Origin of the sequence: Flavobacterium succinicans LMG 10402, assembly GCF_000611675.1 — a bacterium.
Lineage (GTDB): Bacteria > Bacteroidota > Bacteroidia > Flavobacteriales > Flavobacteriaceae > Flavobacterium > Flavobacterium succinicans.
On record NZ_JATV01000010.1, the window covers coordinates 115,344 to 173,014 of the forward strand.

The 57,671-nt window shown below is 33.5% G+C and carries 53 protein-coding genes and 1 other RNA gene (2 of these 54 cut by a window edge); 15 read left to right on the forward strand and 39 right to left on the reverse strand.

What is annotated here, in order from left to right; all coding sequences use genetic code 11:
- Window positions 1-109 carry the 3' portion of a M1 family metallopeptidase gene (locus AO58_RS0111280; protein WP_024981805.1) on the forward strand. The gene continues 1,547 nt to the left of window position 1, outside the view, so 109 of the gene's 1,656 nt are visible here — the last part of the coding sequence; its start codon lies off the left edge, out of view; it ends in the stop codon at window positions 107-109.
- A 122-nt stretch (window positions 110-231) separates the two neighbouring features.
- Here AO58_RS0111280 and AO58_RS0111285 read toward each other — a convergent pair whose 3' ends face one another.
- Window positions 232-630 (reverse strand): hypothetical protein, encoded by a 399-nt coding sequence (locus tag AO58_RS0111285; RefSeq protein ID WP_024981806.1) that lies wholly within the window; start codon window positions 628-630, stop codon window positions 232-234.
- Between the two features lie 69 nt (window positions 631-699).
- On the opposite strand from AO58_RS0111285, the gene AO58_RS0111290 reads away from it, so the two are divergent.
- Window positions 700-1,083, forward strand: coding sequence for an acyl-CoA thioesterase (locus AO58_RS0111290; protein WP_024981807.1), 384 nt, complete (start codon window positions 700-702; stop codon window positions 1,081-1,083).
- Between the two features lie 108 nt (window positions 1,084-1,191).
- Here the strand turns inward: AO58_RS0111290 and AO58_RS0111295 are convergent, their stop codons facing one another.
- Window positions 1,192-2,460 (reverse strand): mechanosensitive ion channel family protein, encoded by a 1,269-nt coding sequence (locus AO58_RS0111295; protein ID WP_024981808.1) that lies wholly within the window; start codon window positions 2,458-2,460, stop codon window positions 1,192-1,194.
- Complete coding sequence (locus tag AO58_RS0111300) at window positions 2,453-2,737, reverse strand: DUF3817 domain-containing protein (RefSeq protein ID WP_024981809.1); 285 nt, start codon at window positions 2,735-2,737, stop codon at window positions 2,453-2,455. The genes AO58_RS0111295 and AO58_RS0111300 overlap by 8 nt, the downstream gene beginning before the upstream one ends.
- Window positions 2,738-2,841: 104 nt before the next feature.
- Here AO58_RS0111300 and AO58_RS0111305 point away from each other — a divergent pair, with 104 nt between their 5' ends.
- The 3 genes from AO58_RS0111305 to AO58_RS0111315 all read left to right on the forward strand — a co-directional run bounded on the left by AO58_RS0111305 (window position 2,842) and on the right by AO58_RS0111315 (window position 6,430).
- Entirely contained in the window at window positions 2,842-3,378 is a 537-nt protein-coding gene (locus tag AO58_RS0111305; protein WP_024981810.1) for a DUF6155 family protein, read from the forward strand.
- 103 nt (window positions 3,379-3,481) lie between these two features.
- Window positions 3,482-5,020 (forward strand): DEAD/DEAH box helicase, encoded by a 1,539-nt coding sequence (locus AO58_RS0111310; protein ID WP_024981811.1) that lies wholly within the window; start codon window positions 3,482-3,484, stop codon window positions 5,018-5,020.
- Between the two features lie 75 nt (window positions 5,021-5,095).
- Window positions 5,096-6,430: a DEAD/DEAH box helicase gene (locus AO58_RS0111315; protein ID WP_024981812.1), complete on the forward strand. Its 1,335-nt coding sequence runs from the start codon at window positions 5,096-5,098 to the stop codon at window positions 6,428-6,430.
- A 292-nt stretch (window positions 6,431-6,722) separates the two neighbouring features.
- Here AO58_RS0111315 and AO58_RS0111320 read toward each other — a convergent pair whose 3' ends face one another.
- Complete coding sequence (locus AO58_RS0111320) at window positions 6,723-7,229, reverse strand: DUF2911 domain-containing protein (protein WP_024981813.1); 507 nt, start codon at window positions 7,227-7,229, stop codon at window positions 6,723-6,725.
- Window positions 7,230-7,405: 176 nt separating this feature from the next.
- Between AO58_RS0111320 and AO58_RS0111325 the strand changes: the two genes are divergently transcribed.
- A complete protein-coding gene (locus AO58_RS0111325; protein WP_024981814.1) occupies window positions 7,406-9,322 on the forward strand; it encodes a DUF294 nucleotidyltransferase-like domain-containing protein in 1,917 nt (638 codons plus the stop codon).
- Between the two features lies 1 nt (window position 9,323).
- A complete protein-coding gene (locus AO58_RS0111330; protein ID WP_024981815.1) occupies window positions 9,324-9,923 on the forward strand; it encodes a 3'-5' exonuclease in 600 nt (199 codons plus the stop codon).
- Window positions 9,924-10,201: 278 nt separating this feature from the next.
- Here AO58_RS0111330 and AO58_RS0111335 read toward each other — a convergent pair whose 3' ends face one another.
- The 13 genes from AO58_RS0111335 to AO58_RS0111395 all read right to left on the reverse strand — a co-directional run bounded on the left by AO58_RS0111335 (window position 10,202) and on the right by AO58_RS0111395 (window position 25,522).
- Complete coding sequence (locus AO58_RS0111335; RefSeq protein ID WP_024981816.1) at window positions 10,202-10,465, reverse strand: acyl carrier protein; 264 nt, start codon at window positions 10,463-10,465, stop codon at window positions 10,202-10,204.
- A gap of 15 nt (window positions 10,466-10,480) precedes the next feature.
- Window positions 10,481-11,758 carry a beta-ketoacyl-[acyl-carrier-protein] synthase family protein gene (locus AO58_RS0111340; protein ID WP_024981817.1) on the reverse strand — a complete coding sequence of 426 codons (1,278 nt, stop codon included), beginning with the start codon at window positions 11,756-11,758 and terminating at the stop codon, window positions 10,481-10,483.
- Between the two features lie 13 nt (window positions 11,759-11,771).
- Window positions 11,772-12,194 carry a 3-hydroxyacyl-ACP dehydratase FabZ family protein gene (locus tag AO58_RS0111345; protein WP_024981818.1) on the reverse strand — a complete coding sequence of 141 codons (423 nt, stop codon included), beginning with the start codon at window positions 12,192-12,194 and terminating at the stop codon, window positions 11,772-11,774.
- A gap of 11 nt (window positions 12,195-12,205) precedes the next feature.
- Window positions 12,206-13,258, reverse strand: a complete 1,053-nt coding sequence (locus AO58_RS0111350) for a type III polyketide synthase (RefSeq protein ID WP_024981819.1) — start codon at window positions 13,256-13,258, stop codon at window positions 12,206-12,208.
- Window positions 13,255-13,974, reverse strand: coding sequence for a methyltransferase domain-containing protein (locus AO58_RS0111355; protein ID WP_035717710.1), 720 nt, complete (start codon window positions 13,972-13,974; stop codon window positions 13,255-13,257). The genes AO58_RS0111350 and AO58_RS0111355 overlap by 4 nt, the downstream gene beginning before the upstream one ends.
- Window positions 13,975-15,093, reverse strand: coding sequence for an NAD(P)/FAD-dependent oxidoreductase (locus AO58_RS0111360; RefSeq protein ID WP_024981821.1), 1,119 nt, complete (start codon window positions 15,091-15,093; stop codon window positions 13,975-13,977).
- 158 nt (window positions 15,094-15,251) lie between these two features.
- On the reverse strand, window positions 15,252-17,159 hold the full coding sequence (gene acs / locus AO58_RS0111365; RefSeq protein WP_024981822.1) for an acetate--CoA ligase: 1,908 nt from the start codon (window positions 17,157-17,159) through the stop codon (window positions 15,252-15,254).
- A gap of 325 nt (window positions 17,160-17,484) precedes the next feature.
- Complete coding sequence (gene ilvC / locus AO58_RS0111370) at window positions 17,485-18,954, reverse strand: ketol-acid reductoisomerase (RefSeq protein WP_024981823.1); 1,470 nt, start codon at window positions 18,952-18,954, stop codon at window positions 17,485-17,487.
- Window positions 18,955-19,011: 57 nt separating this feature from the next.
- A complete protein-coding gene (ilvN, locus tag AO58_RS0111375) occupies window positions 19,012-19,530 on the reverse strand; it encodes an acetolactate synthase small subunit (RefSeq protein WP_024981824.1) in 519 nt (172 codons plus the stop codon).
- 5 nt (window positions 19,531-19,535) lie between these two features.
- On the reverse strand, window positions 19,536-21,230 hold the full coding sequence (gene ilvB, locus AO58_RS0111380) for a biosynthetic-type acetolactate synthase large subunit (RefSeq protein ID WP_024981825.1): 1,695 nt from the start codon (window positions 21,228-21,230) through the stop codon (window positions 19,536-19,538).
- Between the two features lie 48 nt (window positions 21,231-21,278).
- Complete coding sequence (ilvD, locus tag AO58_RS0111385) at window positions 21,279-22,952, reverse strand: dihydroxy-acid dehydratase (RefSeq protein ID WP_024981826.1); 1,674 nt, start codon at window positions 22,950-22,952, stop codon at window positions 21,279-21,281.
- Window positions 22,953-23,209: 257 nt separating this feature from the next.
- Window positions 23,210-24,325, reverse strand: coding sequence for a 3-isopropylmalate dehydrogenase (gene leuB / locus AO58_RS0111390; protein ID WP_024981827.1), 1,116 nt, complete (start codon window positions 24,323-24,325; stop codon window positions 23,210-23,212).
- A 27-nt stretch (window positions 24,326-24,352) separates the two neighbouring features.
- On the reverse strand, window positions 24,353-25,522 hold the full coding sequence (locus AO58_RS0111395) for a 2-isopropylmalate synthase (protein ID WP_024981828.1): 1,170 nt from the start codon (window positions 25,520-25,522) through the stop codon (window positions 24,353-24,355).
- Window positions 25,523-25,675: 153 nt separating this feature from the next.
- Here AO58_RS0111395 and AO58_RS0111400 point away from each other — a divergent pair, with 153 nt between their 5' ends.
- Window positions 25,676-27,220 carry a hypothetical protein gene (locus AO58_RS0111400; protein ID WP_024981829.1) on the forward strand — a complete coding sequence of 515 codons (1,545 nt, stop codon included), beginning with the start codon at window positions 25,676-25,678 and terminating at the stop codon, window positions 27,218-27,220.
- A gap of 37 nt (window positions 27,221-27,257) precedes the next feature.
- On the opposite strand, the gene AO58_RS0111405 is transcribed toward AO58_RS0111400, so the two are convergent.
- From AO58_RS0111405 to ffs, 6 genes are all read right to left on the reverse strand, one after another.
- Entirely contained in the window at window positions 27,258-27,485 is a 228-nt protein-coding gene (locus tag AO58_RS0111405) for a hypothetical protein (protein WP_024981830.1), read from the reverse strand.
- 111 nt (window positions 27,486-27,596) lie between these two features.
- Window positions 27,597-29,372: a 30S ribosomal protein S1 gene (rpsA, locus tag AO58_RS0111410; RefSeq protein WP_024981831.1), complete on the reverse strand. Its 1,776-nt coding sequence runs from the start codon at window positions 29,370-29,372 to the stop codon at window positions 27,597-27,599.
- Window positions 29,373-29,642: 270 nt separating this feature from the next.
- Window positions 29,643-30,299, reverse strand: coding sequence for a fructose-6-phosphate aldolase (gene fsa, locus AO58_RS0111420; protein WP_024981832.1), 657 nt, complete (start codon window positions 30,297-30,299; stop codon window positions 29,643-29,645).
- A gap of 174 nt (window positions 30,300-30,473) precedes the next feature.
- The gene (locus AO58_RS0111425; protein ID WP_024981833.1) at window positions 30,474-30,674 is read right to left on the reverse strand and encodes a hypothetical protein; all 201 of its coding nucleotides are present in this window, start codon (window positions 30,672-30,674) and stop codon (window positions 30,474-30,476) included.
- Window positions 30,675-30,678: 4 nt separating this feature from the next.
- A complete protein-coding gene (locus tag AO58_RS0111430) occupies window positions 30,679-31,482 on the reverse strand; it encodes an SDR family oxidoreductase (protein WP_024981834.1) in 804 nt (267 codons plus the stop codon).
- A 143-nt stretch (window positions 31,483-31,625) separates the two neighbouring features.
- Window positions 31,626-31,723: signal recognition particle sRNA small type (ffs, locus tag AO58_RS17805), an RNA gene on the reverse strand.
- Between the two features lie 88 nt (window positions 31,724-31,811).
- On the opposite strand from ffs, the gene AO58_RS0111435 reads away from it, so the two are divergent.
- Together AO58_RS0111435 and hutI are read left to right on the forward strand one after the other, a co-directional pair.
- Complete coding sequence (locus tag AO58_RS0111435) at window positions 31,812-32,885, forward strand: glutaminyl-peptide cyclotransferase (protein ID WP_024981835.1); 1,074 nt, start codon at window positions 31,812-31,814, stop codon at window positions 32,883-32,885.
- An 85-nt stretch (window positions 32,886-32,970) separates the two neighbouring features.
- Window positions 32,971-34,209 (forward strand): imidazolonepropionase, encoded by a 1,239-nt coding sequence (hutI, locus tag AO58_RS0111440; protein WP_024981836.1) that lies wholly within the window; start codon window positions 32,971-32,973, stop codon window positions 34,207-34,209.
- Window positions 34,210-34,263: 54 nt separating this feature from the next.
- Here the strand turns inward: hutI and AO58_RS0111445 are convergent, their stop codons facing one another.
- On the reverse strand, window positions 34,264-35,139 hold the full coding sequence (locus tag AO58_RS0111445; protein WP_024981837.1) for a DUF8428 domain-containing protein: 876 nt from the start codon (window positions 35,137-35,139) through the stop codon (window positions 34,264-34,266).
- Window positions 35,140-35,226: 87 nt separating this feature from the next.
- Here AO58_RS0111445 and AO58_RS0111450 point away from each other — a divergent pair, with 87 nt between their 5' ends.
- Window positions 35,227-36,267 (forward strand): formimidoylglutamase, encoded by a 1,041-nt coding sequence (locus tag AO58_RS0111450; protein WP_024981838.1) that lies wholly within the window; start codon window positions 35,227-35,229, stop codon window positions 36,265-36,267.
- 120 nt (window positions 36,268-36,387) lie between these two features.
- On the forward strand, window positions 36,388-37,638 hold the full coding sequence (locus AO58_RS0111455; protein WP_024981839.1) for a DEAD/DEAH box helicase: 1,251 nt from the start codon (window positions 36,388-36,390) through the stop codon (window positions 37,636-37,638).
- Here AO58_RS0111455 and AO58_RS0111460 read toward each other — a convergent pair.
- The 3 genes from AO58_RS0111460 to aroC form a co-directional block, all read right to left on the reverse strand.
- Complete coding sequence (locus tag AO58_RS0111460) at window positions 37,635-39,839, reverse strand: tetratricopeptide repeat-containing hybrid sensor histidine kinase/response regulator (protein ID WP_024981840.1); 2,205 nt, start codon at window positions 39,837-39,839, stop codon at window positions 37,635-37,637. The genes AO58_RS0111455 and AO58_RS0111460 overlap by 4 nt on opposite strands.
- A gap of 162 nt (window positions 39,840-40,001) precedes the next feature.
- Entirely contained in the window at window positions 40,002-41,255 is a 1,254-nt protein-coding gene (locus AO58_RS0111465) for a dicarboxylate/amino acid:cation symporter (RefSeq protein ID WP_024981841.1), read from the reverse strand.
- Between the two features lie 46 nt (window positions 41,256-41,301).
- On the reverse strand, window positions 41,302-42,366 hold the full coding sequence (gene aroC / locus AO58_RS0111470) for a chorismate synthase (protein WP_024981842.1): 1,065 nt from the start codon (window positions 42,364-42,366) through the stop codon (window positions 41,302-41,304).
- A 365-nt stretch (window positions 42,367-42,731) separates the two neighbouring features.
- Here aroC and AO58_RS0111475 point away from each other — a divergent pair, with 365 nt between their 5' ends.
- Window positions 42,732-43,163: a hypothetical protein gene (locus AO58_RS0111475; RefSeq protein ID WP_024981843.1), complete on the forward strand. Its 432-nt coding sequence runs from the start codon at window positions 42,732-42,734 to the stop codon at window positions 43,161-43,163.
- 58 nt (window positions 43,164-43,221) lie between these two features.
- On the opposite strand, the gene bshA is transcribed toward AO58_RS0111475, so the two are convergent.
- The 7 genes from bshA to AO58_RS0111510 form a co-directional block, all read right to left on the reverse strand.
- Window positions 43,222-44,355 (reverse strand): N-acetyl-alpha-D-glucosaminyl L-malate synthase BshA, encoded by a 1,134-nt coding sequence (gene bshA, locus AO58_RS0111480; RefSeq protein WP_024981844.1) that lies wholly within the window; start codon window positions 44,353-44,355, stop codon window positions 43,222-43,224.
- A gap of 69 nt (window positions 44,356-44,424) precedes the next feature.
- Complete coding sequence (locus tag AO58_RS0111485; RefSeq protein ID WP_024981845.1) at window positions 44,425-45,027, reverse strand: phosphatase PAP2 family protein; 603 nt, start codon at window positions 45,025-45,027, stop codon at window positions 44,425-44,427.
- A gap of 58 nt (window positions 45,028-45,085) precedes the next feature.
- Entirely contained in the window at window positions 45,086-45,568 is a 483-nt protein-coding gene (locus tag AO58_RS0111490; RefSeq protein ID WP_024981846.1) for a hypothetical protein, read from the reverse strand.
- A gap of 12 nt (window positions 45,569-45,580) precedes the next feature.
- Window positions 45,581-46,372, reverse strand: a complete 792-nt coding sequence (locus AO58_RS0111495; protein WP_024981847.1) for a (Fe-S)-binding protein — start codon at window positions 46,370-46,372, stop codon at window positions 45,581-45,583.
- A gap of 89 nt (window positions 46,373-46,461) precedes the next feature.
- Window positions 46,462-47,793, reverse strand: a complete 1,332-nt coding sequence (locus AO58_RS0111500) for a 4Fe-4S dicluster domain-containing protein (RefSeq protein ID WP_024981848.1) — start codon at window positions 47,791-47,793, stop codon at window positions 46,462-46,464.
- A gap of 6 nt (window positions 47,794-47,799) precedes the next feature.
- Window positions 47,800-48,765, reverse strand: coding sequence for an MlaD family protein (locus AO58_RS0111505; RefSeq protein ID WP_024981849.1), 966 nt, complete (start codon window positions 48,763-48,765; stop codon window positions 47,800-47,802).
- A gap of 48 nt (window positions 48,766-48,813) precedes the next feature.
- Window positions 48,814-49,956 carry an N-acetylmuramoyl-L-alanine amidase family protein gene (locus AO58_RS0111510; protein ID WP_024981850.1) on the reverse strand — a complete coding sequence of 381 codons (1,143 nt, stop codon included), beginning with the start codon at window positions 49,954-49,956 and terminating at the stop codon, window positions 48,814-48,816.
- Window positions 49,957-50,088: 132 nt separating this feature from the next.
- Here AO58_RS0111510 and AO58_RS17235 point away from each other — a divergent pair, with 132 nt between their 5' ends.
- Together AO58_RS17235 and AO58_RS0111520 are read left to right on the forward strand one after the other, a co-directional pair.
- A complete protein-coding gene (locus AO58_RS17235) occupies window positions 50,089-52,776 on the forward strand; it encodes a putative LPS assembly protein LptD (RefSeq protein WP_051536703.1) in 2,688 nt (895 codons plus the stop codon).
- 21 nt (window positions 52,777-52,797) lie between these two features.
- Window positions 52,798-53,178, forward strand: coding sequence for a Rid family detoxifying hydrolase (locus AO58_RS0111520; protein ID WP_024981851.1), 381 nt, complete (start codon window positions 52,798-52,800; stop codon window positions 53,176-53,178).
- On the opposite strand, the gene AO58_RS0111525 is transcribed toward AO58_RS0111520, so the two are convergent.
- The 5 genes from AO58_RS0111525 to AO58_RS0111545 form a co-directional block, all read right to left on the reverse strand.
- Window positions 53,159-53,533, reverse strand: a complete 375-nt coding sequence (locus tag AO58_RS0111525; RefSeq protein WP_024981852.1) for a methylglyoxal synthase — start codon at window positions 53,531-53,533, stop codon at window positions 53,159-53,161. The two genes, AO58_RS0111520 and AO58_RS0111525, sit on opposite strands and share 20 nt — an antisense overlap.
- Window positions 53,534-53,535: 2 nt before the next feature.
- Window positions 53,536-54,387 carry an N-acetylglucosamine kinase gene (locus AO58_RS0111530; RefSeq protein WP_024981853.1) on the reverse strand — a complete coding sequence of 284 codons (852 nt, stop codon included), beginning with the start codon at window positions 54,385-54,387 and terminating at the stop codon, window positions 53,536-53,538.
- Between the two features lie 123 nt (window positions 54,388-54,510).
- Window positions 54,511-55,515: a type I glyceraldehyde-3-phosphate dehydrogenase gene (gap, locus tag AO58_RS0111535; RefSeq protein ID WP_024981854.1), complete on the reverse strand. Its 1,005-nt coding sequence runs from the start codon at window positions 55,513-55,515 to the stop codon at window positions 54,511-54,513.
- A 47-nt stretch (window positions 55,516-55,562) separates the two neighbouring features.
- Window positions 55,563-56,549, reverse strand: a complete 987-nt coding sequence (gene pfkA / locus AO58_RS0111540; protein WP_024981855.1) for a 6-phosphofructokinase — start codon at window positions 56,547-56,549, stop codon at window positions 55,563-55,565.
- A 602-nt stretch (window positions 56,550-57,151) separates the two neighbouring features.
- Window positions 57,152-57,671 carry the 3' end of a translocation/assembly module TamB domain-containing protein gene (locus AO58_RS0111545; RefSeq protein ID WP_035717715.1) on the reverse strand. The gene runs 3,935 nt beyond the window's last position, so the window shows 520 of its 4,455 coding nt (coding positions 3,936-4,455); its start codon lies off the right edge, out of view; it ends in the stop codon at window positions 57,152-57,154.

Here is a 57,671-nt window from a genome sequence, read left to right on the forward strand (position 1 = left end):
TTTAGAACCTAATAACGAATGGAAAATGTTGCCTTTGGGAACAACAGAAAAACCAACACTTGAAGTGGATAACAACTATTATGTGGGCAGTTACAATATAACGGAGTAGTTCCAAGAATGAAAAATAAAAAAGCTTTCTGAGTTCTAAAAGTGGATACAGAAAGCCTTTTTTAGTTTCATAAAGGAAATAAAATTGAGACTTACTCGTGATTATTTTTTCAAAAATGACTTTTAAAGTTGCTTTTCAAACAATTGAATTTGACTTTTAAGCCGTTCGATTAGCATAGTCATCATTCTTTTATTCAGGTTGGAAGAATTTTGAATGTAATTTTGATACTCTTCTAAAGTAAAGAGGGCAATAATGGTTCCTTTTAAAGCATTTCGAAATTTTACATCTTTTTGAATTGAATTCTCAACCAAAGCGAGCTTTTTTTCAAGGGAAAGTTCATGAAAATCTCTTTTATTTTTGTTGATGTAATGCTCAAACATTGCGAGGAACAAATCATTCTGAAGCTTCAATATCGGCCTAAGCACTTGATTTTGAAATTTTTCTTCAGTTGAAGATTGAGCCGTTATCACTCCAATTGTATCGCCTCTGAATTCTTTTAACAAAAGTTCACGCTGTGTCATTTTTTTTCTTTAAAGTTAATCAAAAAGGCAGTTTATTTTTTTATAAATTTGAAGATAAACCTAAAAGAAATGAGATTTCATACCAGAAAATGGGTAAAACCCGAAGATTTAAACCCAAACGGCACCTTGTTTGGAGGTCGTTTGTTAGCTTGGCTTGATGAAGAACTAGCACTGTACACCATCATTCAGCTCGAAAATTCCAGAATTGTAACCAAATACATGTCTGAAATTAATTTTACCAGTTCAGCCAGACAAGGCGATATTATTGAAATTGGGATTGATGTGGTAAAGTTTGGTAGGACGTCTTTAATTTTAAAATGTGAAGCGCGCAACATGATGACAAGAGAAACCATTATTACCATTGACAAAACAACTATGGTTAATTTAGGAACCGATGGAAAACCACAGCCGCATGGGAAAACAGAAATTGAATTTGTGAAAGACAGATTATAAAATAGACCCGAAATAAACATGCCCCAAAAAGTGAGATACTATTCGGGGCATTTTTATAGAAAGAAAATTCAAACAGGATTATGTAATTTCTGCCTTAAATCTAGCTTATTACAGTGACTCCGTTTTTAAAAAAGTATGATCGGAAGGCATCTCATAAAGTTCCAAATAAAAATAGGGTACCGAGGCAATAACATGATCAAAAATATCGGCCATAATGTATTCGTAATTGACCCAGCGTTTGTCTGTTGAAAAGGCATAAATTTCTAAAGGCATTCCGTGCGGCGTGGGCTGAAGTTGACGACACATCATGGTAAGATTTTTATTCAAACCAGCATGTTGATGCAAATATTGATTGATATACTTTCTGAATAATCCTAAATTCGTCATGTTTCGACCATTAATTGCCAACGATTTATCAATAGCATTCGCTTGATTAAACCTTTCAATTTCAGCTTTTCGAGTTTGAATATAGGGCTGAACCAATTCTACTTTTTGTAAATTATCTAATTCAAAATCTTCTAAAAATCGAATCGTACTCGCTTTGATTAAAATATGTCTTTTAATTCGTCTTCCATCAGAATTAAGCATTCCTCGCCAGTTTTGAAACGAATCCGAACTTAAACTATAAGTAGGTATCGTGGTGGTGGTATTGTCAAAATTACGAACTTTTACGGTAGCCAAATTAATTTCGATCACGTCACCATCAGCGCCATAACGTTCCATCGTAATCCAATCACCAATACGAACCATATCATTTATAGCAACTTGAACACTAGCTACAAATCCTAAAATGGTATCTCTAAAAATCAAAATGACGATAGCAGAAACAGCTCCTAAAATAGTTAGCATTTCTTTTTGACTAATCCCGAAAATTTTAGAAATAATGACAGAGATGCCAAACATCCATAGCACTATCATAATGACTTGAATAAAACTATCTACGGGTTTATCACTAAACCTTGGGATTTGTTTTAAATAATCCTGAGTAGTATTTAATAGGGATCGAATGATCCATAAAATCAATAGTACGATGTAGACGCCAACTAATTTCCCAAAAACATCTTCCCAGTAATCATAACGTTTTAAAATTATAGGTACTGATTTGTAAATCAAAGTAAACGGGATTAGCTGCGCAATATAAATTACCGTTTTGTTGGATATGATCAAATCATCAAATTTGGTTTTTGTCTTTAGCGCAATAATAGCCATTGCTGTCACAAACAAAAAACGAAATAGCATATAAATGGAATAGGTCAGAATGATCAAAACAATGATATTCAACACTAGACTTACATAGGAAGAAAACGAATAACCCAAACCCCATCCTCGAAATATAGGGTAGAGGAAATTAAAAATATGATCCAAAATATTACCCATTGCTCAAATATTTCTTTTCAATATAAAAAGTTCCAAACGGAATTAAAGAGCCCAAAAGGATAATTAATAACGTAAGAAAAGACCATTTTTGCGCGTTTTTTAGGAGTACAGCCAATACAACATACCCAATAAACAATACACCATGACTCATACCAATTGGATACAATAAAGTTTTATATATTTCTAAATTATTGGGTTTGATAAATAACATATTCGCTAATAAAATCAGATAGGAGCATCCTTCTAAAATGGCAGTAATTTTGAATGTTTTGAACATTTTGATTGTATTTTTTTTATTTAAGGCCCAAAATTAAGGATTCTTATTGATTATAACGTTTGTGAACTCAAAGTAATTTACATTTACACTTTCAACACTTGAAGATGAGTAAACGCGATCTAAAAAAATATGTTGCTCAGTTAACAAAAGAGCAACTGGAAGAACAAATTTTGGAATTGTACGATAAACTAAGTACCGTAAAAGTGTACTATAATTTTGTCTTTCAACCTAAAGAAGAAGAGTTGATTCGTGAGGCCAAAACCAAAATTGCAAATGAATATTTCCCAGTTATGAAATCAGGGGCCAAAAGACAACCTAAAGCAAAAATGAGACGATCGGTTGCTCAAAAGTACATTAAGCATTTTGTCACACTTGGCGTAGATCCGTATCGTATAGCCGATGTAATGCTTTTTGCCATTGAAATAGGACAAACCCATGCTTTAGAAAACAAAACAACTTCAGATGCCTATTTAAAAAGTACTTTCAACTCTTTTGCGCAAGCGTTAGACTTTTGTATCCGTCATGGAATTTTTGTTGATTTCAAAAGTAGAATGGAGGCCATCACTACTGAAATTACCTTACAAAAATGGAAAAATAGTGCTGATTTTGAAATAGTACTAGAAAAAACAACCAAATTTTAAAGCTGCTTAATAAAATTATTGGTTTCAGACTATAAAAATTTATTTTAATAGTAGTGCAATAACTCTTTTTAAAGCGTAGTTTTGCAAAAATCCAAAATTTATAATGTTAGAAGACGCTTTAGAAATTCAAGTTGAAGTTAAAAAAGAATTATATGCTTATCAAAAAGGTGACATTGACGCCATTTTTGAGCGCATAGATAACGCCCCAATCAATCATCATTTATTATATCAATTACCAACAGGTGGAGGAAAAACGGTTGTTTTTTCTGAAATCGTACGTAGATATTTATCTCAACATGATAAAAAAGTAGTGGTTTTAACTCATAGAATCGAATTGTGCAAGCAAACCTCGAAGATGCTGAAAGGTTTTGGAGTTAAGAACAAAATCATCAATAGTAAAGTCAAAGAATTACCCGATCAAAATGATTATTCTTGTTTCGTTGCTATGGTCGAAACCTTGAAAAACCGTATCAATGATGAGAAATTACACTTAGACAATATTGGATTGGTCATTATTGATGAGGCGCATTATAACTCTTTCAGAAAATTATTGAATTCATTCAAAAACGCCTTTATACTTGGAGTTACAGCTACGCCGCTAAGTTCCAACATCAAATTACCGATGCATCAAAGTTACAATGAACTTATAGTTGGAGATACCATTGGTTCACTAATCGAGAAAGGATTTTTGGCTCGTGCGGTTACTTATAGCTATGATGTTGGTTTGACTTCATTGAAAGTAGGTATTAATGGTGATTATACCGTTAAATCATCAGACGACCTTTATACCAATACCCTAATGCAAGAGAAATTATTGTATGCCTATACTGAACGCTCTTTGGGAAAAAAAACATTGATTTTTAATAATGGTATAAACACTTCGCTATATGTTTACGAAACTTTTCGTGAGGCAGGATATCCTATTCGTCATTTAGACAATACTAGTAATAATGACGAGCGTAAAGAAATATTGCACTGGTTTAAGCATACACCGGATGCCATTTTAACGTCGGTTGGAATTTTAACTACAGGTTTTGATGAACCTACAGTGGAAACCATTATCTTAAATAGAGCGACAAAATCGTTGACTTTGTACTTTCAGATGATTGGACGTGGCTCTAGAAAATTACCTGGAAAGGATGAGTTTACCGTAATTGACTTAGGAAACAATGCCGCTCGATTTGGTCTTTGGAGTGAACCAGTAAACTGGCAACATATTTTTAAATCGCCCGAATTTTATCTTGAAAATCTTAGAGACGATCAAGAAATTGAATTGCATTTTAAATACCAAATGCCTCCAGAATTAAGAGCGAAATTTAGTAAAACTGAGGTGGTAACCTTTGATGTTGATGAAGAACATAAATTAGCGATCAAGCAGAATTTACGTTCCAAAGTAGTGTTGGATAAATCCTTGGATCAGCATGCTTCTATGTGCGTTGACAATACAGAATTACCTCAAGAAGCTAGGGCGTTAGCCAAAGAATTAGAGGATGATATTGACTGCAGAATTAAGCGTTATTCCAAATGTTTAAGCCAATGTAGTAAAAATTACCGCGAATGGTTAGTAGATGATTATAAACAAAAGCTAACCTTACTTATTGGCAAAAAATACCGTGAAAAAATCATGAATGAATTAGATTAAAAAATGTAGAGTGCTACTTAAAAATCACTTTTCAATTTAGTTCACTTTTAAATTATAACTATAATACTTACTCATATGTCAAAACAATTCTCCGATTTAGGGCTTTCAGCACCCATTGTAAAAGCGATTACCGAAAGGGGAATTGTTATACCAACTGAAATTCAAGCAAAGATTATTCCTCTAGCATTAAGCAACAAAACAGATCTTGTTGGAATTGCCAAAACAGGTACAGGGAAAACTGCCGCTTTTGGCTTACCCATTTTGAATTTAATTGACAGCTCAAAGCAATCGATTCAAGCTGTAATTTTAGTGCCCACGAGAGAATTAGGGAATCAAATTTTTGAAAATTTAACCGAATTTTCAAAATATCAACCAGAAGTTTCAATAGCAGTGACCTGTGGAGGAGTCCCAATCAAACCTCAAGTAGAGCGCTTGTTGCGACCTACACATATTATCATTGCAACTCCTGGTAGACTTATCGACTTAATTGAGCGTAAAGCAATCAACTTAGCTCATACTACATTTTTGGTATTGGACGAAGCAGATGAAATGGTTTCAGTACTAAAAGACAGTATTGATACTATTATTGCCGAATTACCAAAAAATCGTCAAACTCTTTTGTTTACCGCAACATTACCCGGAACTATAAAACAGCTTATTCAAAATTACCTAAATAAAAATGTTGTTCAAGTTAGTGCCAACATGGAAACCATGGGTAATCAAGGCATTGATCACCATTACATAGTGGTTGATCCCATTGAAAAGTTAGATGTTTTGATGCATTTTTTAAATACTAAAGAAGGGGAGCGCGGTATCATTTTTTGTAAAACTAAAGCTGCTGTAAATAAATTGGCTAAGAATCTGGCGATCAATAAATTTTCGTCTGGAGCATTGCATGGTAGTTTATCGCAAGGAATACGTGATCGAATTATGGGCCAATTCCGCCAAGGACATATTAATATACTGATTGCAACCGATTTGGCCGCACGTGGCATTGATGTAGCAGCTATTTCATATGTTGTAAATTATCATCTACCTGATACTTATGAAGCCTATGTACACCGAAGTGGACGAACCGCTAGAGCTGGAGCCAAAGGATTATCATTGACCGTTTTACAACCAGAAGAAGAAGTTGAAATTACTGATTTTGAAAAAGAGTTAGGCATTCAATTTTCTAAATATCAAAAACCTTCGTCGGCTAGTATTGAAGAAAATAATGCTTTTTTGTGGGCAAAACAGATTTTTAAAACAAAGCCAAATCACGAATTGGACACTGAGTTTAAAACTAAAATAAAAACAATTTTTCATCATTTAACCAAAGAAGAATTGATCGAGAAACTGATTGCAAATTATTGGACACAAAACAAACTAGATATTCAAGAAAAGCCAGTTAAAAAATTTAAAGGCTAAATAAATTTTTAAACTTATATTTTAAAGTACAATCATTTGTAATGAATGATTGTATTTTTTTAAAGATTATAATTTACAAAAATATACTTAGTTTTAATACAGTTCAAAAACAAGTATTTTCTATTGTCATCTTTTGAACTATAATTTATATTATGTAAAATAGAAAAATGTAAAATTGAAACTATTTAAATATAATTACAATATACAGATTACATACCGATTTAGCATTTTTAAAACTTAAGCAAAAAAAAACACCTTCAGTCAAAGGTGTTTTACTTTTATTTTGAGAATATTATTTTACTTCAAATCCTATAATCCAATTTTCCCAAGCTAATTCAATTCTAGTCTTCAAAATTCTATATTCTAATTTTTCTATTAGATTATCTGATTTTTGATTATCAACCGTTACGCGTAATTGATCACTTGCTGCTTTATAATCATAAGAACCCCATTGCTTAGCGACTTTGTTAAAAATTATAATACTTTGTTTTTTACTTGGTATTATAAAAAAAGAATAGCTGCCTGCTGGTAATTGCTTTCCCTCAATACTAATGGTTTTATCAGTAACAAAAGTTGTAGCATCGTTTGCACCCGCTCGCCAAACTTGTTCAAACGGCACTAAAGCTCCCCAAATAGCACGTCCTTTAACCGAAGGACTTCCGTATTTAATAGTAATAGTAGCGCCATTAATGTTGCCTGTTACTGATTCTGCAGGACTTCCTGCTTTTGTTTGTGACCAACCAATTACACTTAATAAAAAGAAGAAAAATAATACTAATTTTTGTGAGTTTGTTTTCATGCTTTTTTTAGTTAAATTTAGTAGTTAAAAGTACTTTAAGTCTAGCTATATTTGTAAATAAAACTCATTTTTTAAGAAATAATTTTGATATTTGTAAATCAATGAGTTAACCATTACATTTCAGTATAACTAATTTTAATTATTTTTTTATACGACCTTAAATCTTACTTTTTATTATGAATACAGTGGCTGAACGTATTGCTGATTTTCTTAAAGAATATCCACCCTTCAACAACTTAACTTTTGCTGAGCTTTCTGAAATTGCAATAAACATTCGAGTTATCTATCTTGAAAAGCATCAAACATTATTTCAAATTAATGATATTCTTCATGACTGTTTTTACGTAATTGCATCTGGAACCGTTAATTTATCTGTTATTTCTGATGCAGAAGAAACGCTTTTACACAAATGCAATCAAGGTGATATTTTTGGCTTACGTCCTTTTTTTGCTAAAAATAATTACATGATGACCGCAAAAGCTCGTGAGGAAAGCATAGTGTACGCTATTCCAATTGCCGTATTTAGGCCTTTTGTGAGCAATAATTCAATGGTTTTGAATTTTTTATTAGAAAGTTTTGCCGCCACCTCAAGATTTTCTAACGATAAAGATAAATATGGGAATGCGATGATTTCTGATAATGTTTTTTTTCCAGAACAACAATCTGAAATTCAATATTTCCAATCACTTTCATATAATACTTCACCGTTAACCACTACTTCCAAAACAGTCATTAAAGATATCGCTCAAATAATGACAGAAGAAGTTGTGAACAATGTTTTAATTTGTGAAAAAAACTATCCAATTGGCATTGTAACGGATCAAGATATGCGATCCAAAGTGGCAACTGGACGCTATTTGATTACGGATACTGTTGATAAAATTATGGATTCACCAGTAATTCCGGTAGTTGAAAGTATTTCATTGGCAGAAGCTCAATTACTAATGCTAAAACATAATGTTACGCATTTATGTGTTACGCTTGATGGTACTACGCAATCTGTAGTTAAAGGAATTATATCCGAACATGACTTGATTATTGCACAAGCAAGCAATCCTGGAGTAATGATCAAAGAAATTAAGCGATCTTTAACTTCCAAAGATTTAAAACAAATCCGTGAACGATTGACCGATTTGATTCAAAATGCAATTAATAAGAATATTCCCCTTTATCACGTAGCTAATATTGCCAGTGAGATCAATTTAGCAATTATAAAAAGAAGTGTAGAATTGTCTATATTAGATATGGGCTCCCCTCCTGCTCGTTTTGCTTGGTTTAGTATTGGGAGTCAAGGGCGTAAGGAGCAATTATTGTTTACAGATCAAGACAGTATGTTGATTTTTGAAGATGTACCAGCCGATCAATATCGTAATGTCAAAGATTATTTTATTAAATTAGCCAAAAGAACAACATCAACATTAGAAAAAGTAGGCTATCCTGTTTGTCCAGAAAACCATATGGCTGGCAATTTGCAATGGAGTAAATCATTATCAGATTGGATCAAACAATTCAATAGTTGGATGAATACTCCTGGAGAAAACAGTAACAATATGAGTAGTATATTCTTCGATTATGAGTTGGTTTTTGGAGACGACAAGTTAGAGGAAGCTATTGGAAATGTAGTTTTGCAAAACGCAAAAAACAATACCTTATTTTTTGACTTTCTCGGAAACCATGTTTTAAAAAATAATACTCCGCTTACTTTTTTCAAGAAATTCATTTTAGAGGAAGACGCTATCAATCGTAATAAATTTGATATTAAAACACGTGCACTAATGCCGTTAATTGATGGAGCTCGATTATTTGCTTTATATTTCAATTTGAAAGGAATAAACAATACCTATCTCAGATATAAGCAATTGGCCATTGTCGATCCAAATAATGAAGAGATTTATTTGAATTGTGCGGATGCTTTTATTACATTGTCTAAAATTAGAACTAATGAAGGGTTAAAAAATGATGACTCTGGACAATACATACCGGTAACCGAAATGTCAAAATTGGATAAGGACAAATTAAAAATGGCTTTACAGCCAATGAAAGATTTAGAAGAATTAATTAAAGGCAAATTTAAACTTACACAATTTTCATAGTATGCTAGATTGGCTTAAAAATATAAATAAAGATTTTCCGGATTTTTGGAAAAAATATTTGGAGAAATTTGAATCAAAACCAGATAAAATCATTGTGTTTTCAACTGAAACTTCAGGAATGAACTCCAACAAAGATGTGATTTTATCTATTGGCTCCTTTCAAATCGAAGAGTCAAGTATCGCTATGGGCCAAAGCTTTGAGGCAGTTTTACTACAATACAAATATTTTCATGATAATGGACTATCCAATGAATTTATTGTGGATAGCAAAATGAAAAAATTGGTCGAAATGGATGCTATTCAGATGTTTGTGGATTTCATTGGAAATGCTATTTTAATTGGGCATCATGTTGATTTTGATGTCGAAATGATTAATGCATCTCTAGAAAAACTAGGCTGTGGACGATTGAAAAATCAGGCACTTGATGTTGATGTAATGTATCGAAAGATTAATGACATTACAGACAAACAATTTTCATTAGATGAACTCTGTAGCATTTATAAAATTCCAAAAAGTGACAGACATTCTTCATCAGAAGACGCTTTTAGAATTGCGCTTTTATTTTTAAAATTAAAAAATAAATTAGACTTGAAGTTTTAATCTTCTAACATTATTCCATTGCAAAATTGTCGATGATGCATAATAGCAACTAACTTTTGTTCGTGAGTAATAAAATGTAATCAGTAAGAAACACTATTGTTTTTATGAATGAATTCTTGTCGTGCAATACTTTTAATTTTCAAAAACAGCTCTTTTCAGCTAACTACTTGTATAGATACGCTGCGGATTTAATTCCGTTTTTAATAATAAAATGGATTATTAATTGCTACAATACCTTCAAAAGTATTTGAAGGATGGCAAACGATGCGTTTTGGCTATCATTTTGTAGGATTTAATTTTTCTTCAATTATCTCGAGAGCCGCCTTCACATTGGTCATTCGTTCCATTGAAGTATTATCGATCACAATGTCGAATTTTTCTTCAATATCTAGAACAATATCGACTAAGTTGGAGGAATTTATATTTAGATCTCTGATAAAATCTGTTTCCTCTGACAAGGACTCTAACATTTCTGCATTTTGAACATAGGGCAAAATTATATTCTTAAGCTGTTCTATTTTATTTTCGTTGTAAGTTGACATTAATGGTTTTAGTTATTAGTTAGACTTCCATTTCTTGAAAATGATACAAGCATTTACATCTCCAAATCCAAAACTGGCTTTAGCAATATACTCCATTTTTTTGTTTAGTGCAACAGTTGGTATTTTTGAGGGATCAATCCATTCTGTGATTTCAGGATGTAAATCTTCACAATTGCAATTGGGGAAAATGAAATCATCATGTAATTGTAAGACGGTAGCAACACTTTCAATACTTCCTGCTCCAGAAAGACAGTGCCCAACCATTGATTTTAAAGAATTGATATAAGGAAAATCCTTTCCTTGTAATTGTAATGCCTTACACCAATTTTCAATTTCAAATGAGTCTTTACTTGTGGCTGTTACGTGTCCATTAATCGCATCCAGTGCTGAGGCATTAATTTCTGCATTAAGCAATGCGTCTGTAATGCATTTTTGAACAGCTACTCCATTAGGTGCCGTCATAGAGCCATTCCCTCTTTGACCACCCGAATTACAATTCCCTCCAATTATTTCAGCATAAATTGTGGCACCTCTAGCAATAGCTGTATCCAAATCCTCAATAACCAACGCACCTGCCCCACTACTCGGAACAAAACCGGAAGCTGAAGACGAAAAAGGTCTTGAAGCCTGCGTTGGCGTTGCATTATGTTTATATGTACAAACTTTTAAAGCATCGAATCCTCCCCAAATATAAGGCCCCGAATCACTGGTACTTCCCACCAACATCCGATTGGACAAGCCTGACTTTATTCTTTCAAATCCCATTAAAATGCTTTCGGTTCCTGTAGTACAGGCCGATGAATTTGTAGTGACTTGATTTCCTAAACCTAATTTTCCACCCAAATAAGCGCTAACACCGCTATTCATGGTTTGTGCCACGGTAGTGCTTCCTAATCGACGGGTTTGCAAGTCGTCAATTTTGTATATACTTTCCCTAAATTTTTCAATTCCTGAAGTTCCTGTTCCAAAGATAGTTCCGCTGTTCCAGTCGGGTGATGTATCGTTTTTAATACTTAAACCTGCATTTTTCCAAGCTTCCATGCCTGCAATAACACCATATAAAATACCTGTTGCTTTAAAATTTTTCAGTTCAAGTGCCGTAAAATATTCTAGAGCCAAAGCTTCAGAAATAGTTGGCTTACCTGAAACTTGACACGAAAAAGCTAATTGTTCTAATTCGGGATCAAACGCAATACCTGAAATCCCATTTTTTATAGCATGTGCAAAAGCTGAAACCCCTACTCCATTTGGAGCAACTACGCCTAAACCAGTAATTACAACTCTTTTTTTCATGTTATGCTATTTTTTATTTCATCATTCCTGCTAAAAAACCTTTGCAAACCACTTCCTTTTTTTCATTTTCCATCCAAACTTTACATTTTAGTTTTCCAAATCTAAAATACACTTTTTCTGAATACACCGTAACTTTTTCATTTGGAAAAACAGGTTTTAAAAAATTGATTTCACTTGATGTTAAAGCAATTAGGATCCCTTCATTAAACTTATCATTTAATAAAAAAATACCCAAACAGACTAATCCAATTTGAGCCATCGTTTCGGTTAAAATAACACCTGGCGTTACAGGTCGATCTTTAAAATGACCTTGATAAAAATCCAAATTTTCATCATACCTATAAGTACCAACCACTCTATTCTCATCAATAAAAAGAAGCGAATCCACAAACAAGAAAGGCTTTGTATACGGTAAACCAGCAATAATTTTTTGCATAAAGTAGGTATTTAAAATTCTAAAAGAATGCGTTGAGCCGAAAAACCTGGGCCAAAACTTAACATTAAACCTTTAGATCCTTTTATGGGTTGCTGTTTCAGAATTTCCTCTAAAACAAACAAGACCGTTACACTAGACATGTTGCCATACAATCGTAAGATTTTTTTAGTAGCCTCAATATTTTTACCCAATCCTTCAAAAAGAGCTTCTACTGTTTGAATGATTTTTTTTCCACCGGGATGAAAAATTAAATGATCAATGGCTGAAATAGTGAGATCATTTTTCTTTAGAAAAGGATGAATGATCGCTGGAAAATGTGCTGCTATTGTTTCGGGGACTTTAGGATCTAATACCATTTGTAGCCCAGAAGGCATTAATTCAAAGCCCATCATATCAATAGCATCATAAAAATGATACATTTCTTCTCCAATAATAGTTGAACCTTCGGCCTCAGCTTCTGAAGACAACAAAACACAGGCAGCACCATCACCAAAAATGGCAGCACTCACAATATTAGCCATGGAAAAATCGTCTAATAAAAAAGTCGCGGTTGGGCTTTCAACAGCAATAACTGCAGCTTTTTTTCCTGGATTTGCTTTTAGAAAATTTTTGGCATAAATAATACCTGAAATTCCAGCTGCACAACCCATTTCGGTAACGGGTAAACGAACAACATCAGATCTCATTTTTAATCGATTAATCAGATACGCATCAAGTGAAGGAATCATTATTCCGGTACAACTTACAGTGATAATAAAATCAATATCGGTTGCTAACCAGTTCACATTTTCTAGCGCTTTTAGTAATACTTTTTCACCCAATTGAATGACTTCGCGCTTGTAAATTGCATTACGCTCCGCAAATGAAGTTTGTGTAAAAACCTCCAACGGATCCATGATAGAATAGCGTTTATCTACTTCGGCGCCTTCGAATATCTTTTTTACTTTTCGAATAAATCGATCGTCTTGACCCTCTAGCCAAGTGTCTAAAAAAGGAATAATTTCATGCGTTGCCTTTGAAAAATTGGGCAATTGTTTGGCTACTGTGCAAATCTTAACTTTCATAATTTTGAAATTATCCATTGATATCTAAAAGCCCATTTCAATCTCACACTAAAGTGTTTTGGATGTATTATTTTTGAGAATGCGAACAATTCTTCTTTTTTAAACCCTCGTAATATTGACGTTAAACCATCTTGTCGCGACATACGATTTAAACGAAAAACAAAACAAACAGCTTGAAACAACCTATACGCCAACGCGCTTCGATGCAAATCATTAATAACGATCCCTAAATTGGCATTAGCATATAACATTTGTAACAAAGTCACAATTTCATCATCTTGAAAATGATGCAATGTTAAGGTACATAAAAAAATATCAGCTCTTTTTTGCTTAAAGGAGGGATCAAAAATGTTTTCGCAACTATAACGAATAGTATTGAAATTTTGTGATAATTGTGTAGCATGTGCAATGGTATAAGCATTAGCATCAATACCTATCAACTCAAAATGGAGCGCATTCTTCTTTCCAAAATTTGCAATGGTACGAAGCATATCACCGTTACCACAACCCAAATCAATAATCCGAATGGTTTTTGAAGGATCACAATTTTTCAATAGCTTTTCAATACCTGATACTGTTACGGAATTGCCTCCTAATAACTGATTTATTTTGGCAATTTTATCAAGTGCCTCTCTTAATTCGTCGCCCTCTAACGAAAAATCATCCATGATTTCCTCTGCAGAGGTACGATAAGTTGTTGGTACAAATACATTCATTTATGCTATAGGTTTTCCGTGAGTTTGTTTAATGATTTGTTGTAATAGAAAAGGGAAAATTTGCAAAATTTGAAGTACAATCAAAGTTAGTATTGGCTTTTCTAAAATTTTACTTAGCCATTTACCAAATTGAAGTCTTTGTTTGAAAGTTGCATTCCATCGACTTGTATATTCCTGCTCGAAGACCAATCTATTAGTAACACTGTTGCTTAAAAAATCTGTAGTGAGTTCGGAGGCAATTTTAGCACTATGAATCGCCATGGCCATTCCATTACCACAGAAAGGATGGATGAGACCTGCAGCATCTCCAATCATTAACACATGATTAGAGACAGCTTCTTTATCATCAAATGAAAATTGACTAATGGTTAATGACTTTTCAAAAACAGGAGTACAACTTTGCAATATTGTTTTCAATTTTTCATTTTTAAAAAGGACTTCTTCCTGAAATGTAGCAATGTTTTTATATTTTTTAAAAGATATAAAATTCGTGATGTAACAGATGTTGATTACATCATTTTCGATTTTTGAAACACCACAATACCCACCTTTAAAATGGTACAATCCAACCATATTATTTTTAAAAACACCAGTGTAGTGATTTTTTACGGCCAACCAAGGTGCTTCTTTATGTATAAATTGCCGATCCATCTTGTAATCTAAATTGGCTTTTTTTCCAAAAGCACCAAGCACAACGGTAGCATGAATAGTTTTTTTTTGTGCTGTCTCTATAGTAAACACTTCATTATCAAAAGAACAATTTTCTACTTTATCTTTCAGGATTGTACAGCCGTTTGAAAGGGCTTTTTTATACAAAAGAAAATCCAAAGTATAGCGACTAATACCAAATCCACCTAGAGGCAAGGGTTGTTTTACGCTTTTACCTATTAATGTTGAAAACTCAAAATGATCAATTGAAGATGGATTGGCCTCTTTGAAAGGAACGTCAAGAAATTCAAGATAACTTTTGACTTCATTCGAAACATACTCACCACAAACTTTATGCTTGGGAAAGTCGTTTTTTTCAATAATCATTACCGAAATACCGTTTCGAGATAATTGTATTCCTGCCGTTAATCCAGCTAGACCAGCACCTATTATTACTACTTCTTTTTTCATGATATCAGTAAATGTAATCAATTGTTTTTACATAAATACCAATAAAGAGAATCAAGCGTAAAATAGTAAGTACTTTCAAAATAGAAGTAATTTCACTAAACAAAAAAAACTGCTTTTGTGTTTCAAAAAGCAGTTTTTGACAATAAAAACAAGTTTATTTATATTGTATTTATCTTAATCTCATCAATAATTTCAGGATTTAGTAATGAAGAAGTATCACCAAAATCAGAAAAATCGCCTGCCGCAATTTTGCGTAATATTCGTCGCATAATTTTACCAGATCTGGTTTTGGGCAATCCCGAAACAAACTGAATTTTATCGAGCTTAGCTATAGGCCCAATATGATCCGTAATAATTTGATTGATCTCTTTAGTCACATTATCACGGTCTCTGTATTCACCACTTTCTTTTAAAATCACAAATCCAAGTAATGCATTTCCTTTAATTTCATGTGGAAAACCTACAATTGCCGATTCTGCTACTGCTGGATGTTCATTTATAGCATCTTCTATAGGAGCTGTATCTAAATTATGACCTGAAACAATTACTACATCATCTACTCTACCCGTAATTCTGTAATACCCCACTTCATCTCGTAAAGCGCCATCACCTGTAAAATATTTTCCTTGAAAGGCAGAAAAATAGGTGTTGATATAGCGTTGGTGATCTCCCCAGATGGTTCTAGCAATTCCAGGCCATGGAAATTTTATACACAAACTTCCAACCACTTGATTGCCTTGAATTTCATTTCCTTTTTCATCCATTAATACTGGTTGAATCCCTGGCAAAGGTAATGTAGCGTAGGTAGGTTTGGTAGGTGTAACGAAAGAAATCGGGGCAATCATAATACCTCCTGTTTCTGTTTGCCACCACGTGTCAACAATTGGACAACGTTTATCACCCACATGATCATTAAACCAATGCCAAGCCTCTTCGTTGATGGGTTCACCTACGGATCCAATAACTTTTAAAGATTTTAATGGAAAACGTTGCACATAATCTAAACTTTCTTTAGCTAAAGAACGGATCGCTGTAGGAGCAGTATAAAACTGAGTGATTTTATGTTTTTCAATGGTTTCCCAAAAACGACTAAAATCTGGATACGAAGGCGTTCCTTCAAAAATAACGGTTGTACCTCCATTTAATAAAGGACCATATAACGAATAGGAATGTCCTGTAATCCATCCTAAATCTGCGGTACACCAAAAAATATCATTTTCATCGTGATTGAAAACATTTTTATAAGTATAAGAAGTATATACCATATACCCTGCAGTTGTATGCACCATTCCTTTTGGTTTTCCTGTAACTCCTGACGTATAAAGTATAAACAATGGATCTTCAGCATCCATGATTTCTGCCACATTATTATCCGAAGCGTTATCCAAAAGCGGCTGCAACCATTGATCTCTTCCAGGTTTCATTTCAATTTGGTTTTCGGTACGTTGGGCCACCAAAACACTTTCTACCGAAGGAGAATTTTCTAATGCATCATCAATAATACTTTTTAGTTCAATGGTTTTATTTCCTCTAAAACCACCGTTGGCAGTAATCACCATTTTACAAGTACTATCGTTGATTCTAGCCGCTACGGCAGAAGAAGAATAACCCGCAAAAATAACAGAATGAATTGCTCCAATTCTGGCACACGCTAACATTGAAATAGCTAGTTCAGGAATCATTGGCAAATAAATACAAACTCGATCTCCTTTTGTAATCCCTTGTTCTCTAAGAACATTGGCCATTTTACAAACACTTTGATGTAACTCGTTATAAGTGATAAACTGGGAAGCTTCATCAGGATTATTAGGTTCAAAAATAATTGCATTTTTATTGCCTCTTTTGGCTAAATGCCTGTCGATTGAATTTTTTGTAATATTTACTTTAGCATCGGTAAACCATTTTACTTCTGCAGTAGCCATATTAAAATCAACAACTTTATCCCAATATTGATACCAAGTAAAATTTTCTTCTGCAATTTTGCCCCAAAATTTTCTTGGTTCACGAACAGATTTATTGTAATGCTTGAAATATTGTTCTAAATTTTCGATTTTGAAATAACTCATTTTTTTTAATTTTATCTAGTATTCAAATATAGTAAATCCTTTTTTGAACTTTACAATTGAAAATATAATATTTAGCAAGGATTCGTATTTATACTGTTAAATTTCATATAAAAAAAGCCATACTATTTAAGCATGGCTTTGTTGGTTTGACACTATTATAGTCAAAACATTTATTGAAAAAATTACATTCACTCAACTTTATCGAAAGTTAAGTGAATCCGATTGCTATTGACCAGTGCAATGAATAATAACTAATTCAAATAAAAGAATATTGCATTGATTTGTGTTCATCAGCACACTATTAGATAGTATGGTAATTCTTAATTTAACCTATTTTTTTCATTGCCGTCATAGATTCACGTAGCCAAGCACCTACTTCTTCAATTGGATGTTGACGAATGGTGTTGTTTACAGCAATCAAAACCGCATTATCTACTTGGTTTGAGGTCGAAAATGGTTTTCCGATTACATTTGTATCAATGGTTTTCATAAAATCTACCAATAATGGTTTACAAGCATGATCAAATAAATAACAACCATATTCAGCGGTATCCGAAATGATTCGGTTCATTTCATACAGTTTCTTTCTGGCCACGGTATTAGCGATTAATGGCAATTCGTGTAAGGATTCATAGTATGCAGATTCTTCGATAATTCCAGATTCTGTCATCGTTTCGAAAGCCAATTCTACTCCCGCTTTTACCATCGCAATCATTAAAACACCATGATCAAAATATTCTTGTTCTGAAATAGGAGCTTCAGTTGGTGCAGTTTTCTCAAAATTTGTTTCGGCAGTTGCCGCTCTCCATGACAATAAATTGATATCATCATTGGCCCAATCAATCATCATATTTTTTGAGAATTCCCCCGAAATGATATCGTCCATATGTTTTTGGAATAAAGGACGCATAATATCTTTTAGCTCATCAGCCAATTCATAGGCTTCAATTTTTGAAGGATTATCTAAACGATCCATCATATTGGTAATACCTCCATGTTTTAATGCTTCCGTGATGGTTTCCCAACCGTATTGAATCAATTTTGAAGCATAACTTGGCTCGATTCCTTTTTCAACCATTTTGTCAAAACACAAAATAGAACCCGTTTGTAGCATACCGCACAAAATGGTTTGCTCTCCCATCAAATCTGATTTTACTTCAGCAACAAAAGAAGATTTCAAAACACCAGCTCTATGACCACCTGTAGCTACTGCATAGGCTTTGGCTTGCTCTAAACCTAATCCGTTTGGATCGTTTTCTGGGTGTACCGCAATTAAGGTAGGCACTCCAAAACCTCTTTTGTATTCTTCACGAACTTCAGAGCCTGGACATTTTGGCGCACACATAATCACAGTAATATCTTTACGAATTTGCATACCTTCTTCAACAATATTAAAACCGTGTGAATAGGCCAAAGTAGCTCCTTCTTTCATCAATGGCATGATGGCGTTTACAACTGCAGTATGTTGCTTATCAGGAGTTAAATTACAAACAAGATCAGCACTTGGGATCAATTCTTCATAGGTTCCTACTGTAAAACCATTATCTACTGCGTTCATGTAAGAAGCTCTTTTTTGAGCAATTGCCTCAGCGCGTAAAGCATAAGAAATATCTAAACCTGAATCCCTCATGTTCAAACCTTGATTTAGTCCTTGAGCTCCACAACCTACAATGACTACTTTTTTTCCTGCTAAAGCTGTTATTCCATTTGAAAATTCAGATTGATCCATGAATTCGCAAACGCCTAATTGTTCTAATTGTAATCTAAGTGGTAATGAATTGAAATAATTTGCCATTTTTTTTATTGTTAAATGATTTTTTAATTTTTTTTATAATGTTTATTGGGTTGTGAATTACAAATTTTCTAATAATGAAGAAATTTCCATTTTTGCTTTTGAAACCGAAATTCTGCCAGAACGCACAAATTGCATAATACCAAAAGGTTTTAGGCTATTGTACAAATCTACTATTTCGGAATGTTTTCCGGATTTAGAAATCACAAAGAAGTCTCTTGATACGGTAACAATTTGTGAATTACTCTCTTTTATGATGTTTTGAATTTGTCGTTCATCAAACAGCAAACTTGATTCTATTTTGAAAATTGCACTTTCTAAGAAAATTGTTTCTTCGTCAATATGATAAAAAGCCTTGATGACCTCAATCTGTTTCTCAATTTGACCTACAATATTTTGTACCCATTTTTCGGTGGTGTTTACTACGATAATGAAACGCGAAACATTTTCTATTTCGGATTCGGAAACGTTTAAACTCAAAATATTAATATGTCGTTTTAGGAATATTCCTGAAATTCGGTTCAATAAGCCTACGTTGTTTTCTGAATATACAGAAATCGTGAATGTTTTATTTTCCATAACAATTAACTTAGTCTGATATCTGATACTGATGCTCCAGTAGGAATCATCGGAAACACGTTATTTTCTTTTTCTACCATTACTTCCAAGAAATAAGCTTCTTTTGAAGCCAACATTTCAGCCACGGCAGCATCCAAATCTTCTCGTTTGGTTACCTTTTTGGCTTTGATGTAATATCCTTCAGCGATGGCAACAAAGTTAGGATTGATCATTTCCGTTGAGGCATAACGTTTGTCAAAAAACAGTTGTTGCCATTGACGTACCATTCCCAAAAATTCATTGTTCAATACCACTATTTTTACTGGAACTTGGGTCTGGAAAATCGTTCCTAATTCTTGAATGGTCATCTGAAACCCTCCATCACCAATTATAGCTACCACTTCGCGATCTGGACGCCCCATTTTGGCACCAATAGCGGCGGGTAAAGCAAATCCCATGGTACCTAATCCTCCCGAAGTAATATTGCTTTTGGACTGATTAAATTTAGAATATCTACAAGTAAACATCTGGTGTTGACCCACATCCGAAACCATAATAGCATCTCCTTTAGAATGCTTGTTAATCATCTCGATCGTTTCTCCCATTGAAATCCCTTCTCCTTTTGGAGCTAACTCCTCATCGATCACACTTTCTAACTCAATTCTATATTTTTCTTTGAATTCATTATGCCAAGCTTCATGTGTATTTTTGTTTACCAATGGTATCAAGGCAGCTAAAGATTCTTTGACATCTGCCAAAACTGCCACATCGGTTTTCACATTTTTATCGACCTCGGCAGGATCAATTTCAAAGTGAATAATTTTGGCTTGTTTGGCATAGGTAGCTAAATTACCAGTTACGCGATCATCAAAACGCATACCGATGGCAATTAAAACATCGCATTCATTCGTTAAAACATTGGGACCATAATTACCATGCATGCCAAGCATCCCAACATTTAAAGGATGATCTGTAGGTAACGCAGAAAGCCCTAAAATGGTCCAAGCCGCTGGTATTCCAGTTTTTTCAATCAAATCTTTTAGCAATTGCTCTGCCTCACCTAAAATAACCCCTTGACCAAAAACGATATACGGCTTTTTTGCTGTATTAATTAAGGCGGCGGCTTCAGCTACTTTTTTGTGATCCAAAACAGGCTTTGGAAAGTAACTGCGAACTCCTTTACATTTGGAATAACTAAAATCTAGTTCATCAAACTGAGCGTTTTTGGTAATATCTACCAAAACAGGTCCAGGTCGACCCGAACGAGCGATATAAAAAGCTCTTGCTATTATTTCCGGAATTTCTGCGGCCTCAGTTACTTGGTAATTCCATTTGGTTACTGGAGTTGAAATACCAATAATATCTGTTTCTTGAAAAGCATCAGAACCTAGTAAATGTTTCCCAACCTGTCCTGTAATACAAACCATCGGCGTGGAATCAATTTGAGCGTCTGCAATTCCAGTGATTAAATTTGTAGCTCCTGGACCTGAAGTAGCAATAGCTACTCCTACTTTTCCAGTGGCTCTGGCATAACCTTGTGCGGCGTGAGTAGCACCTTGTTCATGTCGTACCAAAACATGATGCAATTGGTCTTGGAATTTATATAATTCATCATAAACAGGCATTATGGCGCCTCCTGGGTATCCATAAACGATATCAACTCCTTCTTCAAGAAGGCATTTGATGATGGCTTCCGCTCCTGTTATTCTATTTGTTTCCATGAGTATTTATTTTTAAATGAAATCTCTTTCATTTTCGTATCATTCTTATTATTTATCCGTTACACAACCTGTTGAAGCACTCGAAACGGCTCTTGCGTATTTAAGTAAAACTCCTTTCGTAACTTTTAATGGAGGTTGTACCCAATTGGCTTTACGTGTTGCGAATTCTTCATCAGAAATTTTAAGGTTAATCGTGTTCTTGACGGCGTCAATGCTAATTACGTCTCCCTCTTCAATTAAAGCAATTCCACCACCATCATAAGCTTCTGGAGTGATATGACCTACCACAAAACCATGAGAACCACCCGAGAATCTACCGTCTGTAATTAAAGCTACAGAATTTCCTAATCCTGCTCCCATTATGGCAGATGTTGGTTTCAACATCTCAGGCATACCTGGACCTCCTTTAGGTCCACAATAGCGAATAACGACAACATTTCCTGGTTTTACTTTTCCAGCTTCGATACCCGGAATTACTTCAAATTCACTTTCAAAAACTACGGCTGTACCTTCAAAATACTCTCCTTCTTTTCCGCTAATTTTGGCTACACAACCTTCTTCAGCAAGATTTCCGTACAAAATTTGAATATTCCCGGTAGGTTTTAAGGCACGTTGAATATCGTGTATCACTTCTTGACCATCATTCAGATCTGGAAGGTTGGCTAAATTTTCAGCAATTGTTTTTCCGGTAACAGTCATACAATCTCCATGAATTAAACTGTTTTTTAATAAATATTTCAATACTGCTGGAACACCACCCACATGATGAAGATTTTCCATCATAAATTTTCCACTTGGTTTTAAATCGGCTAACATTGGCGTTTTATCACTAATATCTTGAAAATCTTTCAAGGTGATTTCAATATCAACCGAATGTGCCATTGCAATTAAATGCATTACCGCATTGGTTGATCCTCCCAAAACAGCTACAATTGTAATTGCATTTTCAAAGGCTTTTCGAGTCATTATATCTCTTGGCTTGATGTCTTTTTCAAGTAACAAGCGGATGTATTTTCCAGCATCCAAACATTCATTTCTTTTTTGTTCACTCAAAGCTGGGTTAGAAGAACTATAAGGCAAACTCATTCCTAATGCTTCAATAGCCGAAGCCATAGTATTGGCGGTATACATTCCTCCACAAGCTCCTGGACCAGGGCAAGAATTTTGAATTACGCCTTTAAAATCTTCTTCAGAAATAGTGTTTTGCAGTTTTTTACCTAAAGCTTCAAAAGCTGACACAATATTCAACTTCTCACCTTTCCATTCTCCTGAATGAATAGAACCCCCATATACCATTATGGCTGGGCGGTTGACTCTTCCCATGGCAATTAAAGCTCCTGGCATGTTTTTATCACAACCTGGAATGGCAATCATAGCATCATACCATTGTGCTCCCATTACAGTTTCGATAGAATCAGCAATTACATCTCTGGAAACTAATGAATAACGCATACCATCAGTACCGTTAGAAATTCCGTCGCTAACCCCAATCGTATTAAAAATCAGTCCTACTAAATCGGCATCCCAAACGCCTTTTTTGACTTTTTTTGCTAAATCGTTTAAGTGCATGTTACAAGTATTCCCTTCGTAACCCATGCTTACAATTCCTACTTGTGCTTTATTTAAATCTTCCTCAGTTAATCCAATTCCGTACAACATGGCTTGGGCGGCAGGTTGTGTAATGTCTTGAGTAATTGTTTTACTGTATTTATTTAATTCCATTCTATTTTTTTATATTTTACTATTTATTATTTGTCTAAAAAAAAACCTTCCAAGATCATTGGAAGGTTTCAAAGAAATATGTTTTACATATGCCTATACCATTCCTCTTGCCTGCGTAATACTTACGATGACATTAATAATAGAGGTAATAATAAAGGTTTGTTTTTGCATTGTTTATCTATTGAAATCCAAAAATACTAAAAAATTGGAACAAATAAACAATGTATTTCTCTATTTATAATGTTTCTCTTGAAAAACTATACTATTGTTGAACGACCAATTTGTACAAAATCCTTCTTAAAGTACAAATCTTCTTCATCCATAATATAATTTGCGATAAAATCTCCGACTTCATTTGTGCCAAATCGTGAATCTACCTTTAAATCAACTGTGACGACTTGATTGCTTATGGCTGTTTCTACCGCCGCAATTACTTTTTTGGCTTCTTCAAATAATCCAAAATGTTCCAACAGCATGGCTACCGACAAAATGGATGCTATTGGATTAGCAATATTTTTATCTTTAGCCTCGGTATAGCAACCGTGAATAGGTTCAAATAACGAATGATAATCTCCTATAGAAGCAGATGCCATTAAGCCGATTGAACCCGAGATAACGCTTGCTTCATCTGAAAGAATATCACCAAACAAATTATCGGTCAATAAAACATCAAACTGTCTTGGATTCAAAATGATTTGCATGGCGGCATTGTCGACATACAAGAAATTCAATTCAACTTCAGGGTAATCCTTGGCAATTTCAGTAACTACTCTTCTCCAAAGACGAGAGGTTTCTAATACATTGGCTTTGTCGACTAATGTCACTTTCTTGCGTCTGGCTTGAGCTGCTTTGAAAGCCAAATGCGTGATTTTTGCAATTTCTACTTCTTCATATTCACATAAATCAGAAGCATAGGTTTCGGTTTCATTGGTTGATTTTTTCCCAAAATACAAACCTCCATTCAATTCTCTATACACTACAAAATCAGTTCCATCCAAAACTTCTTTTTTTATAGGTGAAGAATGCATTAAATGAGGATAGGCTTTTATGGGGCGGATGTTGGCATACAATCCTAATTCTTTTCTAAGCTTCAATAAACCTTGTTCAGGGCGAATTTTAGCTGATGGATCATTATCATACATAGGATCACCAATAGCACCAAAAAGGATACAATCGGTATTTCTACACAAATTTAAGGTTTGATCTGGAAGTGGTTTCCCTGTTTTTTCGATAGCGATGGCACCAATATAGGCATCTTCAAAAACAAATTCATGGTTAAAAACCACACCAATTGCATTTAACGCTTTTTTGGCCTGCAAGGTAACTTCTGGACCAATTCCATCTCCCGAAAGTACAGCTATTTTTAAATTCATAATTTTTGTTTTTAATGTTAAAAGAACCTATGCGGATTGAATGTTAATTTTACAAACTTCAATAATTTGATGAATATCCATATCTAGTACCTCTTTTTTAATATCGGCAAACTTTAAAAATTCTTGATACACTATATCCAATTGTACTTTGGTTAATTCATATCCAACTTTTTTGGCTCGATATGCTAAAGCGGCACGACCACTTCTTGCAGTCAAAATAATGGATGATTCATTGACGCCAACGTCTAAAGGATCCATAATTTCATACGTCGCTCTGTTTTTAATCACTCCATCTTGATGAATTCCTGAACTGTGAGCAAAAGCATTGGCACCAACAATTGCCTTATTAGGCTGAACAATCATCCCCATACTTTCAGAAACCAAACGGCTCATTTCATTCAATTGACGGGTATTGATATTGGTATCCAAATTCAAATAAGGATGTTGCTTGAACACCATCACCACTTCTTCTAATGCTGTATTCCCAGCTCTTTCTCCAATTCCATTAATGGTACATTCAATTTGTCTGGCTCCGTTGATGGCTCCCGAAATAGAATTGGCAGTAGCCATTCCTAAATCGTTGTGGCAATGACAAGAAAGAATAACATTTTCAATGCCTTTGACATTCTCTTTTAAATATTTAATCTTCGCTCCATATTCTTCTGGCAAACAATAACCCGTGGTGTCAGGAATATTTAAAACAGTAGCACCTGATTTGATGACTTCTTCGCAGACTCGAGCTAAAAATTCATTGTCGGTACGACCGGCATCTTCTGCATAAAACTCTACATCTTCAACATAAGATTTAGCATGGGCAACAGCCGCTTTTGCTCTTTCGATTATATCTTCACGAGTCGTATTCAATTTATGAATCACATGCGAATCTGAAGTACCAATACCAGTGTGAATTCTAGGTTTTTTGGCATATTGTAAAGCCTGAGCGGCAACATCAATATCGTTTTTTACGGCGCGAGTTAGTCCACAAACCGTTGCATTCTTAACAATTTTACTTATTTCTGAAACAGATAAAAAATCACCCGGACTTGAAACAGGGAAACCTGCCTCAATGATATCTACGCCCATTTCATCCAAACGGTTAGCTATAATCAATTTTTGTTTAGTATCTAGCTTGCATCCAGGAACTTGCTCTCCGTCTCGTAAGGTGGTGTCAAAAATTTGAACTTTCTCTCTATTCATTTTGATATATTTAATGTAATTTCACATCTCATAACAAAAATAGATTTAGGTATACAAGAATAAAAACCAATATATTCAAATATACTCTTCATAAAATCAACTAACAACCAATAACTTATTGATTTACAATATTTTAAGATACATTATTTTACAATGGCTAACCATCAAAAAGATTTTTTATTTGTATTAATTAAGTCCCTTTCAAAGTCCGAAAAACGTCAGTTTAAGATTTTCGCTAGTCGTTTAGAGACCAGTTCGAACACCAAATTCATAGAGCTTTTTAATATTCTAGACAAATCGGATACTTATGATGAGAAAATGATTTTAAAGAATGGACTTATCAAAAAAGTACAACTATCCAATCTTAAGTCTTATTTATACAAACAAATATTAGTTAGCATTCGATTAAATATTCCCAGTCAAAATGTGCGTTATCAATTAAGAGAGCAAATTGATTTTGCTGCCATTTTGTACAATAAGGGATTGTACAAACAAAGTTTGAAGATCCTCGACAAAACCAAAGCGATTGCCTTAGAAAATGACGAAAAATATATGGCTTTTGAAATTGTTGAGTTCGAAAAATTAATCGAATCACAATACATCACGCGCAGTATTCAAGGTCGTGCCGACGAATTAGTGATACAAGCCAAAGAATTAAATTACCGAAATACTATTTCAAGTAAATTGTCCAATCTATCTTTGCAGTTGTATGGAACAATGCTAAAGACCGGTTACGTAAAAAATGATCATGAGCACCAATATATTGACGATTATTTCTTAAAACACATTTCAAAATTAGACGAATCTAAATTTGGTTTTCGCGAAAAATATTGGTTTTACAATGCCAATTTATGGCGTAGTTTTTTGGTACAAGACTTCCTTTCGAGCTTTAAGTATTCCTTTAAATGGGTGACTTTATTCTATGACAACCCGAACATGATTTATTTAAATCCTGTTTTTTTCTTAAAAGGAAACAATTATTTATTGGAGTCGTTGTATATGCTAAAATACCAATCCAAATTCAAAAAATATTTAGGATTATTAGAAGAAACCATTAAAGATCCTCGCTTTCCGGTGAATGACAATATTGCAAGTTTGTCTTTTTTATACTTATACAACAATAAGTTAAACTATCATATTCTTGAGGGAAGTTTTATCGAAAGTGAATATTTGATTCCAGAAGTGCTAAACAAGTTAAAAATCCACAATGATCATCTTGATGAGCATCACGAAATGCTGTTCTATTACAAATTTGCCTCCATCTATTTCGGTAACGAAAAATATGATAAATGTATTTGGTATTTGGAAAAAATCATCAACAATAAAAACTTGTCCATGAGAGAAGATTTGATGTGCTTTTCAAGATTATTGTGCATCATTGCGCATTACGAGGCTGGAAAAGATTTCCACATTGAAACTCAAATCAAGAATACATATAAGTTTTTGATAAAAATGAACGACCTGCACGAAGTGCAAAAGGAAATCATTCGCTTTATGAAAAACTTGAATGCTATTTACCCCAGTGACATCAAAAAAGAGTTTATCAAAATGAAAGAACGTTTTGTTGCACTCGAAAAAAACACTTACGAAAAGAGAGCTTTTTTATATCTTGACATTATTTCGTGGCTGGAAAGCAAGATTGAGAATCGAAAAATTAGTGATATCATCAAAGAAAAAGCAAAACTAAATAACCGTTAATCAAAAGGAGATCAAATCATTATGATCTCCTTTTATTTTATTGTCGTTCTTTTCTCCCCCTCAGAATATCCTCAAAAGTTGCGCATTGTACAAGTTCTGTTTCACCCTCAACTAACATTAAAAGCTTAATACTTTCCACATCGGATAAATCTTCATTTAAATAAAAGGCCATATCATCCAATTTAAAAAACCATTCTTTATCATATTGCACTTTATGAATCGTGGCGTCTTGTATCAAAAGTTTTTCTTTTAAAGGTTTCATCATTGGTTATAGATTCAAAAATACACTATCGTTTAGCACAAATGAACAAACAAAATTGCACAAAAAAAAGCCTCACATTGCTGTGAGGCTTTCTATATTCAAAAAATCAAGAAATTATTTTTTCTCTGATTTTTCCATTTTAGCTTTCAATGCAGCTAATACATCATTGTTATCTCCTAAAGTTGCAGCTGGCGCATTAGTAGAAGCAGATGAAGTATTTTCGGTTGCAGCTTTTACATTTTTCTCTTCTTCTTCACGGAAGATAGCAGTGTGAGAAGCAACTACTCTTTTGAATTCTTTGTTGAATTCAATTACTTTGAAATCTGCAGATTCACCTTTTTTCAATTTCTTACCGTCTTCTTTTTCAAGGTGACGAGTAGGAATGAAAGCAACGATATCATCTCCAAATTCTACAGTAGCTCCTTTGTCAACGATTTCAGAAATTTCACCATTGTGGATAGTTCCTACAGCGAATGAATCTTCGTATTGATCCCAAGGATTAGCAGTAGTTTGTTTGTGACCTAAAGATAATTTACGTCCATCAACATCTAATTCTAATACAACTACGTCTAATTTTTCACCAACATTTACAAATTCAGATGGGTGTTTGATTTTCTTAGTCCAAGAAAGATCAGAAATGTAGATTAATCCATCAATTCCTTCTTCTAATTCTACGAAAATACCAAAGTTTGTAAAGTTTCTAACGATACCTGAATGTTTAGAACCTACAGGGTATTTAGAAGTAATGTCAGTCCAAGGATCTTGAGACAATTGTTTGATACCTAATGACATTTTACGGTCATCTCTATCTAAAGTTAAAATAACTCCTTCAACGATATCTCCTACTTTTACGAAATCTTGTGCAGAACGTAAGTGAGTAGACCATGACATTTCAGAAACGTGGATTAAACCTTCAACACCTTCAGCTACTTCAATGAAAGCACCGTAGTCAGCGATAACTACTACTTTACCTTTCACTTTGTCACCAACTGCTAAGTTAGCATCTAAAGCATCCCATGGGTGAGCGTTTAATTGTTTCAATCCTAATTGAATTCTTGTTTTCTCATCATCAAAATCAAGGATTACAACGTTTAATTTTTGGTCTAATTCCAGCACTTCACTTGGGTGGTTGATTCTACTCCAAGAAAGGTCAGTAATATGAATTAATCCATCAACACCACCTAAGTCAATAAACACACCATAAGAAGTAATGTTTTTAACAACACCTTCTAATACTTGTCCTTTTTGTAATTGACCGATGATTTCTTTTTTCTGTACTTCAATATCCGCTTCGATAAGCGCTTTGTGAGATACTACAACATTTTTGAATTCGTGGTTGATTTTTACCACTTTGAATTCCATGTTTTTGTTTACGTATACATCGTAATCTCTAATTGGTTTAACATCAATTTGAGATCCTGGTAAGAATGCTTCAATTCCGAAAACATCAACGATCATACCACCTTTAGTTCTGCATTTTACAAAACCAGTAACGATTTCACCTGTTTCGTTTGCAGCAATAACTCTATCCCAAGATTTAATAGTACGCGCTTTTCTGTGAGATAATACCAATTGACCTGTTTTATCCTCACGGATGTCAATTAATACTTCTACTTTGTCACCTACTTTTAAAGCTGGGTTGTAACGGAATTCATTTAATGAAATAACACCTTCCGATTTAGCGTTGATATCAACGATAACGTCTCTATCTGTAATTCTAACAACTACTCCTTCAACTACTTCTTCTTGATCTGTAGCGATGAAAGTTTTTGATACTAGTTCTTCGAATTCTAATAAGTTTTTCTCATCTACTGCATCGATACCTTCTTCGAAGTTATGCCAGTTAAAATTTGCTAAAAACTCTTCTTGTGATTTTAATTGTTCAGACATGCTGATAAAAAATTTGTATTCTGTTTATCTTGAGTTTCTTAAAGTGAGAGAAAAAACAGAAGTTGTTTTACATAAATAGTTGACACCTAAAGGAAACTCTTATTCACCAAAAGGTGTGCAAAAGTACACTATTTATTCAAGATGACAAATTTTTAAAAACAGTAAATTTATATTTCTATTCACTTTCAAAAAAAAATCCCCCAATAATCGAAATCATTAGGGGATTCATGTGTTTTTAGAACGTAAAAAACTTTTTTTTTAATATAAAGATTATTTGTTTCCTTTTTCAAAATCAGCTACAAATTGAGCCAATCCAATATCTGTTAATGGGTGTTTCAACAAACCGTAGATAGCCGAAAGAGGCCCAGTCATTACATCAGCACCAATCTTAGCGCAATTCACAATATGCATTGTGTGACGAACTGAAGCAGCCAAAATTTGAGTTTCGTACCCGTAGTTATCATATACCAATCTGATTTCTTCGATCAAATTCAATCCATCAGTAGAAACATCATCCAAACGTCCCACAAATGGAGATACATAGGTAGCTCCTGCTTTTGCTGCCAAAATTGCTTGTCCTACCGAAAAAACAAGCGTTACATTAGTTTTAATGCCTTTATCCGAAAAATATTTCGCTGCCATTACACCTTCTTTTGTCATTGGCAATTTTACCACAATCTGCTCGTGTAAATCTGCCAATTCTTCACCTTCGTTAATCATACCGTCATAATCCAAAGCATTTACTTCGGCACTCACATCACCTTCAACAAGGTTGCAAATATCAACATAATGCTTAAGAATATTGTTTTTACCAGTAATTCCTTCCTTGGCCATCAAAGACGGATTTGTAGTTACTCCATCCAAAACGCCTAACGCTTGTGCTTCTTTAATTTGTGCTAAGTTAGCAGTGTCAATAAAAAATTTCATACTATTATTTATGTTTAATTGTGTTCTCTATCTTGGGCGTGACCCCATTTACCAAAGGCGCTACAATCCTACCTGCTATAGGCGCCTTTGGTAAATGGGGTCGGGCTATACGCACTACTTCGGTAGTTTGCTTCTATCCCTCACGCAAATTTTCGCAAAACTACAACAATATAGTTATTCCAAAGAATTCTTTTTATTTAATTCTTTTAGTTCGTCTCTAATTTCCTCCAGAACATTAAGCATATCTTCCTTATAGAGCTCTGAATTATTGATTCGATTGCTCAAACCAAGCAATACATTTCGGGTAAAGTACCAAATAGCTAATACAACAAGTCCCCAAAGCACAACAGGCAGAAAATCTAAAATTTTTTCCAAAATATTATAATTTATAGTGATTCATTAACATTTTTTCATAAACCAAATCAGGCAACAAACGTTTCAAAACAATTGAAAACTTCTGCATAAAAACCCCAACTTTATAGTGAATTTTCGGTCTTGGATTTAGGATAATTTGATACACTGCTTCAGCCATTTCATTTGGATCACTTCCACTATCCACATGTTCATTCATTGCTTCAAGTGTTCGCTTGTAAACTACCTCATAATCTGATCCTTGCAATACAGGCGCATGATACCGTCCAGCAGCAATATTAGTAGCAAAATCTCCCGGAGCGACATTGGTAATGGTAATCCCAAAAGACTTGACTTCCATTCGCAAAGCTTCGGTTATCAGTTCTAAAGCACCTTTAGATGCCGAATAAACACTACGATACGGCAATCCCATATAACCTGCAATGGAGGTAACATTAATAATCAAACCTGATCCCTGAGAGCGCATTTGTGGCAGTACCGCCTTCATCACCTCGATAGGACCAAAAAAATTAGTTTCAAAATTATTCCTGATTTCTACTGTTGGAATTTCCTCAAGAGGACCAGTAATTCCAACTCCCGCATTATTAATCACCACATCAATTCGTCCAGATGTTGCAATGATGTGCTGTATTGCTTTTTGGATCGAATCCGTATTTCTCACATCCAAAGCTAGCAGCGGAAAATTACTTTGCAACACTTTATCTGGATTTCTACTGGTACCATAAACAACAAAACCCTTTTGAAGTAAAAAATCACCAATCGACTTCCCAATACCAGACGAACCTCCGGTTATCAACACTACTTTTGCCATAGATTAAATATTGAATTTTGTTTTAAATTAGTGAAGTAAATGTAGAAAAATGATGTTGAAATCAACCGTTTTTAAAAAATAAATAAAAACAGAAACGGTTTTAAATAAAAAAATCTCCCAAATTGGAAGATTGAAGAAGTAAAAAATGGCAAGCGACCTACATCGCACCGCTCAACCGCGTACCCTTGCTGCGTTCCCACCCTGGGGGAGTCTGCAGGAGCTGGTCGTGTAGGACTTGCCGGTGCAAATATACAATCTTTTTATATTTTTGCAAGTACTTTGGCGCTTAAAATTATCGTTGTATATTAGCTTTAGCTAAAATTTTAATCATGAAAAAACTCAACTTCCTATCAGTCATTTTATTAGGAATTATACTTGTTCGTTGTGGCGATACAAAAAATGCCGAAAATTCTATTTTCACTATCGATCAAGCAACCTTTAAGCCTTACTACACTGCAAAAGACATTGCAAAAATTGGTATTCTGAATCCCAATTCAAAAACAATTGATAGTATTGTTTATTTTATCAACGATAAAAAAATCGAAACTAAAAAAGGAGCCGAGTATTTGAATCATTCCTTTAAAGATCAAAAATTAGGATATCAAAACATCAAAGCCCTAGTTTATTTTGACGGCAATTTTTCTGCTGCCACAGCTAGAATCGAATTGGTATCCGACGTGCAACCAAAATTACTAAAGTATACCATCGTCAATACTTTTCCACATGATACAGCAGCCTACACTCAAGGACTAGAGTTTTATAGAGACACCTTGTTTGAAGGAACCGGAAACGGCCAAGGCGTAAGTGGAAAAAGAGGCATTTCAAGTTTACGAAAAACCGATTATAAAACCGGAAAAGTCTATAAAAAAGTAGAACTAGCTAAACAATATTTTGGCGAAGGCATTACGATTCTTAACAACAAAGTATACCAACTTACCTGGCAAAATAATGAAGGCTATGTTTATAATGCCGATACCTTCAAAAAAGAAAAAACATTTCCCTATTTTAAAAAAATGGATGGCTGGGGACTAACTTCTGATGGCACAAATCTATACATGACCGATAGTACTGAAAACATACATATAATAGACCCTAACACTTTCCAGCCTATTAGCAGTATTTATGTGTACTCTTTAGATACTAAAATAAAAGGTGTAAATGAATTGGAATGGGTAAATGGTAAAATTTATGGCAATGTCTATCTAAAAGATGCCATTGCAGTCATTAACCCAAAGACAGGAGCCGTAGAAGCCATTTTAAATCTGGTTGAACTAAAGAAAAAAATCACACAAAGAACAGATACCGACGTACTAAACGGTATTGCTTACAACCCAAAAACAAAAACATTTTTTGTAACCGGAAAAAACTGGGATAAAATGTTTGAGATCAAAGTATCTGAATAAAAATTAAAAAAACAACACACAAATTTCACAAATTTCATGAAACTCATGCTTATTTGTGAAATTTGTGTTTATACACTTCATCATCATGACTACACTAATTACCAACATAAAAGAGCTACTACAGATTCGGAATGAAAATAGTACTAAAGTTTCTGGTGCAGAAATGGCTATTTTACCCAGCATCAAAAATGCCTTCTTACTTATAGAAAACGACCTAATTACTGATTTTGGGTCAATGGAAAAAATGCCAATTCGTGAAGTAGACCAAATTATTGATGCAACTGGCAAAATAGTACTTCCTTCTTGGTGCGATAGCCACACCCATATTGTCTATGCAGGTAATCGTGAACAAGAATTTGTTGACCGAATCAATGGACTAACTTATGAAGAAATTGCCAATCGAGGGGGCGGAATCTTGAACTCTGCTCAAAAACTAAACGAAACCTCCGAAGATGAACTCTATTCCCAATCAGAACAACGCCTTAAAGAAGTCATAAAATTAGGAACTGGTGCAGTAGAAATCAAATCAGGCTATGGATTAACCGTTGAAGGAGAGTTAAAAATGCTACGCGTCATAAAAAAATTAGCTCAAAACTACCCTATCACAATAAAAGCCACCTTTTTGGGAGCACACGCCTACCCTTCTTTATACAAAGACAACAAGGAAGGCTATCTTGATCTTATCATTAACAAAATGCTTCCTGAAATTGCTAAAGAAAAACTAGCTGATTTTATAGATGTCTTTTGCGAAACTGGTTATTTTAGTGTAGCACAAACTAAAAAAATCATAGAAGCTGGTTTACGATATGGTTTAATACCAAAAATCCATGTGAATCAATTCAACTCTATTGGCGGGATTCAAATGGGAGTAAAACACAAAGCACTATCTGTGGATCACCTAGAAATCATGAATCCAGAAGATGTTGAAGCATTACTACACACGGAAACAATGCCAGTAGCTTTACCAAGTTGTTCTTACTTTTTAAGTATTCCATACACTCCTGCTAGGAAAATGATTGCGGCAGGATTACCTCTTGCTCTAGCTACCGATTATAACCCGGGCTCTACCCCGTCCGGCAACATGAATTTTGTAGTTGCAACGGCATGTATCAAAATGAAAATGACTCCCGAGGAAGCTATAAATGCCGCAACGCTGAACGGTGCTTACGCGATGGGAATTTCAACCACCCATGGCAGCATAACTATTGGCAAGAAAGCAAACTTAATTATTACCAAAACACTTCATTCATTTTACCAATTACCGTATGCCTTCGGTAGCAATCTAATAGACACTGTCATTCTTGATGGAAAAGTTTATGCATAAAAAAAGAGGCTGTCCTTTTCGGACAGCCTCATTTTCTTAAACTATTATGTTTGACTATTTCAAAGAAAAGCTTGTTTTAGAAACCAATTCACCTTTATCAAAAATATTGATAAAATAAGTTCCTTTTTCAAAATTTTTCCCAGGAAGATCTTCAACAACATCTACTGTTTTGTTTTGGTAAGTCACAGTACTTGCAAAACTATAAGTTAAGGTTTTATCACCAAATGACTCAGTTTGTTTTTCACCTAATACGTTGTTTTTGCTGTCAATAACTTGCACATAATAGGTTTTATCACCTGATTTTGCAATTTGATTTTCAGCAATAGTAAAACTAATTTTTAAAATATCCGCTCTACTTGCTCTTTCTGTTTCAATTTGTTTCCCTGAACTTCTTAATTTGTAAGCTGCAGTTTTTGTGTTTAAAACAGTAAGTTTAGATCCTTTTTCAACAGTTTTAGACAAGTCCTCATTTTGACCTACTAAAACTTCATTGAATTTTTTAGATTCTCCTAAAACAACTACCGTACTGTCTCTTTGAGCAGTAACTCTTTCGTTTGCTAGTTTCAAACCTTCATTTTCAGTCATCAACGCTTTCATTTTATTCTGTAAAGCTGACAATTGAGTTTTGTATTTAGAAACATCGCCTTTTGACTGATTTAATTCATCCATAAGAGCAACGATTTTGTCTCTTTCTTGGATTAACTCTTCAGACATTGTTGTATTTTCAGCGATAGCTGCATCATACGTAGTTTTTAACGTTTGTAGATCCTTCATTAAGGTTTCTTTCTCGCTAAGTGTTGTAGTCAATTCGGTTTTCACTACATCTTTATCAGAAGATAATTTAAATATGTACACCAAACTTCCTACTAATAAAACAGCTAATACTGCTATAATAGCCTTTAAACTTGAATTGTTTTGTTCTTTTTCCATGTAAATTAAATTTTTAAGCAAAATTAAGCAAATCTTTTAATCATATAACGACTGTTAACATATTTATAGTATTTTTGAAAGAAAAAAATGGAAAAATTAATCCGATTCACTTCAAGTGATCTGGCTAAAATTACCAACCACAGAAGCGGAGAGATCAAGTTTGGTGAAAAAATGATTACTGTTCCTAAAGAAGCAGAATTAGCATCATTTATCAAATCCTCAGAAGCGAAATATGTATTATTCGGGATTCCTGAGGATATAGGTGTAAGAGCCAATTACGGTCGACCAGGCGCCGCCTCTGCTTGGGATTGCGCCATCAAAGGCATCGCAAACATTCAACACAATCGTTTTTGTAAAGGCAGTCAAATTCTGGTTTTAGGACAAATTGACGTTAGAGAAGAAATGAATCTCGTTACCGATTTAGACTTTAATAATATTGATGATCGATCAAAGTTAAGCCAGTTAGTTAAAAAAATTGACAAAGAAGTTTCATATATCGTTTGCAAAATTATTCAATCCGGAAAAGTACCTATAATTATAGGAGGCGGTCATAACAATGCTTACGGAAATATTAAAGGAACAGCTTTGGCCAAAGGCAAAGCCATTAACGCTGTCAATTTTGATGCTCATTCTGATTTTCGAATTCTTGAAGGTAGACATAGCGGAAATGGATTTTCATATGCCTTTGAGGAAGGCTTCTTAAAAAAATACTTCATCTTTGGTTTGCATGAAAACTACACCTCAAAAAGCGTTTTGGATGTGATAAAAAAATTGGAAGATCGAGTACGATATACCACCTATGACGCTATCAATATTAGAAAAGAAAAAGAGTTTGGTCAAGAAATGAGAACAGCGCTTGATTTCATAAAAAACGACTCTTTTGGAATAGAAATTGACTTAGATGCAATTCCGAACATTGCTAGTAGTGCCATGACCTTAAGTGGGTTTTCAATTGAAGAATTACGAACTTTTATTTCTTTTTTCGCAAAACAAAAAAATGCATCTTATATACATATTTGTGAAGGGGCACCAGATTTAGACTTCCAACAAAACAATCATTTGATAGGAAAATTAATTGGTTATTTAGTAACAGATTTTATCAAAGGACATAATCAAAATTTTATTTAGCTCTTCTTTTAAAAGGAAATTACAAGTAGAATTTAGGGATAAAATTAAGCTTGTAAATAATAACACTATCTTTGCAAACCTGTTCTTTGAGTTTTATCAAAGAATATTAAAACAAAAACTATGTTATTCGAAGATTTATCCCTTTCCAAAAGTATACAAAAAGCCGTATTTGAACAAGGCTATACCGCCCCTACTCCAATTCAAGAACAGTCAATACCTCTAATTTTATCTGGAAAAGATTTGGTAGGATGCGCACAAACCGGTACCGGAAAAACAGCTGCCTTTGCCATTCCAATCATACATCAACTGCATCGAATAGTAGGATCATCCAAGAAAAAAAAGGAAATAAGAGCCTTGGTGGTTACCCCCACTAGAGAATTAGCCGTACAAATTGGCCAAAATTTTGATACCTATGCCAAATACACCAATTTAACGCAATTGACAATTTTTGGTGGTGTTTCGCAAAATCCTCAAGTAGACAGCTTACGTCAGGGAGTGGATGTTTTGATTGCTACACCGGGAAGATTATTAGACCTTCACAAACAGGGTTTTATTGATTTTGATCATTTGCATACATTGGTTTTAGACGAAGCAGATCAAATGTTAGACATGGGATTTGTAAATGATGTAAAGAAAATCGTAAAATTAACGCCAAAAAATAGACAAACCTTATTGTTTTCGGCCACCATGCCGATTGCTATTAGAGAATTAGCAGAAATGTTCTTGAATGACCCAGCTACTGTAACGGTTTCACCCGTTTCCTCTACTGCTGAAAAAGTAGAACAACATTTATATTTTGTCGAGAAAGGAGAAAAAAGAAATCTTTTATATCATTTGATAAAAAATCAGAATTTAACGGATGTTTTGGTTTTTTCAAGAACAAAGCATGGTGCTGATAATGTTGTGAAAGCTTTACGGAAAAAAGATATAGCAGCCGAGGCTATTCACGGAGACAAATCTCAAAATGCAAGACAACGTGTATTAGAAGCCTTCAAAAACAAAGAAGTTGGCGTGCTTGTAGCCACCGATATTGCCGCAAGAGGTATTGATATTGATCAATTACCTTTTGTCATAAACTTTGACCTTCCAAATATTCCAGAAACCTACGTGCATCGAATAGGCAGAACGGGAAGAGCAGGTAATGGAGGTCTGGCAATTTCATTTTGCGGAAAAGATGAACACCCTTACTGGAAAGATATTCAAAAGTTGATAAAAGTTGATGTAAAAACCATTACTGATCATCCTTTTCCTTGGCAATCTGGTAATCCAGAAACCCCATCCGAAAAACCTAAAAATTCTAATAGAAGTGGAGGCGCACATAAATCACGTAAATCTGCAAATGCAAAACAAAACAAAAAGCGTTGGTACTAACCAACGCTTTGCGATTTTGAAATTAACGAATGTATTACTTTAAAAAGTTTTGACTGATCGAATGGCTTAATAATAATATCATTAAGACCTGAGGCAAGTGCTTCTTCTGTAATTTCTTCCTTATCAAAAGCCGTTAAGGCAATAATAGGAGTTGTAATATTCTTACTTCTTATCAATCGAGTGGTTTCAAACCCATTCATCAATGGCATATTGATATCCATCAATATTATATCAAACTTCTCTTTTTCTAAAATTTCGAGTGCTTTAAAACCATCTTCTACAACATTACATTTGAAATGATTTTTCTCCATTAACTTCCTAGTAACCATTTGGTTTATTCGGTTGTCTTCAACGATCAAAACACTAAAAATTTGACTAGAAGTCAAATCCACATTCATGTTATTTATTATCGCATTTGTTTTGTTTCTATCATTTTCGAATGGAATTGTAAATGTAAATGATGTTCCTTCCCCTATAACACTTTCAAGGATGACTTCACTATTAAATAACTCTAATAATCTTTTTACGATAGATAATCCAAGACCAGTACCTTGATAATCAGTGTCATTTCTACCAACTTGAACAAATTTATCAAATATCTTTTGTTGATCTATTTTGGCAATCCCAACGCCTGTATCTTTGATATTAAATTTTACAAAACATTGATTATCTACTTCTTTTTCCAAAATGGCAGAAACAGAAACGGTTCCTTTTTTAGTAAATTTCAAGGCATTGCTCATTAAATTCATAACTATTTGAGCAAAACGCAACTTATCTCCAATAACATATTCAGGTAGATTTGAATCGATAAATACCTCAATTTCATTCCGATTACTTTGAGCTAAGAAAGAGAGCGACTGTACAATCATTTCTATTTCATCCGAAATATTAAAAGTCATATTTTCCAGAACCACTCGATTTTCTTCAATTTTATTGATTTGTAAAATATCATTAATTAAAGAAAGTAAATACCTTGCAGAAAATTTCAAAGAACTAAGATGAGGGCTTTTGGCTAAATATTTATACTCATCAATAAGCATATTTGTTATTCCTATAACCCCATAAAGTGGGGTCCTTAACTCATGGCTGATGGTAGATACAAACTGAGACTTCATTTGAGATGCTTCTTCAGCTTTTTCCTTTGCAAGCAATAAATCATTATTCGCGATTATGAGTTCTGAATTTATCTTTCGCTTGAAATTATTGTTTCTAACTAATGTAAAAACGAGAAGTAAAAGAATACAAAAAACAATTATAAATAAGACTACAATTATCTTAGATTTAATTAAATTTTGTTTCTGAACCTCTTTGACTATCTCAAATTTGGTTAATTCTCTTTTGTATTCGTCAACCTCTAGGTTTAAGCCAGCAATAGAAGCTTTTATCAGTTTATTTTCATCATAAATTGTCTTTATTAATTCATCATACTTATTAAGATGTACATAAGCTTCTTTATAATCACCTATTTTAAAAAGCATTTTGGAATACTGATAATGGGCAAAAGAAACATCATTTATGTCATTATGAATGTAACCATGTGAAACAGATTTACTAAAATATTCTTTGGCTTTCTTATAATCCCCAATATGACTATAATACATCCCATTAATCATTTTAAAAACAGTGCAAATTGACTCATTCCCTTTTTCTATGAAATTAGCATTTGAATAGTTAAGAAATTCGAGACCTTCTTCAAAATTTGAATTTTCAAAATACGCCCAAGCCATGTTAATGCTAACAAACAATTGAAAATTTTCATTTTTTATTTTCTTACAATAAAAAATAGCTTTTTTAAAATACTCTATACCTTGATTGAAATTTTTCTTATTGAAGCAATAGACATTTCCTAAATTATTATAGGCTTTAAATTTCAAAGTATCATTTGATGTTTTATTGGCATAAAGTAAAGATTTATTGAAATACTTAATTGATTTATCACTTTCGAAAAATTCACTATAATTACATCCAATGATATTATAGGCTACAGCAATTAAATAGTCATCATTTGTTTGTAATCCTTTTTTTAAAACTTCTCGTGCCAAGAGTAATGATTGTTCAAAATCATTAGCCTTAAAGTATTCATTGGCCTGTTTTGACTTTTGTAACAACTCTTTTCTATCATAAACTCCATTTTTAGCTGATAGATTAAAAACATATATAAATAATAAAAAAAAAGTTAAAACAATGCGACTTTGTAACATAATTGTTTTTTAATAGTTGAAAAATTTATATCTAAAATACATATTTCCGAGATACAAATGATTATATTATTATAAATTAATACGCCTCAACTCTTAATTTGTAATCATAAAAAAGCCTGCTTAATAAAATCAAGCAGGCTTTACAGATAAATACTATTTATTTTAATCTTCTTCCCATTTACCCACTACCGATGTTGCCAATGCATTCCCTAAAACATTAGTAGCACTTCTAAACATATCGCAAAAATGGTCGATAGGTAAAATAAGTGCAATACCCTCAACGGGTATATCAAACATTCCACAAGTTGCTGCAACTACCACTAGACTTGCTCTGGGAACCCCTGCAATTCCTTTACTTGTCAACATTAATACCAAAAGCATGGTAAACTGAGTAGGTAGATCCAAATCAATTCCATACGCTTGCGCAATAAAAATACCTGCAAAAGTCATATACATCATACTTCCATCGAGATTGAAAGAATATCCTAACGGGAGCATAAAAGATACGATCTTATCTTTTACTCCAAAACGTTCCAACTCTTCGGTTAATTTTGGAAAAACTGCTTCGGAACTAGTTGTACCAAAAGCAATAATCAAAGGGCTTATAATATGATTTAAAAGGGTTTTCATCCTTTTTCCTAAAAAAAGATATCCGATAGCAATTAAAATCAACCACAAAGTAGCAATTCCGACTAAAAAAGATCCAAAGAATTTGAAGTAAGTAAACGCAAGTTCTGAAAAATCACGAACAGCAAATACTCCAGCTATCGCACCAAAAACTCCGACAGGAGCAAACTTCATAACGAAATTGACCATTTTCAGGATAATATGAGATAGCCGATCCATAAAATCAACAATTGGCTTAGCATGGTTTCCAATTGATGCTGCAGCGAGTCCAAAGAAAATTGAAAAAACGACAATTTGCAGTATTTCATTGGTTGCCATGGCTTCAATAATACTTTTTGGAACTATGTGTTCAATAAAATTATTAAACGAAAGACTCTGAGCTTTACCCGTTACTTCTGTTGCTGTACTTGCATCAATGTTGGATAAATTAAGACCAATCCCTGGGGTCAATATATTTACATAAAACATCCCTATTAACAATGAAATAAAGGAAGCTGTAAAAAACCAAGCCAAAGCTTTACCACCAATTCTTCCTACAGCTTTTACATCACCCAATTTTGCAATCCCTACCACTAATGTTGTAAAAACTAATGGAGAAATAATCATTTGAACCAATCGAATAAAAATAGTAGCCAATATTTTTATTTTGTTACTAAATTCTTGAGCGTGTTCTGGTTCCCATGACGTATGAATAAAAATTCCTAGAATTGCTCCAAGAATCATTGCAATTAGAATTTGACCTGTTAGCCCTTTAAAAAATGATTTTTTTGAAGTTTGTTTTATTTCCATTAGTAGTTTTTGGTGATTAAGTTAGTTCTGGGTATTTAAAGTGCAACTATTTAGAATAGGTTTTATTCATTAAATAAAAGTCTGCCAAAACAATAGCTGCCATTGCTTCAACGATTGGTACAGCACGAGGAACTACACACGGATCATGTCTGCCTTTACCCGTCATTTCAACAATTTCTCCATCTTTATTTATAGTTTCTTGAGTTTGCATGATGGTCGCTACTGGCTTAAAAGCAACTCGGAAATAAATATCCATTCCATTACTTATTCCCCCTTGAATTCCACCAGAAAGATTAGTTTTGGTAATACCATCTTCATTATATTGATCATTATGCTCACTCCCTTTCATTTTTGCACCACAAAAACCACTGCCAAATTCAAAACCTTTTACAGCGTTTATAGACAACATCGCTTTTCCGAGTTCAGCATGAAGTTTGTCAAAAACAGGCTCTCCTAAACCAATAGGAACATTTTGAATAACACACGTAACAGTGCCACCAACAGTATCGCCTTGTTTGCGTATTTCTCTTATATACTCCTCCATTTTGGCCGCCATGGCTTTATCTGGACAACGTACTGGATTACTTTCTATTTTCGAAAAATCAATCTCTTGATAAGGCTTTTCAAGAAAAAGTGGTCCGACAGATGACACATATGCATTAAAACGTATGTCTGGCATCATTTGTTTGGCAATGGCACCCGCAACCACTCTACTTGCCGTTTCTCTGGCTGAACTTCGTCCACCGCCTCTGTAATCTCTAAAACCATATTTTTTATCATAGACATAATCGGCATGACTTGGGCGATAATTATCTTTTATATGTGAGTAATCATCTGATTTTTGATTCGTATTCGGGATGATAAATCCAATGGGAGTGCCTGTAGTTTTTCCTTCAAAAATTCCTGATAAAAACTGAACAGCATCTGGTTCTTTACGCTGAGTGACTATAGCGGATTGCCCTGGTTTTCTTCGAATCATTTCAAGCTCTATAGCTTCTAAATCCAAGGATATTCCAGACGGGCATCCATCAATAATCCCTCCTAATGCTTCACCATGAGACTCGCCGAATGTTGTGATTCTATAGATTGTTCCGTAACTATTTCCTGCCATAACTAAATTATTTTGGACAAATGTAAGTTTTAAGCAGTAAACAAAAAAATTAATTTAACAAGTTTGTTATATTAAATTTATTAAAAACAAGGAGTTTTGTTAAATAATTAACTTTTAAAACAATTATTAAAGCAATATTTATTACAAACATAATTAATTAAAGTTATTTTAAAAACCTTCATTCATTTAAAATATCTAACTATTTTAACAGTAAAACAAATAAAAAACAAATGAAAATCTACAAAAAAGACACTTTTTAATGTCTTTTTTTGGTTAAAATATTTATAATGAATTCGGAGATCCCTTTTTTTTACTAATTTTGCCTCAGAATTTATAAATATTATTAATTATTTAATAAAAAAATTATGAAAAAATTTCTGTTAGGATTATTATTTATGGGATCAATGCATTTTGTAAATGCACAAGAAATCGGGGTTAGATTTGGTGATGTTACAGGTAATGATGTAGCAGTAGATGCTGTTTTTTCTGCTGGTAAATTTAGTAGAATCCACGCCGATGTATCTTTCGGTAACGGAGGTGTTGGAGTTGAAGCATTATATGACTTTATCTACAGACCACTAGGAAGTGAATCTTTCAACTGGTACATGGGTGCTGGACCATCTGCATTTATTGGTGATGATTTTCTATTAGGTCTTAGTGGAGAAGTAGGCCTTGAATATCGTTTTAAAGGAGCTCCTATTGCAATTGGTGTTGACTGGAGACCTACGCTTTGGGTACTTGAAGACACTGATTTCCATGCAGGAGGTTTTGGATTAAACGTTAGATTTGTATTCTAATCAGAGAATATCCAATGAATAATAAAAAAGGGAAGTTTTACACAAAACTTCCCTTTTTTTATTGGTATTTTTGAATGGCTCTTTGGTAAAGATCTTCATAAATTGGTAAGATGTTTTTTATATCAAATTTTTTAGCCACCTCAAGTGCATTTGCTTTAAAATTTATTAGAGTGGCATCATCTTTTAAAATTTTGATTGCATTTTCGGCCATCGCATCAATATCACCAACATTACTCAAAAAACCAGAAAAACCATCGAAATTCACTTCCGGCAATCCACCTGAATTACTCGATATCACTGGAACAGAACACGCCATAGCTTCGAGCGCTACTAAACCAAAACTTTCTGTTTGAGATGGTAATAAAAAAAGATCTGTCAAACAAAGAATTTTATCGATCTCGTTACTGTTTCCAAAAAATATGACTTTATCTTGTATTCCTAATTCATAGCACAATTGTTCTGCCTTTTCTTTCTCAGGACCATCACCCACCATCATTAATTTTGAAGGAACTGTTTTTTGAATTTTATCAAAAATTTTAATTACATCTGGAATTCGTTTTACTCCTCTAAAATTACTAATATGCGTAATAATTCGTTCGTTGGGATTAGCCATTACTGAACGATGACATGGCGTAGTTGGGTCTTTTTTTTCCTTATCTAAATCAATAAAATTTGGGATTACCTGAATTTCATTTTTAATAGCAAATAATTTTAATGTATCTGCTTTTAAACTTTCTGAAACCGAGGTTACAAAATCAGATTTATTAATACTAAAAGTTACCGCAGGCTTGTAAAATGGATGATTTCCAACCAAGGTTATATCCGTTCCATGTAGCGTAGTTACCATCGGAATATTGATTCCTTCATCCTTCAACATTTGTTTGGCCATGTAGCCAGCGTAGGCATGCGGAATAGCGTAATGCACATGCAATACTTCTATTTTATACAACTTGACCATATCTACCAGCTTACTCGAAAGAGCCAACTCATAGGGTTGGTAGTGAAACAAAGGATACTCAGGCACATTAACCTGATGATAATGCACATTAGGATTCAAAAGCGCCAATCGAACAGGTTGACTGTAGGTTATAAAATGAATTTCATGCCCACGTCTTGCCAATTCCAATCCTAATTCAGTTGCAACTACTCCACTCCCGCCAAATGTGGGATAACAAACAATGGCTATTTTCATGTATTTAAATTAAAGTAACGAATGTACTTAAAAAAGAGCAGTTAGAAGTTAAGGAAAATTAAAAAAGAATTACAAAACTTCCTTATTTTTCTTCTTGTCGATCCACTTATTTATTTTGTATGTCAAATAAGCTGAACCACTACCTATTAGAGCTCCCGCAATAACATCGGTTGGATAATGCACTCCTAAATGCATTCTTGAATAGCCCACAGAGGAAGCCCAAATAAAAGATGGAACAATTACATACCATTTTGGATGAGACAAACTCAAAGATGTAGCGGTAGCAAAAGCAATTGAGGTATGCCCCGAAGGAAAGGAATAGCCACCCGCAGATGTCAACTTTTGAATTTCAGGATAACGCTCAAAAGGTCGATCTCTTTTTATGGTTTCTTTTAAAGCAACAGTCATAAAAACTGCTCCTGCTACGGACTCCACCATACCAATAGCCTCTTTTTGTAGTTGCTTATCTTTATTTAATAATCCGGCCGTATATAACACTAAAGGCGCTCCAACACTCACCACAGCATAACTGTTGGTAATATGCTCAAATGTAGGGTCTAAATTTGTATTTCTATTTACATGTATAGAACGTAAGATAGTACTATCAAAATTTTGAGCGTACAAACCTAAGCCGAAAAACCAAAAAGCACAAAACAAAAAACGATTTGACATGAAAGAAAAAATAGTAATTTTAAAAAAAAACTAGATAAAATATCTAGTTTATAATGTTTTAGAAAAATCTGCTATGCCAACTATCGGCTGCTGGTACTTCCCAAGACTCATTAAATTCTTGAATATTATTCACTAAATTATTAAAAACAATAGTATTTTCTGTAACTGCTTTATCTTTTACCATTTTTTTAAAATCAAGTAGAGGCTTATAAGCAATATGTTCTCCTAATTTAAAAGTAACGTTCATTTTGTCTAATAAATCAACATTATACTTTTTTTCTAGGCTCTGAATAAACTCAACAGAACTATCAATGGAACAACCAGTGGCAGCTTGCACCTCTTGGTTGACCGCAATGATAATAAATCGATTGTATTTTAACAGATAAGAAGACTCCAAACTGGTACCATGTGCAGCCCATTCCTTTAAAAAAGCTTGCAATGCAGTTTCAATTTCGATCATTTCAGTGTCAGAAAACTTTCTATTAGATTGGTAAATCCAAATTTTGGATTCTTCTGGTAAACTATCAAAGGCTTGATACATAATTATTTTGTTTTATAAATCTTGTGCATTTGCAATTAATTCAGCAATATCTAACACTTTTACTTCAGATTCTTTTTCTTTATTTTTTATTCCATCAGTGAGCATGGTATTACAAAAAGGACAGCCCGCAGCGATAATAGCAGGTTGTACCTCCAATGCATCTTCCGTTCTTTCAATATTCACTTCTTTAGTACCAGCTTCAGCATCTTTAAACATTTGAGCCCCACCTGCACCGCAACATAAACCATTGGCTTTGGCACGTTTCATCTCAACTAATTCAGCATCTAATTTCTGAATTAATGCTCTTGGAGCTTCATATATTTTATTAGCTCTACCTAAATAACAAGGATCATGGAATGTGATCTTTTTTCCTTTAAACTGACCTCCTTCAATTGTTAAACGACCATCATCTAATAATGATTTTAAAAATTCAGTATGATGCACCACTTCATAATGTCCACCTAATTCCGGATATTCATTTTTTAAGGTATTAAAGCAATGTGGACAAGCTGTCACAATTTTTTTTGCTTCATATGCATTCAAAACCTCAATATTCATCATGGCCTGCATTTGAAATAAAAATTCATTTCCCGCTCTTTTGGCTGGATCACCTGTGCAACTTTCTTCCGCACCTAAAACCGCAAATGAAACATTAGAACGATTCAAAATTCGAACAAAAGCTTTGGTGATTTTTTTTGCTCTATCATCAAAACTTCCTGCACAGCCCACCCAAAATAACACTTCTGGTTGTTTTCCTTGCGCTAACATTTCGGCCATTGTAGGTACAATCAAATTTTCTGACATAATTTGTGTTTTATAAAATGAAATAAATTGAAATTTAAACTATCATCATCAATTTACTTTTACTATTTGTGTTTTTTGAAAGAGTATAATTATTGCTCGTTTTTCCAATTCAAACGATCTTGTTGACTGTATTGCCAAGGCGCACCGTTATTCTCAATATTTGTCATCATCGCATTCAAAGGCATTGGAGCGGCACTTTGTTCCATTACCAAATAGCGTCGCATATCCATAATAATTGACAATGGACTTATATTTACTGGACATTCTTCCACACATGCATTACATGAGGTACAAGCCCACAATTCTTCGGCAGTAATATAATTGTTTAACAACGAAATCGAATCTGGTACAAACACTCCTTTGTTTTTGTCAATATTTCTTCCTACTTCTTCCAAGCGATCTCTTGTATCCATCATGATCTTACGTGGAGACAATTTTTTACCAGTTTGATTGGCTGGACATGATGAAGTACAACGACCGCATTCGGTACAAGTATAAGCATTCATCAACTGCACCCAATTTAAATCCATTACATCGCTGGCACCAAACTTATTTGGAACACTATCAGTAGTTGCGGGAGCTGCAAAAGGATCAGCATTAGGATCCATCATCAATTTAACCTCAGTAGTAACCGAAGCCAAATTATCAAATTGACCTTGGGGTTTTAAATTAGCAAAATAGGTATTTGGAAAGGCTAAAATAATATGCAAATGTTTTGAATAATATAAATAGTTCATGAAAATCAAAATACCAACAATATGCAACCACCAAAATAATTCTGATAATAACATCACGATTTCGTTAGACATCCCGTCAAAAACAGGTGCTATAAATTGACTAACAGGAAAAGAACCTGCTTTGATGAAATGTGAAAAACCGCCAGGAACCTGCTGTAGATGCAGATCTGATGCATTCATTAATAAAAATAAAGACATTAAAACGACTTCAAAATATAAAATGTAATTTGCATCATTTTTTGGATACCCATTTAAATCGGCACTAAGAAATCGTTTGAGTTTGATAACATTTCTTCTAGACCAAAATACAAATACAGCAAGAAGCACTAAAGCTGCTAAAACTTCAAAAGAACCAATTAAAAAATCATAAGCTCCGCCTAAAAAAGCAAAAACACGGTGTGTTCCAAAAAGGCCATCAATAATAATTTCTAATAATTCAATATTGATAATTATAAAACCAACATAAACTATAATATGTAAAACCCCAGCAACAGGCCTTTTAACCATTTTGGATTGTCCTAATGCAATCATGGCCATGTTTTTCCATCGCTCTTTAGGATTGTCAGATCGATCAATATCAGTACCTAATTTAATGTTGCGAATGATCTTTTTTACATTAGTAAAAAAATAACCAAATCCTACTACAAGGATTATGGCAAATAGAACATTGTCTAAAAAATTCATAAATAGTTAGTTTTTTGCTTTTAATAGTGAGTCGTTTTCAGGGGCAATATAAGGTTTATTTTTTTTTCCAAAAACAGAAACGTTTACATAACGCGTTGGATGTAAACGAACATCTTGCAACAACAACTCTAATTCTTTTGAAGTTTTGGACAAATTAGCATACAGCGCTTCATCAGTAAGTAATTTACCCATGGTCCCCTTCCCTGACTGTAAATTAGCCATCATCTTGTCTACATTTGCAAGAGTTTTATTTAATTCGGTTACAGTTTTGCCAAGATCAGCTTTTTGTAGTGAATCCGAAATCTTTGAAAAATTACTAGAAACCTTATTGAAATTTGAAACCACTCCTTTTATCTGGTGCTTGTTATCATCTAAAATTCCATTAATACTTGATGATGCCTTGTGAAATTGAACCATTGTTTTATTCAATTCAGCCAAACTATTTTTTAAATCTGCTTGCCCTTTTTGATCCAAAACATTGTTGATACCCGTAAGCATAGCATCAGCATTTACTAATAACTTCTCTATTTTTTCTTGTAACGGAACCAATTTTTCGCTCATACTAGCAGCCATACCCAGTTCTACACCGCCTTTTAATCTGGCCCCATTTTCTAATAGCTCTTTATCCAAAAGATTTGGACGTATTGCAATTTGCTTTGAACCTATTAAAGTAGGTTCGTAAATTACAGCAGTACTGGATTTTGATATTGGAAAATCAGTATTAATTTGTAATTCTACTAAAAGTTTACCCGTACTTTGGTCAATTGTGATTGATGCTACTTTTCCAATCAACAAACCATTTAAAGTTACTGCCGATGAAGGTAAAACACCTTCTACATTATCATATTCAACATAATAAGTGGAGTAGTTAGTAAAAAGATCGCGTCCTTTTAAAAAACTATATCCCCAAATAAATAATAAAATAGCGGTAATTACTATAATTGCCGTTTTGATTTCTTTTGTTAGTTTCAAAATATAAGATTTTGCGCAAAAATAAAATAAAAAAATTAACTAGTCTGCTTATTTAATAGCTTCTTGTATACTTATTTTCTTTCCATCTTTGAAAGCGGTTAGAAAAGCTGTTTCAAAACCACTAGATTTAGCTGATTTCAAATGCTCTTTGGCTATTGAATAATCAGCAGTTTCACCGAAATAATATTTGAATAAATTATCTTCTTTTTCCATGGTAACACCGGTGAGTCCTTTAAAATTTTTAGGATGCAATTCTAAATTCATATAACTAGCTGATAATTGCACTTTAAAAACAGTACCCTTTACAGGATTACTTATCAGTTTAGCTTCCTCTTTAATGACAGGTACATCCACAACTGGGGTTGCTTCTTTGGCTACCGATACATTTGTTGGATTACTGTTGTTATCAAAAATTGCAGTTCCATAAAAATCGTTTTTATATGCAATAATGGCTTTTGCAATAGCCTGAGCTAAATCATTTTGACCATTTTCAGAAACTAAGATCGCTCCTTCCGCAGGATTAGAGATGAACCCCATTTCAATCAACACCCTTGGCATATAGGCTCGATGCAACACCAAAAAACCAGCTTGTTTTACCCCACCACCTCTTATTTTTTTTCCTAATTTATCAAATTCATTTTCAACATTTGAGGCTAAAGAAATGCTGTTTTCCAAATATTCTTCTTGCATCAAAGTCATACCAATTAAAGACTCTGGCGAATTGGGATCGTATCCTTCATACTTTTGCTTATAATCTTTTTCAAGCGTAATTACAGCATTTTCTTTTCGTGCAACATCTAAGTTAGAAGCTGATTTTGTAACCCCCATCACATAGGTTTCGGTACCATCGGCAGCTGTATTTTTGTTTGCATTGCAGTGTATTGAAACAAATATTGAGGCTTTAGCTTTATTTGCGATATTTGCACGTTCGTTTAATTCGATAAAAACATCCGTTTTTCGAGTATAAATAACTTCTATTTGCTTAGTTTCTTCAAGTATTTTTCCTACTTTAAGAACAACTGCCAGAGCCACATCTTTTTCAACTCTCCCATTGTATTTAGCTCCTGTATCATGTCCACCATGACCAGCATCCAAAGCAACTTTAAACACATCTACCTGACTATAAGAAAATAATGAAAGAAAAAGAAAGGTTGCACTAAACATTACTTTTATAAAAATCTTGGTATTCATAATTTTAAAATTAATTTTATTAAGGGACTACAGCTATAATATTGTTAATTGATTATTTTTGCAAAAAAATATATGTAAGTTTGATGTTTCAAAATTTGATACATCATTTTTACAAAAATAGCATTAAAACCTTTGCGTACAAACATATTTAATATCGTTTTAATTTCATTTATCCTTTTGTCAGGAACAAATAGTGCCTTTTGTCAGGATATAAAGAAAAAATCAACTCCAATTCCTTCAAAAAAAACTGCAAAACAACAGCAAAAAGATGTTAAGGCATTGTCTATTCCGGAAGTTGATACCATCAAAAAAGATACTTTAAAAACTAAAAAACCTTTTTTAGAAGATAAAGTAAGATACAAAGCTCAAAACTATGTTAAAAGAGACCAAAAGAAAAACCTAATCACGCTTTATGATAAGGGTGAATTGTATTATCAAGACATAGAATTACAGTCAGGTATCATAGTTATGGACAACGAGAAACAAGAAGTTTATGCAGGCAGAATTAAAGATTCTACCGGTAAATACACTCAATATCCTGTATTTAAACAAGGAGCAAACGTAGTAGAACCTGATTCGATCCGTTTTAATTTCAAAACCAAAAAAGCCTTGATTTGGAATTCAAGGTCCGACCAAGGCGAATTTAAAATCAAAGCTTCGATTACCAAAAAAGAAAATGACTCCGTCTATTTTTTAAAAGGCGCCCGATTTACAACCTCAAAAAATGTAGACAATCCCGAATATTATTTCCAAACGAACAAAGTCAAATTTATTCCAGGTAAAAAAGTGATTACTGGTTTAACCAATATGGTAATTGCAGATGTACCTACCCCTTTAGCCTTGCCTTTTGCTTATTTTCCAATGAGTAAAGAAACTAGTGTATCGGGAATTATTTTGCCTAGCTACAATGATTCGAATGCAAGAGGTTTTTCATTACAGAATTTTGGATATTATTTTGCTTTAAGTGATCATTATGATTTAACTGTTCTTGGCGATTATTACACCAATGGTAGTTATGGAATGCGTGCAGAATCAAGCTATGCCAAACGCTATAGTTATAGAGGTAACTTTAATTTTAGATTTGAAAATTTAATTAATAGTGAGCGAGGTTATCCAGATTATTCTAAGCAATCAATCTACAATATTCAATGGTCACACTCCAAAGACTCTAAATCTAATCCAAATTCGAGTTTTTCAGCATCTGTGAATTTAGGAAGTAGTAAATATTTTCAACAATCGATTAATGTTGAAAACATAGGATCAAACTTAAACAATACCTTAAGTTCATCAGTTTCTTATTCCAAGACCTTCAATTCCGTACCACAAGTACGAATGTCATTATCTGCTACGCATTCACAAAATACACAAACAAGCGAAATCAATATGACGTTACCTACACTTCAGTTAAGTGTGGACAGAATTTTTCCTTTTGCAAAAGGTGATGGACTTAAAAAAGGCATCATCAAAAACATCAACTTGCAATACAATTTGAATGGTAGAAATAGCTTTGTCACGAACGATTCTTTATTCTTTAAATCACAAATGTTTAAAGATGCGCAAGTAGGTATGCAACATAGTATACCTATTAGTACCAACTTCAAAATTTTTAAACACTTTAGCGCATCTGCATCTGCAAATTATGAAGAAGTTTGGTATTTGAAAACCATAAAAAGATATTATAACAAAGATTTGAGCAAAGTAGTAGATGAAACTGTAAATGGTTTTGATGCTTTTAGAACCTATTCTTTATCAAGTAGTATTGGTACAACAATTTACGGAACTTTTAATTTTGGGGAGGACAAAAAAATTAAGTCCATAAGACACGTCATGCGCCCTTCTATTTCTTACGGTTACACCCCTAGTTTTGAGAAATATTATGACACTTACGCCTCAGATGCTAGTGGAAAAATGATTAAACAATACACTCGATTTGATGGTGGTATTTACGGCGTACCACGTTTGAGCAATTCTAACAACATTGGTTTTGATTTAAGCAACACTTTTGAAGCCAAAGTAACAGATAGTGATAGTACAAAAGTAGAACCCAAAAAAATCATGTTGCTTAACAACTTGAATTTATCAACTAGTTATGACCTTAATGCAGATGGGAAAAACACTTTAGCGTGGTCAGCAGTTAGAGTTAGTGGTGGAACACAGCTTTTTAAAGACAAAATGCAAGTTAACTTCGGAGCCACTTTAGATCCTTATGCAATTGACAATTCTGGGAATCGTGTCAACATCTATAACATAAATAATGGAGGAAGTTTGTTTAGAATGACTAGTGCAAATATGACTTTAAATTATTCCATAGCAAGTACCGATTTCGACAAAAAACAAAAAGATGATAGTCAGGTAAAACGTAATGGTGGACGAGAAGATGATTTATTTGGTAAAAGCAATGATGTATTGAACCGTAAAAGCCAATTTGAGGACTCCGACGACGAATCCAATGGAGAAGATGTAATCACCACCTTTTTTAAATCAGCTTTGCCATGGGATATGACCTTTGCCTACTCTTTAACCTATGGAAACAATAATAGAGAACGAAAAATAATCAATAACTCAATAATGATTTCTGCTAATGCAGATTTAACCCCAAAATGGAAAGCAGGTATCTCAACAGGTTATGATTTTGTACAAAAAGGAATCACTTTTACTCAAATTCGTTTTGAAAGAGATTTAATGAGCTGGAGAATGGATTTCAACTGGACTCCTTTTGGTGACAATTCCAATTGGAACTTCTTCATTGGTATTAAATCTGGTGTGTTAAGTGATATTAAATGGAATAAACGAAGAGTAAACGACAAAGCACTTCAATAAACTTACAATAAATAAAATAGAATGAAAAAAGTAATTTTTACTACAGAGGCTCCATCTCCGATTGGACCATACAGTCAAGCCATTTTAAAAGGAAATACCCTTTATACTTCTGGACAAATTGCACTAGATCCTACAAGTGACGAACTCGTTACAGATTCTATCGAAAAAGAGACAGAACAAGTAATGCTAAATTTAAAAGCCGTACTCGCAGCTGCAAACATGACCTTTGAAAACGTAGTGAAAACCAGTATTTTTATCATGGATATGAATGATTTTGCAGCAATAAACCAAGTGTACGGATCATTCTTAAATGAAAAAACCGCTCCAGCTCGTGAAACGGTTCAAGTGGCATGTTTGCCAAAAAATGTAAATGTAGAAATATCTATGATTGCTGTGCTATAGCATTGAGTAATAATTGTGCTGTAGCTGCATTAGTTGCAAGTGGCACATTATGAACATCACAAACCCGTATCAGCATATTAATATCTGCCTCGTGTGGGTGACTAGACAAAGGATCTTTAAAAAAGAGTACCATATTGGTTTTTCCTTCACCCACTCTACCGGCAATTTGTGCATCACCACCTAAGGGACCAGAAAGCATTCTTCGAACTTTAAATCCTACTTCTTCTGCTTTCCCTCCTGTTGTTCCAGTTGCAATCAAATTAATGTTTTGGGAATCAAGAATAGCTTTGTTTTTAACTAAAAAATCAATTAAATCCTTTTTTTTGCCGTCATGCGCAATTATAGCTATTTCCATAATTAACTATTAGCCACGTGATACGCGATTAATCCATCGATTGGTCTACGTAAAACGTTCCCTAATTTTAATTCATATTTATCAAAAGTCACTTGCAATTCTTCTCTCAAGTAAAAAGCGATAGAACCTACAAAATGGACAGGAATTTCTTGGTGATTATCATATTGTTTAATATAATTTTTCACAAATGATTTCATCCCTTTGTAAATGATTTTTTTACAAAATTCGTTTTCTTTATGTTTGATTAAAAACTTTGCAAACGTAGCTAAATAAGCATTTGGATTAGGCTCTTTGTATAATTTATTTTTAATAAAATCAGGATCTACATTGTAGTCTTTTTCAAATTCTACAGCAAGTTCTTTAGGCATTTTGTTAAAATAGTATTTTCTAATTAACTCTTTACCAAAAACATTTCCACTACAATCGTCCATGACAATATATCCAAGAGATTGTACTTTTTGATGTAATTTTTTACCATCAAAATAACTGCAATTTGAACCTGTACCCAAAATACTTACAATTGCTTCCTCCCCTTTAGGAGTTGTTGCATATACAGCTGCATAAGTATCTTCTTGAACACTAACAATAGCATTTGGAAAATATTCTTGAAAAACTTGAGTCAATAATTGAATCATTCTTATTGTACCACAACCGGCACCGTAAAAGAATAAATGTGTTGCTGCATTTTTATTTTGCAATATATCAAAGCGATCGTTCAAACGATCTACTATTTCTTTCTCGTTTAAAATTTCAGGATTTAATCCCAAGGTTTGTGTGGTAAAAAGAACTTTACCTTTGTCATCAATTGCGATCCAATCGGCTTTCGTAGAACCACTGTCAACTATTAATTTCATATAATTTTGTATTTAAGTTTTGTTTAGAAGCAAAACACACAAGCTTTTTTGGACTTGTGTGTTTTGTAAAAATAGAAAAACTTTCGAGAATCGATGATTTCCGAAAGCTTTTTTTCTTAATTTTTATTTTAAACCTGAAATATGAACAGATAAATCAATCAATTTGCTTGAATAGCCATATTCATTATCATACCAAGAAACTAATTTGAAGAAAGTTGAATTTAATCCAATTCCAGCACCTGCATCAATGATAGAAGTTCTTTTATCAGAAATAAAATCTTGAGAAACTACTGCATCTTCAGTAAATCCAAGAACACCTTTCATAGTTGTTTCTGAAGCTGTTTTCAACGCTGCCATAATTTCTTCATAAGAAGTTTCTTTAGCTACTTTTACAGTTAAATCTACAACAGAAACGTCAGCAGTTGGTACACGGAAAGCCATACCAGTTAATTTTCCATTCAAAGCAGGAATTACTTTCCCTACAGCTTTAGCTGCTCCAGTTGAAGAAGGGATGATATTGATAGCAGCTGCACGTCCACCTCTCCAGTCTTTTCTAGAAGGACCATCAGCAGTCATTTGTGTTGACGTTGTAGCGTGAACTGTAGTCATTAACGCTTCTACAATTCCAAAATTATCATTGATTACTTTAGCTAATGGAGCTAAACAGTTTGTAGTACAAGAAGCATTAGAAACAATTACATCTGAAGCTTTAGCTTCTGTATGGTTTACGCCCATTACAAACATTGGTGCATCAGCAGATGGTGCAGAAATGATTACTTTTTTAGCTCCACCTTTAATGTGCTCGTTTGCAGTTTCGATAGTTGTAAAAATACCAGTACATTCAGCAACTACATCAACATCTACTTCATTCCATTTTAAGTCTGCAGGATTTCTTTCAGCAGTAATACGGATGTTTCTACCGTTAACAAATAATTTTCCTTCTTTTACTTCAACAGTTCCGTCAAAACGACCGTGAACTGAATCATATTTTAACAAATAAGCCAAATGATCTACATCTAACAAGTCATTGATTGCAACAACTTCAACATTATCTCTATTGAAAGACTCTCTAAAAACAATTCTTCCAATTCGCCCAAACCCGTTTATTCCTAATTTTACTTTTGACATGTTTACTAAATTTAAATTAATTTTTTTTTCTACAGTTTATATTTTTATTAAATCGACATGATATCTGAAACGCGAAGCAATTCTCTATCAATTTCAGTGTGTCCTTTTATAGCTTGCTCTAATGGAGTCAATTCTACTTTGTTGTTTAGCAAACCTACCATCAAATTGGATTTACCTTCAAGAATGGATTCAACAGCTTTAACCCCAAGCCTACTTGCTAATACACGATCAAAACAAGAAGGTGCTCCACCACGTTGCATGTGTCCTAGTACTGAAACGCGAACGTCATATTCTGGAAAATTCGATTCTACATAATCTTTAAGTTCAAAAACATTTTTACCTGTTTTATCTCCTTCAGCGATTACCACAATACTAGATGTTTTACCGGTGGTTTTACTCTTTTTTAATGACTCTAACAAACGTTCCAAGCCAAGATCTTCTTCTGGAATTAATATTTCTTCTGCACCAGCACCAATTCCTGCATTTAAAGCAATATGACCAGCATCTCTTCCCATAACTTCAATTAAAAACAAACGGTTATGAGAACTCGCTGTATCTCTAATTTTATCAATAACATCCACCACAGTATTTAAAGCGGTATCATATCCTAGCGTATGGCTAGTACCATAAATATCGTTATCAATCGTTCCTGGAATACCAATTACTGGAAATCCAAATTCTGTATTGAAGAGCAATCCACCAGTAAATGATCCATCTCCTCCAATTACTATTAAGGCCTCTACTCCTTCTTTAACCAAGTTATCATAGGCTTTTTTACGTCCTTCAGGCGTTCTAAACTCTTGTGATCTTGCTGATTTTAAAAAGGTACCTCCTTTGTTTATAATGTTATTCACACTTCTTGGACCCAATTCTTTGAAGTCACCTTCAATCATACCTTGGTACCCTCTATAAATACCTACACAACCAATGTTATGAAACGCACAAGTTCGAACTACTGAACGAATCGCTGCATTCATCCCTGGGGAATCACCTCCCGATGTTAGTACTCCTATTTTTTTTATTGTTTTTGACATTTTCTATATATTTATATGTAAATTTAATGAACATTGGTTACTTTTAATAATTTCTTATTATATTTTTAATATTTTGATATAAATTCAAACGTTTTCGTTGATAAGTTCTCCTTTTTTACAATAAATGCAAGTTAATTTTGCACTTAATTTATTTTACTATTCATTTTTTGACAAATCAATAATTTTCAATTGTGGTTCAATTAAAAAAAAATAAAAGAAAAATCAAGCACATTTCAAAAATTATGTAGACAAATAATATGTCGCTAAAAGGGGTATATTTTGGTTTAAATAGCATTCTTTCTCTATAAATTTATAAAGAAAAACAAACAATACTACTTCTACTGTCATCAAATTAACTTTTTAATAACTTGTGATAAAGCATTAAAATGGAATTTATTGATGATAAAATAATAAAATAGGTGAAGTTAAAATAAAACACACCTGCATTTCGATTATTCAGTGTTTACTAAAGGAAAAACATAAACACACAAGCAACAATAATTCTTCACTAATTAGAAAACGAAAATCTTTACAAAAAAAATAGCACAAAAAAACCCGTTGGCTCAGTAGCAACGGGTTTTGTAACTATACTATTCTAACACCTAATATTCTTCTTCGGGAAGAGTGCCCTCATTATTGTTTTTGGGCTTTTCTTGTGCTTGCTTTTTTGATTTATTAAAATTGATATAATCTGGAGGCAAACTTGAATCATTAATGATCTCAGAAGATTTTGTAGTGATAGTCAATTTATGTTTTTTAAAAATTAGCGTCACAAATTCTTTGAAACTATCAAAATCAACATCATAAGAAATACCCACTCCTTGTGTATATCCAATTCCTTGACCTATATAATTGATGTCATTTTCTTTATTAAACAATCTAAGATTAAAATTTCCAGCATCATTTACTCTATATAATATTTCCACATCGCCCACAATTGCTGATTCGTTAACACCACCAAAAGGAACTCCTACTTTTCCATTAATTGTAATTCTTTCGTTTAATTGTGAAGATACCGTTGCTACAAATCGACCATCAGTTTCTCGACCCACTCTTCGATCTGCTGTAATTACATTTACACCAATTTTTAACTTATCATCGTCTGATTGAATAATATCACCC

Coding starts and splice junctions, on each gene's coding strand:
- AO58_RS0111285 (WP_024981806.1), bottom strand. CDS start 630: ATGACACAGCGTGAACTTTTGTTAAAAGAATTCAGAGGCGATACAATT.
- AO58_RS0111290 (WP_024981807.1), top strand. CDS start 700: ATGAGATTTCATACCAGAAAATGGGTAAAACCCGAAGATTTAAACCCA.
- AO58_RS0111295 (WP_024981808.1), bottom strand. CDS start 2,460: ATGGGTAATATTTTGGATCATATTTTTAATTTCCTCTACCCTATATTT.
- AO58_RS0111300 (WP_024981809.1), bottom strand. CDS start 2,737: ATGTTCAAAACATTCAAAATTACTGCCATTTTAGAAGGATGCTCCTAT.
- AO58_RS0111305 (WP_024981810.1), top strand. CDS start 2,842: ATGAGTAAACGCGATCTAAAAAAATATGTTGCTCAGTTAACAAAAGAG.
- AO58_RS0111310 (WP_024981811.1), top strand. CDS start 3,482: ATGTTAGAAGACGCTTTAGAAATTCAAGTTGAAGTTAAAAAAGAATTA.
- AO58_RS0111315 (WP_024981812.1), top strand. CDS start 5,096: ATGTCAAAACAATTCTCCGATTTAGGGCTTTCAGCACCCATTGTAAAA.
- AO58_RS0111320 (WP_024981813.1), bottom strand. CDS start 7,229: ATGAAAACAAACTCACAAAAATTAGTATTATTTTTCTTCTTTTTATTA.
- AO58_RS0111325 (WP_024981814.1), top strand. CDS start 7,406: ATGAATACAGTGGCTGAACGTATTGCTGATTTTCTTAAAGAATATCCA.
- AO58_RS0111330 (WP_024981815.1), top strand. CDS start 9,324: ATGCTAGATTGGCTTAAAAATATAAATAAAGATTTTCCGGATTTTTGG.
- AO58_RS0111335 (WP_024981816.1), bottom strand. CDS start 10,465: ATGTCAACTTACAACGAAAATAAAATAGAACAGCTTAAGAATATAATT.
- AO58_RS0111340 (WP_024981817.1), bottom strand. CDS start 11,758: ATGAAAAAAAGAGTTGTAATTACTGGTTTAGGCGTAGTTGCTCCAAAT.
- AO58_RS0111345 (WP_024981818.1), bottom strand. CDS start 12,194: ATGCAAAAAATTATTGCTGGTTTACCGTATACAAAGCCTTTCTTGTTT.
- AO58_RS0111350 (WP_024981819.1), bottom strand. CDS start 13,258: ATGAAAGTTAAGATTTGCACAGTAGCCAAACAATTGCCCAATTTTTCA.
- AO58_RS0111355 (WP_035717710.1), bottom strand. CDS start 13,974: ATGAATGTATTTGTACCAACAACTTATCGTACCTCTGCAGAGGAAATC.
- AO58_RS0111360 (WP_024981821.1), bottom strand. CDS start 15,093: ATGAAAAAAGAAGTAGTAATAATAGGTGCTGGTCTAGCTGGATTAACG.
- acs (WP_024981822.1), bottom strand. CDS start 17,159: ATGAGTTATTTCAAAATCGAAAATTTAGAACAATATTTCAAGCATTAC.
- ilvC (WP_024981823.1), bottom strand. CDS start 18,954: ATGGCAAATTATTTCAATTCATTACCACTTAGATTACAATTAGAACAA.
- ilvN (WP_024981824.1), bottom strand. CDS start 19,530: ATGGAAAATAAAACATTCACGATTTCTGTATATTCAGAAAACAACGTA.
- ilvB (WP_024981825.1), bottom strand. CDS start 21,230: ATGGAAACAAATAGAATAACAGGAGCGGAAGCCATCATCAAATGCCTT.
- ilvD (WP_024981826.1), bottom strand. CDS start 22,952: ATGGAATTAAATAAATACAGTAAAACAATTACTCAAGACATTACACAA.
- leuB (WP_024981827.1), bottom strand. CDS start 24,325: ATGAATTTAAAAATAGCTGTACTTTCGGGAGATGGAATTGGTCCAGAA.
- AO58_RS0111395 (WP_024981828.1), bottom strand. CDS start 25,522: ATGAATAGAGAGAAAGTTCAAATTTTTGACACCACCTTACGAGACGGA.
- AO58_RS0111400 (WP_024981829.1), top strand. CDS start 25,676: ATGGCTAACCATCAAAAAGATTTTTTATTTGTATTAATTAAGTCCCTT.
- AO58_RS0111405 (WP_024981830.1), bottom strand. CDS start 27,485: ATGATGAAACCTTTAAAAGAAAAACTTTTGATACAAGACGCCACGATT.
- rpsA (WP_024981831.1), bottom strand. CDS start 29,372: ATGTCTGAACAATTAAAATCACAAGAAGAGTTTTTAGCAAATTTTAAC.
- fsa (WP_024981832.1), bottom strand. CDS start 30,299: ATGAAATTTTTTATTGACACTGCTAACTTAGCACAAATTAAAGAAGCA.
- AO58_RS0111430 (WP_024981834.1), bottom strand. CDS start 31,482: ATGGCAAAAGTAGTGTTGATAACCGGAGGTTCGTCTGGTATTGGGAAG.
- AO58_RS0111435 (WP_024981835.1), top strand. CDS start 31,812: ATGAAAAAACTCAACTTCCTATCAGTCATTTTATTAGGAATTATACTT.
- hutI (WP_024981836.1), top strand. CDS start 32,971: ATGACTACACTAATTACCAACATAAAAGAGCTACTACAGATTCGGAAT.
- AO58_RS0111445 (WP_024981837.1), bottom strand. CDS start 35,139: ATGGAAAAAGAACAAAACAATTCAAGTTTAAAGGCTATTATAGCAGTA.
- AO58_RS0111450 (WP_024981838.1), top strand. CDS start 35,227: ATGGAAAAATTAATCCGATTCACTTCAAGTGATCTGGCTAAAATTACC.
- AO58_RS0111455 (WP_024981839.1), top strand. CDS start 36,388: ATGTTATTCGAAGATTTATCCCTTTCCAAAAGTATACAAAAAGCCGTA.
- AO58_RS0111460 (WP_024981840.1), bottom strand. CDS start 39,839: ATGTTACAAAGTCGCATTGTTTTAACTTTTTTTTTATTATTTATATAT.
- AO58_RS0111465 (WP_024981841.1), bottom strand. CDS start 41,255: ATGGAAATAAAACAAACTTCAAAAAAATCATTTTTTAAAGGGCTAACA.
- aroC (WP_024981842.1), bottom strand. CDS start 42,366: ATGGCAGGAAATAGTTACGGAACAATCTATAGAATCACAACATTCGGC.
- AO58_RS0111475 (WP_024981843.1), top strand. CDS start 42,732: ATGAAAAAATTTCTGTTAGGATTATTATTTATGGGATCAATGCATTTT.
- bshA (WP_024981844.1), bottom strand. CDS start 44,355: ATGAAAATAGCCATTGTTTGTTATCCCACATTTGGCGGGAGTGGAGTA.
- AO58_RS0111485 (WP_024981845.1), bottom strand. CDS start 45,027: ATGTCAAATCGTTTTTTGTTTTGTGCTTTTTGGTTTTTCGGCTTAGGT.
- AO58_RS0111490 (WP_024981846.1), bottom strand. CDS start 45,568: ATGTATCAAGCCTTTGATAGTTTACCAGAAGAATCCAAAATTTGGATT.
- AO58_RS0111495 (WP_024981847.1), bottom strand. CDS start 46,372: ATGTCAGAAAATTTGATTGTACCTACAATGGCCGAAATGTTAGCGCAA.
- AO58_RS0111500 (WP_024981848.1), bottom strand. CDS start 47,793: ATGAATTTTTTAGACAATGTTCTATTTGCCATAATCCTTGTAGTAGGA.
- AO58_RS0111510 (WP_024981850.1), bottom strand. CDS start 49,956: ATGAATACCAAGATTTTTATAAAAGTAATGTTTAGTGCAACCTTTCTT.
- AO58_RS0111520 (WP_024981851.1), top strand. CDS start 52,798: ATGAAAAAAGTAATTTTTACTACAGAGGCTCCATCTCCGATTGGACCA.
- AO58_RS0111525 (WP_024981852.1), bottom strand. CDS start 53,533: ATGGAAATAGCTATAATTGCGCATGACGGCAAAAAAAAGGATTTAATT.
- AO58_RS0111530 (WP_024981853.1), bottom strand. CDS start 54,387: ATGAAATTAATAGTTGACAGTGGTTCTACGAAAGCCGATTGGATCGCA.
- gap (WP_024981854.1), bottom strand. CDS start 55,515: ATGTCAAAAGTAAAATTAGGAATAAACGGGTTTGGGCGAATTGGAAGA.
- pfkA (WP_024981855.1), bottom strand. CDS start 56,549: ATGTCAAAAACAATAAAAAAAATAGGAGTACTAACATCGGGAGGTGAT.